Raw genomic sequence first — 55,636 nt, 5'->3', positions numbered from 1 at the left:
CATGGAGCACCAGACCATCAACGCCTATGGCAACGGCTACAAGATCGACGGCCGGGGCTACGACTGGCTGTTGCAGCACGAGTTCGCCCACGAATGGTTCGGCAACCAGCTGACCAACCAGAACGCCGACGACATGTGGCTTCACGAAGGCCTGGGCAGCTACATGCAGCCGCTCTATGCGCGCTGGCTGCTGGGCGACCGCTACATGCAGCGCGAACTGGCCAATCAGCGCGAAGGGCTGATCAACAAATTTCCCGTCGTCTCGGGCGCGCCCAAGACCGAGGACGAGGTCTACAAGGGCGACGTCGGACCGGGCGCCGACATCTATTCCAAGGGCTCGCTGATCAGCCATTCCCTGCGCATGCTGATCGGGGACGCGGCGTTCCACGAGGCGCTGACGCGGCTGGTCTATGGGCGGCCCGATCCGAGGCCCGGCGCCTTCGCCCCGCTGTATCGTTCGACCGGCGACTTTCTGGAGATCGTCAACACCGTCACGGGCCAGGATTACGGCTGGTTCTTCCGCGGCTATCTCTACAACGCGGCCCTGCCGGTGCTGAACCAGACGGTGGAGGATGGGGTGCTGCGGCTGGACTGGACGACCGGCGACGGGGCGGCCTTCCCCATGCCGGTGGAGGTCGAGATCGACGGCCGCGTCCAAACGGTGGCCATGACGGGCGGCCGGGGGTCGATCCCGGTTCCGGCCGGCGCCCATGTCCTGATCGACCCGCAGAACAAGGTGCTGCGCCAGATGGACGTGATCGACGCCCTCCAAGCCTACAAGGCGGCCCGCGCAAAGGCTGGGTAGCCGCTCATCCCGGGAAAGCGGGGCCTCGCGTTCTGGCGTTCAAACGCAGACAGAAGGTCCGCGCCTCGCCTCGCACAGGAACTGGACCTCGCCTTCGCGAGGATGGCCGGAAGGTCGAGACCTAACCCTTTGACCTGCCCTTGAAGCCGTCCTTCTTGAAGCCGGGCTTGGCCTTGAACGGCTTCTTGGCGAAGGGTTTGTCGCCCGCCGGCTTGCCGCCGTCGGCTTTCGGCGCCCAGGGCTTCTTCTTGAACGGCGGGCGGGCGTCGCCCTCGGCGTTGTCGGCGCGCTTGTAGGGGGTCTTCTTGAACGGGCGGTCGCCGTCCTCGCGCGGCTTGCCGGCGAAGCGGCTGGCTTTCATCGAACCGGGCGTCGGAGCTTCCGACGGCGTGATCTTCACCTCGTCCCTGGAGGCGGCGACGGCTTCGCGGAAGGCCTTCTCGTGGGTCTTGGCGACCTCGAACCGCGTCTCTTCGGGGAAGGTGCGGATGGCGCCGATCTGGGGCTTGGAGATGCCGCCGATGCGGCAGATCAGCGGGATCAGCCATTTGGGGTCGGCGTTCTTGTTGCGGCCCACGTCCAGACGGAACCAGACCACGTCGTCGGCGCCCAGGCGCTCGCCCGGCCAGGGCTGGGCGGCCGTACCGTCGTCGTTGCGCACCATGCGATCGCGCTTGCCAGGGCCGCGATCGGCGCCCGGATCGGACAGTTCTTCCGGCGCCGGCTGCTCCTTGCGCAGCAGGCGCACCAGGGCGGCGGCGATCTCGTCGGGCGTGCGCTCGGCGATCATCCGCCTGGCCACGACCATGTCCTCGTCGGACACCTCGGCCTCGAAGTGCGAGGGCGACAGCAGCCGATCCTCGTCGGCCTTTCGGATCTCGTCGAAGGTCGGGGCGCCGGACCAGACGGCCTCGATCCCGGCCTCGTCCATCAGGCGCTCGGCCTTGCGGCGGCGCGAATGCGGGACCAGCATGACCGAGACGCCCTTCTTGCCCGCCCGCCCGGTGCGGCCCGAACGGTGCAGCAGGCCGGCGCGGTTCATCGGCAGTTCGGCGTGGATGACCAGACCGAGGTCCGGCAGGTCCAGGCCGCGCGCGGCGACGTCGGTGGCCACGCAGACGCGGGCGCGGCCGTCGCGCAGCGATTGCAGGGCGTCGGTGCGCTCGCGCTGGCCCATCTCGCCCGACAGGCTGACGGTCGAGAAGCCGCGCTCCAGCAGCGAGGACTGCAGGTGACGCACGCTGTCGCGCGTCGAGCAGAAGACCATGGCCCGCGGCGCCTCGAACCAGCGCAGGGTGTTGACCACCGCATGTTCGATCTCGTTCGGGGCGATGCGATAGGCGCGATATTCGATGTCGGCGTGCTGGCGCGACTTGTCGGTCGCGTCGATCCGCACCGCGTCCTTCTGGTAGCGTTTGGCCAGGGTGGCGATGTCGCGCGCGATGGTGGCCGAGAACAGCAGGGTGCGGCGGCTCTCCGGCGCCTGGTCCAGGATGTGTTCCAGGTCTTCGCGGAAGCCCATGTCCAGCATCTCGTCGGCCTCGTCGAGAACGGCGACCTTCAGTTCGGACAGATCCAGGTTGCCCCGGTCGATGTGGTCCTTCAGGCGGCCGGGCGTGCCGACGACGATATGGACGCCGAAGCTCAAGGCGCGGGCTTCGCGACGCGCATCCATGCCGCCGACGCAGGTGGCGATCTTGGCGCCCGAGTCGGCGTACAGCCATTGCAGCTCGGCCGCGACCTGCATGGCCAGTTCGCGCGTTGGGGCGATCGCCAGGCAAAGCGGCGCGCCGCCGGGCCCGAAGATCGGCTTGTCGCCCAACAGGGTCGGCGCCGCCGCCAGACCGAAGGCCACCGTCTTGCCCGATCCGGTCTGGGCCGAGACCAGCAGGTCGCGCTCGGCGTGTTCGCCCTCCAGCACGGCGGCCTGGACCGGGGTCGGCTCGGCATAGCCCTTGTTGATCAGGGCGCGGTCGAGCGCGGGGTGGACGGCGGGAAAGGGCATGGGAAACCTGGGCAAACGGACAAGGGCGGTCGCCGAAACGACCGCGCCCGGCCGAGGTCAGACCTCAGGCCGGGCGAATGGCGACGCTCTATACACGGATAAAGGCTGAAGCGGGGCGGAAAACGCCGTTCACCCTGTTCCTTCAGGCGATGTTGACCCGAAAGCCGCAGTTTCGACGACGGAACATCCCGGTTTCCGCCCCGCCCGGAGCCCGACCATGCAAGTCCTGTCCATCGCCGCCGCCGGAATGATGAACGCCCAGGCCCGTTTCGAAGACAGCGCGCGCCGAACGGCCCAGTGGCCGCTCGACGCCCTGGCCGAGGAAACCGTCGAGCGGATCGAAGCCAAGACCGCCTTCACCGCCAACGCCGCCGTCGCCCGAACCGCCGACGACATGACCGGAACCCTGCTGGACATCCTGGCCTGATCCGCGCCCCTCACCCCGCCTTCTCCGGCAGGATGAAGAAGCCCACGAAACGGTCGAACACGGCCCGATCGCCGGTCAGGGTCATCGCCCCCTCGGCCTCGAAGGCGGCGGGGGGGACCTTGCCGTACACACAGGCGGCGGCCAGCGGCGGCTGGGTCGTCAGAATCACATCGGCGGCGTCAGCCGCATCGCGCCGGGTCGTGATCGTTCCATTCTCGATACGCACGACAAACGCTTCCTCGCCGAAGACGAAACCCAGGCTCATCGTCGCATCCCCGGCCAGGACCGGATCGAACATCGTCTCGAACGACATCATCAGGGAGACCGCGCTGATCGGCAGGGTCGGGTCGTGCAGGGGCGAGCGCGCCGCCCAGCGCCCCAGCACCATGAACACCGGCTTGATCTCATAGCCCCAGTCGGTCAGCTCATAGACCTGGACCGAGGCGGGCGGGGCCAGCCTGCGTCGCCGCAGCACGCCCGAGGCCTCCAGACCCTCCAGCCTCTGGGTCAGCACATTGGCCGAAACGCCGTGCAGGTCCTTCTTCAGGTCCCCGAACCGGCGCGGCCCCATCATCAGTTCGCGCACCACCAGCAGCGCCCAGCGTTCTCCGATCAAATCCAGCCCGTGGGCCGCCCCGCAGGCGTCGTGATAGCGTCGGCCCGCCTTCACGGTTATTTTTTCTAACTTCATGGTTGACTATAATAATGTCGGGGAGCAGGCTGCGCAAATAACAAGAAGAGGAAACGCCGTGCCCCAGCTGATCTTCATCAACCTGCCGGTCGCCGACCTGGCCCGGTCCATCGCCTTCTACGAAGCGGTCGGCGCGACCCGGAACCCCGTCTTCAGCGACGAGACCGCCGCCTGCATGGTGATCTCCGACGTGATCCACGTCATGCTGCTGACCCACGACAAATGGCGCACCTTCACCGACCGCCAGATCCCGGACGCCCAAGCCTCGGCCCAGGTCCTGCTGTGCCTGTCGCAAGACAGCCGACCGGCGGTGGATGCTGTGGTCGGCCGGGCCGAACGGGCCGGCGGCGGGCCCGACCCCACCCCGACCCAGGACCACGGCTTCATGTACGGCCGCAGCTACGCCGACCCGGACGGCCATATCTGGGAAGTCATGTGGATGGACCCCGCCGCCGTCGGCGGCGAACCGAAATGACCGACAAGATCGTCCCCTGCCTGTGGTTCGACGGCGACGCCGAGGCGGCCGTCGGCTTCTATGTCTCGCTTCTGCCCGACAGCCGGATCACGGCCGTCAACCGCTCGCCCGTCGACACGCCTTCGGGCCCGGCGGGATCGGTCTTGACCGTCCAGTTCGTGCTGGCGGGACGGGACTATCTGGCGCTGAACGGCGGCCCGGCCTTCAGCTTCGACGAGGCCGTCTCCTTCATGGTCATGACCGAGGACCAGGCCGAGACGGACCGGCTGTGGAACGCCCTGACCGCCGACGGCGGCCGCGAAAGCGACTGCGGCTGGCTGAAGGACCGCTGGGGCCTGTCGTGGCAGATCACGCCGCGACGCCTGATGAACCTGATCACCGATCCCGATCCCGCGCGCGCCGGGGCCGCCATGACGGCCATGATGACCATGGGCAGGATCGACATCGCCGCGCTGGACCGCGCGGTCGCGGACCTTTGAAACCCCAAGACGGAGACGACCGATGACCTATGTGACCGGCTTCCTGACCCCGGTGAAGACGGCGGACAAGGACCGCTATATCCGTTCCGCCGAAAAGGCCTGGCCCCTGTTCCAGAAATACGGCGCCCTGTCGCATGTGGAGACCTGGGGCGTGGATGTGCCCGACGGCAAGCTGACCAGCTTTCCCCTGGCGGTGAAGCTGGAACCGGGCGAGGTCGTGGTCTTCTCCTGGCTGACCTGGCCCGACCGCGCCACCGCCGACGCCTGCTGGTCGAAGATGGAGAACGACCCCGGCTTCGCCGACATGGACATGCCGTTCGACGGCAAGCGGATGATGTGGGGCGGCTTCGAAACCGTCTTTTCGGCGTAGGACGCCATCGGCGCGCCTCAGCGCCGCGCCGCCTTCAAGGCCGAGAGCAGGGTCTTGCGGCGTTCCGCATGGGCCCGTTCCAGCGCGGCCTGCTCGTCCTGCAGGGCCTTCAGCCGGTCGGCGAGGGCCGCCTCCGCCTCGCCATGCTCGGCGTCCAGGGTCTCCAGTTCGGCCTCCAGCCGCGCGATCTTTTCACGCCGCGCCTTGGACGGACCGGCGGCCTTCTTCGGCGCGGCCGCCTTGCCGATCTCGCCGACATCGATGATCAGGCCGCGCTCGATCACCTCGCCCGGCGCCGCCAGGGCCGCTTCATAGTCGGGACCGCCGTCAAGTTCGCTGGCCAGGCCGGTGGCGAACAGATCCTGGCGGGAGCCCCAGGCTTGGAGCGCCTTCGGTCGGGAGCTGGCGGCCACCGTGAAGGCGTGGAACCCGTCCGACCAGGTGAAGACCTTCAACCGTTTCGCCACGCGCCGCTCCTTCCAGCGACCGACTCTGGCCGCGCCTCAGCGGCAGAAACGCGTGTCGGTGGCTTCCAGATGCAGGTGGTCGTGGTGGACGGCGTTGTAATCGGGGCTCAGCGTCGTGCCGAAGATGCGGCAGGCGTCGTCGCGGATGCGCCTCAGGAACCGCGCCTCGGGCGTGTCGCCCGACCAGTCGCGCGTCACCGTGATGCGCCGCCCGTCGCGCAGCCGCACGCCGGCGAAGTCCAGGGCCGCCGCCTGGGAATGGGCGCTGATGCGGTTCGATCCGACGCCGTTGTTCACATTGCGGCAGGCGTAGGCCCCCATGTGGTCGATCTGCACCACGTCGGAGCCCAGGATCTCGCGCGCCGCCGGCTCCAGCGACTGGCGCCGCCAGATGCTCAGCGCCAGGGCCGTCTGGCAGGTCATCTCCACGTCGCCCGGCGCCATGCGCGCCACCGTTCCCAGGTCCGCGCCCAGCACGCCGCCCTGGCTCAGGCCGCAGGTCGCGGTGTTCCGGCGATCCGGCACGGGGCTGAACCGCACCCGCGCGGCGTTCAGTTCGGCCAGGCAGCGGCCCAGGTCGCGCGCCTCGCGCACCACCAGCGCCTGGGTGCCGCCGTCGATGGGGCGATCCACCAGCCCGCCCGTCAGCGGCGCCTCGGGGCGCGACGGATAGGGCGAAGGCCGCAGGGGCTCGGGCGGTCGCCGCACGCAGCCGCTCAGGATCAGGACGGCGACCAGGGCGACCGAGGCGACCGCACGGCCGAATCGAGGCGGAGACAGGGGCGATGACATTTCGCCATCCTAGAGCCTGATCCGTGAGATGGAATCGCTACGCGATTTCATCGATGCGGTGAATCACGCTCGAGGTTTAATCGACATTCAGCCCATGAACGTCATTCCGGGGCGTCCGAAGGACGAACCCGGAACCCAGGAGGCGGGCGTCAGGCCTTGGAGGCGTTAGACAGCGCGACTGCAGCCCTCGGTTCCGGGTTCTTCGCTCTGCTCAGCCCCGGAATGACGCGCCGAGACGCCTGTCTTTACGAATGTCGATTGAACCTAGTCGATTCCGGGGCCATCCGAAGGCGGCCGATCGTCGATCGGCCCCGCATAGTCCAGATCCATCGTCAGGGGGTGACGCCAGCCGGGGATGGCGTCGAACTTCGGCGCGCGCCTCAGATGCTGGGCCACCATCATCCCCAGCGGCGTGATCGGCTCGGGCAACGGCCTCAACCGGCCCTCCGCGTCGAAATAGTTGGGCGCCCAGCCCCCGTCGACCGCATGGGCGAAGTCGGCCGCCGTCGCCTCCGGCCCCAGATGACGCGCCCGCCAGTGATAGAGAAAGGCGCCGTATCGCGCGGATTCGCCCATCGGCTGGTCCATCAGCATCGCATGCGCCAGTCTGGTCGCCTCCCCGATGATGTCGGCGTCGCGCTGGGCGATCAGTTGGGCCAGATCGTCCTCGGAGAGCGCCTCGTCGTCGCCCTGGGCGGCCTTGGCGGGTTCGGCGCGATCCGCCAGTCGCGCCAACGCCTCGGCCGATCGCACCAGAACCTGGGCCTCCTCGCCGCGCCCCTGGACCAGCAGTCCGCCGGCGCGCTGCATCGCCTCCTCCACCGCCTTGCGGGGATCGACCGGCGGCGCCGGGGCGATGTCGGCCGGCTTCGGGGCCGGCGTCGGGCCCAGCGTCGGGCCCGTCCGCGCCGGCTCCAGTTCGCGATCCAGGCGCGAGGCGACGTCCTTTCGGCTCCATCCCTCGCGTTGCGACTTCTTCCTCAGATTGGCCAGGCCCACGTCGAACCGACGCGCCACGGACGCGCCGCTTTCTCCGGCCTCATAGGCCGCGCGCACCCGTTTCCAGACCTCGGGGCCGCGATATTTTCTCAGACGATAATGTTCCATGGCGACATCCTGGTCTCCCGAGTCGCCAAAATCGGTCGCAGGCCGTCGTCGCAGTCGCCGGAATCCCACAAAATCCGTCGTCCAATTCTCTCCTGAGTCTCACGCCCTTCGGCCCTCGCTGGGCGCCCTGGTCGATCCGGCCCGCCGAACGAAAAAGGGGCGGCCCTTTCGGCGCCGCCCCTGATCGTCTTCAGCTGTCCAGGAAGGAGCGCAGCTTGCGCGACCGGCTGGGGTGTTTCAGCTTGCGCAGGGCCTTGGCCTCGATCTGGCGGATCCGTTCGCGGGTCACGCTGAACTGCTGGCCGACCTCTTCCAGCGTGTGGTCGGTGTTCATGCCGATGCCGAAGCGCATCCGCAGCACCCGCTCCTCGCGCGGGGTCAGGGACGCCAGCACGCGGGTCGTGGTCTCGCGCAGATTCGACTGGATGGCGGCGTCGATGGGCAGAACGGCGTTCTTGTCCTCGATGAAATCGCCCAGGTGACTGTCTTCCTCGTCCCCGATCGGGGTTTCCAGGCTGATCGGCTCCTTGGCGATCTTCAGGACCTTGCGGACCTTCTCCAGCGGCATGGCCAGCTTTTCGGCCAGCTCTTCCGGGGTCGGCTCGCGGCCGATCTCGTGCAGCATCTGGCGGCTGGTGCGGACGATCTTGTTGATCGTCTCGATCATGTGCACCGGGATGCGGATGGTGCGCGCCTGGTCGGCGATGGAGCGGGTGATCGCCTGGCGTATCCACCAGGTGGCGTAGGTCGAGAACTTGTAGCCGCGGCGATACTCGAACTTGTCGACCGCCTTCATCAGGCCGATGTTGCCCTCCTGGATCAGGTCCAGGAACTGCAGGCCGCGGTTGGTGTATTTCTTGGCGATGGAGATCACCAGGCGCAGGTTGGCCTCGACCATCTCCTTCTTGGCCTGGCGGGCCTCGCGCTCGCCCTTCTGCACGGTCTGGACGATGCGGCGATAGTCGTCGATGGGCAGGCCGGCTTCCAGGGCCACGGCGGCGACATCCGAGCGGATGGTCGCGATCTGGCTGGCCTCGTTGTCGCTGAACTTGGTCCAGCGCACGCCCTGCTCCTTGATCCGCTCGGTCCAGGCGGGGTCCAGTTCGGAGCCGAAATAGGCCTTCAGGAACTCGGGCCGCGAGATGCCGTAGCTGTCGGCCAGGCGCAGCAGCCGGCCTTCCAGGCCGATCAGCCGCTTGTTGATGGCGTAAAGCTGCTCGACCAGCGCCTCGATGCGGTTGTTGTTCAGCTTCATCGTCTTCAGACGATCCGAGATGGACGTCGTCAGCGCCTGATAGGCCTTTTCGTCCTTGGCGCTCAGCGCCTCGCCCTTCAGACGCGCCTGGACCAGCTTGTCCTGAAGCTGGCGGAAGGCGCCGAAATCGGCTGCGATCAGGTTCAGAACCTCCATCACCCCGTCGCGCAGCTCCGCTTCCAGCGCCGAGATCGACATGCCGCCGCCATCGTCGAAATCATCCTCATCATCGTCATCGGACTCGGGCTTGTCCTCAGAGACTTGTTTTTCCTCGGCTTCTTCTCCCTCTTCGCTCTCCGGCTGGGCGGCGCCCGGCAGGGACGACGGGTTCAGCACGCCGTAGGTGGCGTCCAGGTCGATGACCTCGCGCAGCAGGATGCGGTTGTTCTCGAGTTCGTCGCGCCAGACCATGATGGCCTCGAACGTCAGGGCGCTTTCGCACAGACCCGAAATCATGGCGTCGCGCCCGGCCTCGATCCGCTTGGCGATGGCGATCTCGCCCTCGCGGCTCAGCAGTTCGACCGAACCCATTTCGCGCAGATACATGCGCACCGGGTCGTCGGTGCGGTCGTAGGCGGCCTTGGCCGGGGTTTCGGCAACGGCGGTGCCGGCGGCGGCGGCCACGTCGGTGGACTGCTGCTCCTGCGCGTCCTCCTCGGCCTCGACGACGTTGACGCCCATTTCCGACAGCATGGCCAGGGTGTCTTCGATGGCGTCGGGCGTGACCTCTTCGGACGGCAGGACCTTGTTCAGCTCCTCCATCGTCACATAGCCGCGCGCCTTGGCCTGTTTGATGAACTTCTTGACGCCGGCGTCGGTCAGATCGAGCAGGGGCCCGTCGGTCGAAACCTCGGCGTCCTGCGTCTCGGTCTGTGCGTTCATAGTCGGTCTGTCTCCAGCCGGAGGGGGTGATCAATCCGCCCCGGCGAAAAATACAATGCCCGGCGGGGCGTAAGGTTACGCGCCCGCGCTGTCTTCCCAAATCGTCCCGGCTTTGATCGCACGGCGAAGCGCATCCCGCTCGGCCTTAAGCCTGCGGAACGCCTCATCCTGCCCAGGCACGCCACGCGCCTGGGACAAGGCGTCCTCCAACGCGGCGACCCGCGTCGAAGCGTCGAACGCCTGCGACCATCGGACCCTTGCCTCGGCGAGGGGCGCATTTGCGGCCAGGAATGGCGCGCCGGACTTCGCCGCCGCCTTCTCGACCTCGCGCACTAAGGCATCATGACCCGATTGCGCCAGATGGCGTCGCAGGGCGGCGGAGTCAAGGCTCTGCCCAGACAGACGCAAACGAACCAGTTCCTGCGCCAGTCCATCCAACCCCTTGTCGCCGAATCCGTGGGCCGAAATCTCTTCCAGATGGTCGTCCATCCGCTCGGGATCGTCGATGGCGCCGTGGGCCAGGGCGGCGGGCACCGGCTCGATGGCGCGAAACAGCGATTGCATGGCCTGGGCCCCCTCGACGGTCTGGCCAAGTTTGGGCGGGGGGCCGAACCGGCCGCGCCCGCCCTGCCCCGGCGTCCAAAGCGCGCGCTGGGGCGTGCGCGGAAACAGGGCGTCGAAGCGTTCGAACAGGTCGCGGCGATACTGTTCGGCTAGGTCCCTGTCCTGGATGGCGGAGGCGGCGCTGCGCAAACGCGCCTTGAAGCCGGCCTTGCGCTCGGGCGTGTCCAGCGGTTCGATGTCCTGTTCGCGCCGGAACAGCACCTCGGCGAAGCCGTGGGTTTCGGACAGGGCCTGGCGCAGGGCGGGCGCCCCCTTGTCGCGCAGGATGTCGTCGGGATCCTGTCCTCCGCTCAGCAGACAGAACCGGAAGGATCGCCCGGCCCTCAGCAGCGGCAGCGCGCGTTCGATGGCGCGATAGGCGGCGCGCAGGCCCGCCGCGTCGCCGTCGAAACACAGCACCGGTTCGGACGAGATGCGCCACAGCCGCTCCATCTGCTCCTCGGTCAGGGCCGTGCCCATCGGCGCCACGGCCGGCAGGCCCGCGCGCTGGCAGGCGATGACGTCCATATAGCCTTCGACCACGATGACGGCCTGGTCGTTCTTGCTTTCGGCTCCCAGGATCCGACGTGCTTCGGGCAGGCCGTACAGGGTCGCGCCCTTGTGGAAGAGCGGGCTTTCCGGGCCGTTCAGATATTTGGCCCGGTCGTCGGGGTTCATGGCCCGGCCGCCGAAGCTGACGATCCGCCCGCGCGCGTCCAGGATCGGGAACATCAGCCGATCGCGGAATCGGTCATAGGGCTGGCCGCCGCTTTCGGGCGCGATCAGCAGGCCCGCCTCGACCAGGTCGGCGGGCCGGGCGCCGCGCTGGACCAGCGCCTGTTTCAGCCCCTCGCGGTCGTTGGGCGCATAGCCCAGGCCGAACCGCTCCCACTGGTCCTCGGGCAGGCCGCGTTTTTCGAGGTATTCGCGCGCCGCCTTGCCGGGCGTGCGGCGCAGATTGGCGGCGAACCATTTCTGGGCCAGGTCCATCCAGTCCGACAGGCCCGCCCGCTTCTGCTCGCGTTTGGCCTCCTTGGGGTCTTCGGCGGGAAGCTGCATCCCCGCCTCGCCCGCCAGACGCTGCACCGCCTCGACGAAGCTGAGCCGCTCCGTCTCCTGCAGGAAGGAGATGATGTCGCCGTGTTTGCCCGACGAGAAGTCGTGGAAGAAGCCCTTGTCGTCGTTGACGAAGAAGGACGGCGACTTTTCCTTCGAGAAGGGCGACAGGCCGACGTATTCCCGCCCCTGACGCTTCAGCTTCACCGTCCGCCCGATCACGTCGGACGGCCGAAGGCGGGCCTTCAGTTCATCGATGAATCTTTCGTCGAAACGCACCCGGCGATCCTTAGGCCCAGTCGGTCTCCAGGTCGATATCGGGACGATCAGGCGGCTCGTCCGGGCATCCCCCGAAGTCCGAACGAACCGCCGCATCGCAGAAGGCGTAGCCGCCGCGTCCCCCAACGCCTTGGCTAACGAAGTCCTAACGCCTCGCGGACCTGCATCTGACGCAAGGATCGGCGATCTGTCGAGAGGCCGGCGGGGGCATCGATGCGGATCAAGGCGAGACTGTGTCCTTTTCGCCGCGCACGCTTCGTCTCACCGGCGACCGAACGGCACGACCTTGTTGGCGCCGTCATGCCCGATATCGGCGGTTCCGAGGTAAGGAATGCCCGACCTCAGGCACCAGTATCGAACGATCTCCTCCGGAGTCTGTCCGAAATCGGGATCGTTTGGCGTGATATCGGAAACACGCCCCAGGCGAATTCCGGCCACACGCCGGATCGACGCCTGCCCCGTCAAATGAAACATCATCCGGTCGATCCGATAGGCGGCCTCGGCCACCTCCTCCAGCATCAGCACATGGCCGGTCAGGTCGGGCTCCAGCGCCGTGCCGGTCAACTGGTCGATGATGGTCAGGTTGAAGGCGACGGCGGGCCGTGGATCGGCGGCCAGCGACGGCTCGATCCAGTCGGTGCGGCCGGTCGTCAGCCAGGCGAGGGCGCCCCTCGCCGTCTCGTCGCGCCGCACCGAATCCGAGGCCATCGGTCCGTGGGCCAGGTGTTCGAAGCCCGCCTTGTACAAGCCCGCCAGCAGGCTGCCCGCATCGGAATAGCCCATGTAGCGCTTCTTGCGGGCGACGGCGTTCAGGCGCGGGATCGCCGCCTCGGCGATGCGGCAGGCGCCGTAACCGCCGCGCGCGAACCAGATGGCGTCGAGCCGCGGGTCGTTGGCGAATTCGACGAAGGCCTCGGCGCGCGCCCGATCGTCGCCCGCGAAATGGCCGTGCTTAAGAAAGCAGGCAGGGTGGAAGACCACCGATACGTCGCGGTCGGGATGGTGTTCGGCCATCCAGGCGTCGATCCGGTCCGCCCGTTCTTTCGAGAACCGCGAACTGGCGCAGACCACGCCGATCTTGAAGGTGTTAGCGTTCACGCCCGTCTTCTTCGTCGATTTTGCGATCCCCACTGGCGGACCGGCCCGATCCCCTGTTCTAAGGAGGCATGAACGAAGACGCCTCCTATTTCTTCTGCGGCATCGGCGGATCGGGGATGCTGCCCCTGGCCCTGATCGTCCAGGCGCGCGGCGCCGCCATCGAAGGCTCCGACCGCGCCTTGGACCAGGGCCGCACGCCCGAGAAGTTCGACTGGCTGCGGGCCCACGGCGTCGTCCTGCATCCCCAGGACGGGTCGGGCGTCACCTGCGCGGACCAGATCGTGGTGGCCACCGGCGCGGTCGAGGACACGGTGCCCGACATCGGCGCAGCCCGGCGCGTGGGGGCGACGATCAAGACCCGGCCCCGACTGCTCAGCGAACTGTTCAACGCCGCCCCGACCTCCGTCGGCGTGGCGGGCACCAGCGGCAAGTCGACCATCACCGGCATGGTCGCCTGGATCCTGCACCAGACCGGGCGCAACCCCACCGTCGTGAACGGGGCGGTGATGAAGAACTTCGCCGACGCCGACCATCCGTTCGCCAGCGCCCTGATCGGCGGGCCGGACCTGTTCGTGGCGGAGGTGGACGAAAGCGACGGCTCCATCGCCCGCTACGACCCGACGGTGGCGGTGGTGTCCAACATCTCGCTGGACCACAAGTCGATGGAGGAGCTGCGCGACCTGTTCGGCGGCTTCACCCGGCGGGCCGCGACGGCGGTGCTGAACCTGGACAATCCCGAGACGGCCGCCCTGGCCCAGATGCTGCCTGCGGGCAAGACGATCACCTTCGCCCTCGGCGAGGAGAAGGCCGACCTGTCCGCACACGACCTGCAACCCCTGCCGACGGGGATGCGGTTCCGCCTGATCGAGGGCTGGAGCGAGCATGACGTCGTGCTGAACGTGCCCGGCGCCCACAATGTCGCCAACGCCCTGGCGGCGCTGGGCGCGGTCCGGGCGCTGGGCGTGCCGACGGCCGAGGCGGTCAGGGCGCTGGAGACCTTCGCCGGCATCCGTCGCCGCATGGAGGTGGTCGGGACCGTCAACGACATCACCGTCATCGACGACTTCGCCCATAACCCCGACAAGATCGCCGCCACCCTGAAGACCCTGCACGCCTTCGACGGACGCCTGCTGATCCTGTTCCAGCCCCACGGCTTCGGGCCGCTGAAGCTGATGAAGGCCGAATTCATCGAAGGGCTCGCCGGGCTGATGCGCGAGGACGATGTGCTGCTAATGCCCCAGCCGGTCTATTACGGCGGCGCCGCCGACCGCAGCGTGGGGTCGGAGGACATCGCCGCCGGCGTCCGCGCCGCCGGCCGTCATGCCGAGGCCCTGGCCACGCGAGGGGATTGCGGCGACCGGATCGTCGAGACCGCTCGTCCCGGCGACCGGATCATCGTGATGGGCGCCCGCGACGACACCCTGTCGACGTTCGCGGCGGACTTGCTGGAACGACTGCGCTGAGCTTCAATAATCGTCATCCTCGCCCCTGTGGCGAGGATCCATACTCCCGGTAGCGCCGGCGACTCGATGTCTTCGACGGAGCGTATGGATCCTAGGCGCAAGGCCGAGGATGACGCTGATGAGACTTCAGTAGACGTCGCGGCGATAGCGGCCGTCTTCGAGCATCTCCAGCAGGACGTCCGCGCCCAACGCCTCTTCCAGCGCGGCATGGACGCCCGACGCCATGCCTTCCAGGCTGCCGCACACATAGATGACGGCCCCGCGCGCCACCCAGTCGCGCAGATCATTGGCGGCCTGCGCGGTCAGGTCCTGCACATACCGCCCGTCGCCCGGATCGCGTGAGAAGGCGCGATCCAGCCGGCTCAGCACCCCCGACGCCAGCCAGGCCTGAAGTTCGGCGTCGAAGAAGGCGTCGTGCGCCTGCGTCCGCTCTCCGAACAACAGCCAGGCCCCGCCGCCCGCCACCGTGCGCGCCTTCAGGTGCGCCCTCAGGCCCGCGATCCCCGTGCCGTTGCCGATCAGGATCATCGGCGTCGCATCGGCCGGGCCGTGGAAACTGCGGTTGGCGCGCAGCCGCATCCCGATCTCGTCGCCGATCGCCAGATCCTGCGTCAGCCAGCCCGAGGCCAGGCCGGGCGAGCCGTCGGGGCGGCGCATCAGGCGGACCAGGAACTCGGCCCGCCCGTCGGACGGCAGGGAGGCGATGGAATATTCGCGCGCGCCCGGAACCACGCCGTCGCGTTCGGGCAGGCCGATCTCGGCGATGTCCCCGGCCGCCCAGTCGGGCGTCGCCCCGACCGCCTCGAACGCCAAATGCCAGGCCTCGCCGCCGGGACCGCCCGGATTGGCCAAGGTCCGCTCCACCAACCGCCACGGGTGGTAGGCGGGGGGCGTCCAGTCGGGCGCGGCGGTGCGGCCGGTGATCTGGTTTAGCTGGTGCTGCCAGTGGCGGATGGCGCCGGTGTCGCCGTCGTCGACCTCGACCGTGTCGAACAGGGCCTGGGCGCCCGCGCGCCGCAACCAGCCGTCCACCGCATGGCCGAAGCCGCAGAACTGGTCGTAGGTGCGGTCGCCCAAGGCCAGTAGGCCGAAGCGCAGACCGCCCAGATCGGGGTTCCGGCTCATGATCTTTCCGACGAAACGGGCGGCGTTGTCGGGTGGATCGCCCTCCCCTGTCGTCGAGGCGATCAGCAGCACCCGCTCGGCGGACTTCAGCGCATCCAGGTCCAGGTCGGCGAAGGACAGCACCCGCGCGCCCACCCCGGCGTCGCCCAATCCGCGCGCCGTCATCCAGGCCAGTTCCTCGGCCAGCCCGGTCTGGCTGGCGAAGGCGACCAGGACGGGCCGCCCCTCGCCCGTTCCCGCCAGGGCATCGGAACGCGCGCGCGTCCGGGCGGCGGCGCGGCGTTTGCGCCAGACGGTGAAGGCGATCAGGGCCAGCCAGAGGCCGAACGCCCCCGCCGCCCACAGCCAGCGCTGCGGGTCGGCTGTCACCCCGGCCGGTCCTGTTCGGGATCGTCCATCAGGGCGGCGAAGGCGGGCGACATCCGCTCGACCGGGCCGCGTTCGGTGCGCTCGACGAAATGCGCGGCCAGGCCCAGGGCCTCGGCGTAGTCCGGCCCCTCGAACGGCCCCATGACGGTCAGGGCCGTGGCGTAGGCGTCCGCCATCATGGCCGAGGCGTGCAGCACCGTGACCGAGGCCAGGTTGTTGGCCGCCGGTCGGCCGGTCGCACCGTCCAGCGTGTGCGGATAGAGGCGTCCGTCATGGACGAAGGCGCGCCGATAGTCGCCGCTTGTGGCCACGGCCAGGTCGAACAGGGCCGCCACGGTGCGGGGGGCCGGGTCGCCCTCTACCCGCTCGATCTCGACCCACCAGGGCTGGGCGTCGGGCTTGACGCCGCGGCCCTTCAGTTCGCCGCCGATCTCGATCAGGTGAGAGGTCGCGCCCATGGCCATCAGGCGGTCGGACACCCGGTCCGCCGCATGGCCCTTGGCGATGCCGGAAAAGTCCAGCTTCATCCCGCCCATCTGCATCACGCCGCGCGCGTCGCGATTGAGCCGCAGCTTCCGCCAGCCGCTGACCGCCATCGCGGCGGCGATCTCGTCTTCGGACGGTAGGGGCAGCAGGGCCGGGCGCGGTCCCGGCGGACCGAATCCCCACAGATCGACCAGGGCGCCCAGGGTCGGATCGACCGCGCCATTGGTCTCGTCGCCCAGGGTCATGGCCGCGTCCAGCAGGTCCCAGAAGGGCTGGGACACCGCCCAGAAGCCGGCCGGGGCCGCGTTGAACCGGCTGATCTCGCTGGACGGCTCCCACGGACTGAACAGCGAAACGACGGCCGCCAGTTCTTCCTCGATGGCGACGCGGACGGCGGCCTCGCCGACCCCGGGCGGGGCGATGACGCGCGCGCTCCAGGTCGTGCCCATGGTCTGGCCGCCCAGCGAAAGGATCACGTCGCTGGGCGGACGAGGCGGCGCGCCCTCGATGCGGGGCACGAGGACGCGGTTGTCGGCCCGATCCGCCAGCGGACCGGAATCGCCGAGACTGACGGCGGGCGGCGCGGCGCGGGAGCCGCGCGGCGAGAAAGGCGTGTCGGACATCCCGCTCGCTTAGGGCAGGACTTCCACGACCGCCACATAGCTGGTGTTCGATCCCAGCGCAGCGCCCTGCCCCTCGGTTCGGACCGAGGCGTTCAGCCAGTACATGCCGGCTTCCGGCCAGGTGACGGTGAAGGCCCCGTCGGCGCCGGTGGTCACGGTCGATTCCTCGGGATTGTCGCGATAGCGGATGCCGCCGCGGGCCACGGTGACGTCCAGGCCCGAGGCGGGCTGGCCGTTGTTCAGCAGTTTGAAGGTCGCCGCCTCGCCCGCCACCAGGTCGTTGGGGTGGGTGACGGGAACCAGCTCCAGCCCCTCGCCGGTCGTCTTGAACACGGTGTCGGTGGGGTTGTTCAGGGTGACGAAGGTCTCGATCCGGCTGGCGGTGCGGGTGGCCTGGATGTCGGTCGCGCCTTGCGGCAAGGCGGCGGGGTATTCGGCCACCGTCCCGCGCCAACGCTTCTGCTCGCCGTTCAGCTTGTAGCCGGCCACGACGCCGCCCATGACGTTGGCGATCTTGTAGGTGCCGTTCTGCGTCAGATGAACGTCGAAGGTGGAACGGTACTGACCCTGCATGGCGTGTTCGGGCTGGACCGCCGAGCCGTCCGGCGCGGTGATGGTCAGGCCGTTCAGGCGCATGGCGGCGTGGTCGGGATTGAACACCTGGTTCGACATGCCGGCGTCGAAACCGACCCAAGCGTCCGCGCCCGACAGGGTGGTGGCCGTCGGCGCCAGCCAGGCGCGGTGCGCCTGGGCGGCCATCGGCGCCGCCAGGGCGGCGGCCAGGGTGAGGAGAGCGATCGTTTTCTTCATCGTCTGTATCCTTAGCGAGAGACGGCGACGCGCACGGCGCCCAGTTCGGTGGAGCCGGTTCCGGCCCCGGCGTTGGCCGCGCCCCAGCGGAAGGGCACGCGCACGACCTCGCGGCCGCCCAGTTCGCGGGCCGCCTCGACGACGATGTTGTATTGGCCGGGTTGCAGGTTGCGCAGGCGCGCGCCCGGCACGGCGATCGTCTGACGGCCCGGCGCGCGGGTGGCGCCCGAGACGCCGTCGGCCGGCAGGGCCATGGCTCGGCCGCCCTTGCGCCACCAGGTGCGCAGGTCCTTGAGCCAGTCCTTGCCGTCGCCCTCGTTGTTGCGGGTCTGCTGATACCAGACGGCCAGGGTGCGCTCGGCGGTCTGGTCCGGCTTTTCGATCCACACCGCCACATAGGGCCGGTGGTAGGAGGCGGTGTTCAGGCGGGGAATCTCGACCGAGACCGTCAGGTCGGCGGCCATGGCGGGGGCGGCCGCCGCAGCGAGACCGACCGTGGTGATGACGACGGGGAGAAGACGCATCGGAATACTCGTCAGTGAATGAAGATCAGGGCGATGACGACGGGAACGAGCAGGCCAAGGGCCGCCAGCGGCCAGGTCGAGGGCCGCCCCTTGGCGTGCAGGAACATCAAGCCCAGGCCCGTGACGGCGAAGACGACGCAGGCGACGGCGAAGACGTCGATGAACCAGAACCAGACGGTCCCGGCGTTGCGGCCCTTGTGCAGGTCGTTGAGGTAGGCGATCCAGCCACGGGTGGTCTTCTCGTGCAGCGTCTCGCCCGTTGAACGGTCGATCGTCACCCATCCGTCGCCGCCGGGCGTGGCCAGGGCGACATAGACTTCTTCGGGCGTGGTTTCGGTGGGCTTGCCGGCGATCTCGACCTTCAGCGCCTCGGCGGCCCAGCGGGCCACGGCGTCGGGCACGGGCTGGGTCGTCTCTTCGGGAAAGGTCGCCAGGCGTTGCAACAGCGGGGCCGGCAGGGCGGCCGTCTGTTCGACCGTCACCGGATCGCCGGGGATGGAGGCGGCGTGGTTCAGGGTGATCCCGGTGACGGAGAACAGGATCATGCCCGTCAGGCTGACCGCCGCCGAAATCCAGTGCCAGCTGTGCAGTTGCTTCAGCCAGAACGACCGCGCGCCGTTCAGCGCGGCCTTGGGCCTGGCCCCCTTGGCTTCCGGTTCTGACTGACGCTGTGCGGCGAGTTCGGTCACGCGGTCGCTGTGCCACTGTTGCGAACGGGTTGCAATAGCGTTCGCATGACCTGCGACACGGGCGTCAGACCTCGGCCCAGCGGCGCAGCAGGTTGTGATAGACGCCCGTCAGTTCGATCACCGCCTGATCCGTGGGGCCTTTCTCCAGGCCGACACGCTGGGTGGCGACGTCCAGCCGGAACAGCATTTCGCGGTCGCCGTCGTCGCGGATCAGGCTCTGCATCCACATGAAGGACGAGACCCGCGCGCCGCGCGTGACCGGCAGAACCCGATGCAGGCTCTTGGAGGGATAGAGGACCAGGTCGCCGGCCGGCAACTTGACCGACTGGGCGCCGTACATCTCCTCGATGATCAGTTCGCCGCCGTCGTAATCCTCGGGCTCGGACAGGAACAGGGTGGCCGACAGGTCGCTGCGGATGCGCATCGTCCCGCCGCCCCGCGCCTGACGGATGGCGTTGTCGACATGCAGGCCGAACTCGCCGCCCCCCTCGTAGCGATTGAACAGGGGGGGAAAGATCGTGTGCGGCAGGGCGGCGGCGACGAACATCGGATTGGCGTTCAGCGCCTGGACGATCAGGGCCGAAACCTCCTTGGCCACATCGGAATCCTCGGGCAGTTGCCGGTTGCGCTTGGCCGTCGCGGACTGGTGGCCCGAGGTCATGTTGCCGTCCGCCCAGGGGCCGGCGTCCAGCCGTTCGCGCAGGGCCTTCACTTCGGCCTTGGAGAAGACTTCGGGAATCTGGAGCAGCACGGGCGGTCTCGCTCTCGAAAGGAAGACGGCCCCGCCGGAAGGACGGGGCCGCCAGGATAGACCGGGGGAGGCGGTCTTTAGAAGCGCAGGTTCAGAAACGCAGGTTCAGGGCAAGGGTGGCCGAACGACCCGGCGCCGGATCGGCGTGGTGAACGCCGTTGGTGCGGATGATGTATTCCTCGTCCGCCGCGTTCTGCACGTTCAACTGCAGTGTGGCGCGATCTGTCAGGTCATAAGAGGCGAAGACGTCAAGCCGCGTATAGGCCGGTGCGTAGATGCCGTTAGAACCGCCGCCGGCGCCGCCCTGGTTCCCCCCGTTGGAGCGAGAAACATAATAGACGCCACCTCCGGCCGTCAGACGCGAAGTGACCTTGTAGGTCGAGAACAGACTGACATTATGCTTGGGCGTATTGGCCAGTTCGAGGCCTACATAAGGATTCGGAACGACGACACGCGGAGGGCCAGCCTGGACCGTCACGGCGCCGCGTACCAATTCGGAATCCTGGAAGGTATAGCCGCCGAATACCTGCCAGCGAGGCGTGATATTGCCCGAGACGCCAAGTTCGAGCCCCTTTACTTCGACCTCGCCCGCTTGGGCGTAAACGCCGTCTTCGACCAGAATCTGGGCGTTCTCACGCTTCAGGGTGAAAGCTGCGGCGCTCAGCTGCAGTTGATCACGGAACAGGCTGGCCTTGGCGCCGATCTCGTAGCTGGTGGTCTCTTCGGGATCCAGCAGTTCGGTGGCGAGGTTGCCCGTCCCCTGCCCTCCGCTATTGTTCTGGTCGCCGCCGCTGATGGTGGGCGGAGTCGAAGACGTGGACCAGGAGGCATAGACGCTGGTGTTCGGGGTGGGCTTATACACCAGGCCCGCCTGATAGTTAGCGAAGTCCCAAGACGTCTCGGGAACTGAGGTGCCCGTGGCGCTGACGCCGTTCACAGCATACTCGTCCCAGCGAACCCCCAAATTCAGCAACCATTTGTCGGTCAACTCGATGGAGTCGAAAGCGAAGGCCGCCTTGGTCTTGGTGGAGTTTTTGGTCACGGCGCCCAGTGTTTTCGTCCCGATCCAGGGATCGCCAGGATTGGGTGAATAAAGCAGCGTGCAGTCATAGGGCGTGCCCGTGCGCAACGGCGCAGGGCAGGCCGACCCGGACAGGGTGGTCACTGTCCAAGAGGCGTTCCGGTTGATCTCGTGAGTGAATTCGGCGCCGAGATCGAAGCTATGTTTGATGCCGCCCGTATTGAACGTACCGAACAGCTCGGTGACGTTGGCGGTGGTGTCGACAGGGTTCCAGCGCGACTTCAGGCCGCGTTTCATCCACCATGCGCCGTCGACCAGCACGGCATTGCCACCGTCGCCGGGGTTGGTCACGACATAGTCGTTCAAGGTTTCAGCATAGCGTGTCACGTTGCGGATCGTCAGGTTTGGGGAGAACCGATGCTCCAGCCTTAAGGTGGCGCTCTTGACCGTATTGTTCAGATAATCCCGCGACGTCAGCCCGTAGAAGGTGTCGTAGGGCACATTAAGAATGCCTTCGGCGTTCTCGCGCGGCGCCGTTGCGCCGCCCCGCTTCGTATAGAGCGGAATGCCGTAGTCGGGCATCTGGTCGCTATCGAGGTAGTTGAAGCTTAGGATCGCGGTATTGTCGGTGTCGATGCCGACGCCGAACGAAGCGGCGACGCCAAGCTTGTCGTAATCGACGGCGTTGCGACGGGCGACGTCACCCGAGGCGGACAGGACGTTGATGCGGAAGGCCGCATTGTCGCTGATGCGCCAGTTCTGGTCGATTGTGCCGCGCCAGTAGCTATCCGTACCCCCGCCCAGAGAGAGATTGGTGAAATCGACCAGCTTGGGCGTCTTGGACGATAGGTTGATCGAACCGCCGCCTGAGCCACGGCCGGAATAGGCAGAGTCAGGCCCCTTCACGACTTCGACCTGCTCCAGGTTGAAGACTTCCCGCTGCTGGCCGCCCGTGTCGCGCACGCCGTCCACGAAGATATTGTTGCCGGAGGACTGACCGCGGATGAAGGGACGGTCGGCCAGCGGCTGGCCACCTTCACCGGCCCCGAAGGTGATGCCAGGCGACGTACGCAACAAATCCTGAAGCGACGTCGCGCCGATCTGTTCGATCACCTGTTGAGGAATGACGGTGACGTTACGCGGCGTATCGAGCAGCGGGGCGACGTATTTGGACGATTCCGGTTCGCGTTTGCGAATATGGCCATTGACGTCGATGGTGCCCAGGTTGGCGGGCTGCTGCTGATCGGCGGCGGCGATCACGCCGTCCTCGGCCACATCTGCTGCAAAGGCGGGGACGGCGACCAGCATGCCGGCGGCGCTGGAGGCGAACAGAAGCGCACGAAGAGAAGCGGCGCGAGAGTCGGACATGATTTTGCGACCTTTTGGTCTGATTTTGCGATGCGGTCGCAATAACCAGCTTCAATATGTCGCACAAGCGAAATTGCGAATAAATCGCAGCTCGTCAGCCCACCGCCGTCATCGTCCTCGGCGCCTCGTCCAGATCCAGCCAGGTCGGGTCGGGCATGGCGCGGTGCGCGGCGGCCAGGGCCTCGGACCAGCGACGGCCCAGGTCCCGGAAATAGGGATCGTCGGCGTCGATGCGCCGCTCCATGCCGGTCAGACGGTCGCGCGGCATGACGATCAGGTCCAGCGGCGGCCCCACGGCGATGTTGGACCGGATGGTGGAATCGAACGAGATCAGCCCCAGCTTCACCGCCTCGGACAGGGGCGTCGAACTGTGCAGGGCCCGGTCCAGGATCGGCTTGCCGTATTTCAGCTCGCCGATCTGCAGATAGGGGGTGTCGGACCCGCATTCGATGAAGTTGCCCTGGCCGTAGATCAGGTAGAGGCCCATCTTGCCGCCCGCGATCTGGCCGCCCAGCAGCATGGAGGCGTTGACGTTCAGCGCGTCGGCGGTCGGCGAGGCCGGGGTGTTTATGGTGGCGCGCACCATGGCCATGGCGTGGCCCAGGATCTGGGCGGCGCGGAACAGGGTCGGCGCGCTCTCCAGCGTCTCGGGCGTTTCGGAATCCGGCAGGCGGACCCCGGCCGCCACCGTCGCCAGCGCCGTCTGCGTGACCGACAGATTGCCCGCCGTCGCCACCGCCAGCACCCGCTCGCCGGTCCGTTTGACGATATGCAGCTTGCGATAGGACGAGATGTTGTCCACGCCCGCATTGGTGCGCGTGTCGGCGATCATCGCCAACCCCTCGTCCACCAGCATGCCCACGCAATAGGTCACGTCGCTCTATCCGCTCCCCGCGTTGCGAACCGCACGACGCTAACAGATTCGCGCGTCATGCCTATCGGGGCCATCCGCCCGACTGCAGTTGTTGCTGGTTCTGTTGCACAGGCCGCACATGGAGGGCGACCGTCAGCCGTTCCTGGCCGCCGCCATAACTGGTTCCCCGAATGGGCGTGGCCCCCAGCGCATCCAGGCCCACGGCGACGCGGACATAGTGTTCGGTCGGGCAGACGCCGTTGGCGGGATCGAAGCCGACCCATCCCAGATCCTGGACCCAGGCCTCGGCCCAGGCGTGGGCGGCGTCCTGGTCGTGCTGCCCGTCCTGGCGGCTGAGGTGGCCCGAGACGTAGCGCGCCGGAACGCCCAGCACCCGGGCGGCGGCGATGAAGATCTGGGCGTGGTCCTGGCAGACGCCGCGTTTCTGGCCGAAGGCCTCGGCCGCCGTGTGGGTCGCGGAGGTCGCCCCGACCTCGAAGGCCACGTCCTGATGAAGGGCGCCCATCAGGGCGTGCAGGCGCGCCAGCGTCGCCCCGTCGGGCACGGTCCTGGCGAAATCGACGATGGCGGCGTCCGCCCGCGTCAGGGGCGTCTCGCGCAGAAAGACCAGGGGCGACAGCCGCTCGGACAGGCCGCGCACCACGCCGCCGGTGTCGATGGTGGAGACCTCCCCGGTGACGCGGATGGTCAGGGCGTCGGTCGGCCGTTCGGTATAGAGGCTATGGACGATATTGCCGAAGGCGTCGTCGCTGCGCCGCAGCCGCGCGTCCACATCCGTCTCGATGCGCCAGTCGCGCACCTGCTGCCCCTCGCACGAGCGCGGCGTCAGGCGCAGGGTCTGGACGATGAACCGGGCCGCGCGGGCGTAGGTGTAGCGGGTGGAGTGGTCGATCCTGATCCGCATGGTCAGACCAGATACTGTTCGTGGATGGCGCCGGCCAGGGCGTTGTTCTCGGTCAGGAAGCCCTGGATGTATTCGTGCAGGCCGGACTGGAAGATATCCTCGATCTTGGCCTCGTTGAACTGGGTCAGGCGGTTGGACGCCAGCCGCTGGGCCGGACCGCGCCGGCCATAGTCGGCCGCCAGCTTCTCCAGATAGGAGACGATCATGCCCTGGCACGAGGCCAGGGAGCGCGGCATCTGGCGGTTCAGCACCAAGAGGTCCGCCACCAGCCAGGGCCGCACGCTCTCGCGATAGACCCAGCGATAGGCGGTCAGGGCCGAGACCTCGCGCAGCAGCGTCGTCCACTGGAAATAGTCCAGTTGCCCGCCCACCCGTTCGCCAGGCGGCAGCAGCAGGTGGTATTTGACGTCCAGCAGGCGGGCGGTGTTGTCGGCCCGCTCGATCGCCATCCCCAACCGCAGGAACCAGTAGGCGTCGTTACGCAACATGGTCCGCGACGAGGCGCCCTCGACCGCCAGGGAGGTCGATTTCACGAAGTCGAGGAAGTTGGTGAAGTCATCCCGCCTGGATGGTTCGCCCAGTTCGTTCAGCCCGTTCCAGGCGCCGTTGATCGCCTCCCACAGTTCGATGGTCAGGGCGGTGCGGACCGAACGGGCGTTGGTCCGCGCCTTGGTGATGCAGGCCTTGATCGAGGTGGAGTTGTCGTTGCCGAAAGCCAGATATTCGCGCACCGATTTTTCCGACGGGGTGCGGCCCGAGGCGTCGAAGGCGCCCTTGACCCCCGAAGAGGCGATGGCCCCGGCCCAGGCGGTCACGGCCGCCTGATCCTTGGCCGGCAGGGCGGCCAGGCGAATGGCCGCCTCCAGAATCCGCGCGAGAAAGTCGGCCCGCTCCATGTAGCGGCCGGTCCAGTAAAGGCTGTCTGCGGTCCGGGAGAGCATCAGTTGTCCAGCACCCAGGTGTCCTTGGTTCCGCCGCCCTGGCTGGAGTTGACCACCAGCGAGCCCTCCTTCAACGCCACCCGCGTCAGCCCGCCCGGCGCGACCCGCACGCCCGCGGGGCTGGACAGGACAAAGGGCCGAAGGTCCACGTGGCGCGGCGACAGGCCCGGACCGTTCAGCGTCGGCGCCGTCGACAGGCTCAGCGTCGGCTGGGCGATGAAGTCGTCCGGGGCGGCGATCAGCTTGGCGCGGAAGGCCTCGATCTCGGCCCGGGTCGACGTCGGCCCGACCAGCATCCCGTATCCGCCCGATCCCCCGACCTCCTTGACCACCAGCTCCGGCAGCCGGTCCAGCACCGCCTTGAGCGCCTCCGGCTCGCGACAGCGCCAGGTCGGGACGTTCTTCAGAATGGCGTCCTCGCCGGTGAAGAATCGGATGATCTCGGGCATGTAGGTATAGACGGCCTTGTCGTCGGCCACGCCCGTCCCGACCGCGTTGGCCAGGGTGACGCGGCCGGCGAAATAGGCCGACATCAGCCCCGGCACCCCCACCGCCGAGTCCGGCATGAAGGTCAGGGGGTCGATGAAGTCGTCGTCGATGCGGCGATAGATGACATCCACGCGCTTGGGCCCCTCGGTCGTGCGCATGAAGACCGTGTCGTCGTTGACGAACAGATCGCCGCCCTCGACCAGCTCCACCCCCAGCTTGTCGGCCAGGAAGCTGTGTTCGTAATAGGCCGAGTTGAACGGCCCCGGCGTCAGCACGACGATGGTCGGATCGGCCCCCGCGCCCGCCGGCGCCGAGGCCTGGAGCGAACGCAGCAGCATGTCGGTGTAGATTTCGACCGGCCGCACCGCATGTTCCGCGAACAGGTCGGGGAACAGCCGCATCATCATCTCGCGGTTCTCCAGCATGTAGGAGACGCCGGATGGGGTGCGGACGTTGTCTTCCAGCACATAGAAGCCGTCCTCGCCCGTGCGGACCAGATCGACGCCCGAGATGTGGCACCAGACGTCGCCCGGCGGACGGCGGCCCTGCATTTCCGGCCGATAGTGCGGATTGGTCAGGACCAGATCTGCGGGCACGATGCCGGCGCGGATGCATTCCTGCGGACCGTAGATGTCCTTCAAGAAGGCGTTGATGGCGGTGACGCGCTGCTTCAGCCCGCGCTCCAGCCCGCTCCATTCATCGGCCCCGATGATGCGCGGCACGACGTCAAAGGGGATCAGCCGCTCGTTGGATTCCTCGTCGCCATAGACGGCGAAGGTGACGCCCATCCGGCGGAAGAACAGTTCCGCCTGTCGCGAACGCGCCTGCAGCAGGTCGGCCGGCGCGTTCTCCAGCCAGGCCGCCAAGGTCTTGTAGCTGTCGCGGATCGCACCCGAACCGCCACCGCTCATTTCGTCGAAAGCTCTCGTCATCCGCCCCCGCCGCGTTGAGATCGCAGCTTGATCCCGGCGAAAGCGACTGTGCAACAGATTTGTTGCGTCGCAGCGTGGCTTTTCTACGCGGGGGCGTTTTTCAAGCCGCGACCGCCTTCATCGAAATCGCCGGATCGCCCAGTTTTTCGACGTTCACCGGCGTCGCCTTGGCGATCAGCTGCTTGCCGGCCATGAACTCGGGCGGAGCGTTGACGGCCTCGACGCAGACCACGCGGTCGCCGGCCAGATGGAACACCGCAAAGCCGCCCGCGCCCGGATCGCCGCGCACCACCTGACGGTCGGCGTCGAACGGCAGGCCGGCGATCTGGAGCTTGTATTCGTATTGGTCGGACCAGAACCACGGAACCTCGGCCGCAGGTCCCGGCCGGCCGACGATGGCCGCCGCCGCCTGTTTGGCCTGTTCCAGGGCGTTGGGCACGCTCTCCAGTCTGTGACGCCGGCCGCCGTGGACCGGAATCGGGCGCCGCGTCATGTCGCCGACGGCGAAGACGGCCGGATCGCTGGTGCGCGCCTGGTCGTCCACCACCACCCCGTCGTCGCACAGTAGACCCGCCGAACGGGCCAGGCCGTCGCAGGCCAGGGCCCCGACCCCGACCAGGATCGCGTCCGCCCGCACCACCGATCCGTCCGCCAGGGTCACGCCGTCCCGCGCCACCGCCGTCACTTCGGCCCCGGTCAGGATTTCGACCCCGCGCGCCCGATGTTGTTGCGTGAAGAAGGCGGACAGCGTCTCCGACGCCACCCGCGCCAGCACGCGCGGCGCCCGTTCGATCACCACCGCCTCGGCGCCCAGCGCCCGGGCCGAGGCCGCGGCCTCCAGCCCGACATAGCCGCCGCCGACCACCGCCAACCGTTTGCCCGGCCCCAGCACGGCCTTCAGCCGCTCGGCGTCCCTCAGCGTGCGCAGTTCCAGCAGATCGGGATGATCTCCGCCCGGAACCGGCAGCTTCCGCGCCGTCGATCCGGTCGCCAGGACCAGCAGATCATAGGTCTCGGACGAGCCGTCGTGGAAGGCGACCGTCTTGGCCTCCGGGTCCACGGACACGGCGACCGTCGAGGGCCGGAAGTCGATGTTCTGCTCGGCGTAGAAGCTGAGCGGCCGCAGCAGCAGGGCCTCCAGATCGGCCTCGCCCTTCAGCCAGGCCTTGGACAGGGGCGGGCGCTGATAAGGGGGCGCATCCTCCTGGCCCGCCAGCACTATGGGGCCGTCGTGCCCGTACTGACGCAGAAACGCCGCGACGGAGCCGCCGGCGTGCCCGGCGCCGATGATGAGAACCTTGGTCATGGGGGTGATGTAGAGCGGCGAGCAGCGAGTGAAAAGTGAGCGTAGAAGTGAGCCGAAGGGTGAGCCAGACAGGATCAAGCTCACCCCTTGCTCACTAGCACTTGTCACCACGCCCTACCCCTTGACCGTTCCACCGTTACAGCATAATGGAACGTGCATGACGACCCCGCCCGCCCTCGACGCCCTCTATGACGCCCTGCTCTCTTTGCGGACGCGCGAGGAGATCGACGCCTTCCTGGCCGACCTCTGCACCCCGGCGGAACTGCGCGCCTTCGCCGAGCGGTGGCAGGTGGCGCGGCTGCTGGACGCCGGCGGCAAGTCCTATCGCGAGATCGCGGCCGAGGCCCACGCCAGCCCCACCACCGTCGTCCGCGTCGCCCGTTATCTGAAAGACATGCCGCACCAGGGATACCGCATCGCCCTGGACCGGCTGAACGCCTGAGAGTTCCCCCATGAGCACCGTCCAGGGCCGGCTTCGCATCGCCGTCCAGAAATCCGGCCGTCTGGCCGACCGCAGCCTCGACCTGATCCGCGACGCGGGCCTGAAATGGGTCAAGGGCCACAACGATCTGCTGTATCGGGTCGAGAACTATCCGATCGACCTGCTGCGCGTCCGCGACGACGACATCCCGACCTTCGTGGCGGACGGCGTCTGCGACCTGGGGATCGTCGGCGAGAACGTGCTGGAGGAAGGCCGCAACGGCGGGCCCAACGCCGCCATCGTCATGCCGCTGGGCTTCGGCCGCTGCACCCTGAAGATCGCCACGCCCCCGACCCTGGCCTATGACGGCCCGGCCTCGCTGGAGGGCCTGCGCATCGCCACCTCCTATCCGAAGATCCTGCGCCGCTTCCTGGACGAGCGCGGGGTCAGGGCCGAGATCGTCGTCATGCGCGGCGCCGTCGAGGTCGCGCCCCGGCTGAAACTGGCCGCCGCCATCTGCGACCTGGTCTCGACCGGCGCGACGCTGGAGGCCAACGGCCTGGGCGCAAAGGAGACGGTGCTGGAAAGCCAGGCTGTCCTGATCCAGTCGCCGGTCGCGCCGGAGCCCGGCCTGCAACATCTGCTGGACAGCGTCATCGAACGGATGGCCGGGGTGGTGTCCTCGCAGGGCGCAAAATATGTGATGCTGAACGCCCCGCGCGCGGCTCTGGACCAGATCACCGCCATCCTGCCCGGCGCCGGCTCGCCCACCGTCATGCCCCTGTCGGGCCGCGACGACGCGGTCGCCGTCCACGCGGTGTGCCAAGAGGCCGTCTTCTGGGAGACGCTGGAGAAGCTGAAGGCCGCCGGCGCCTCGGCCATCCTGGTCCTGCCCATCGAGAAGATGATGTGATGACCGCCGCCTTCAAACGCATCGACTGGTCGTCCCTCGACGCCGCCGGGAAAAAGGCCGCACTGGCCCGCCCGGCCCAACGCACCGCCGGGGACGTGACCGAGGTGGTCCGCGCCATCCTGGACGACGTGCGCCAGCGCGGCGGCGCGGCGGTCACGGAGTGGTGCCTGAAGCTGGACAAGGCGCCCCCCCGCCGCATCGCCATCACCGAACAGGCGGCGGCCCAGGCCCGCAACGCCCTGCCCCCCGGCGACGTCCGCGCGCTGCGGATGGCCGCTGACAACATCCGCGTCTTCCACCAGGCGACCCGGCCCGAGGACACGCCCTTTATCGAGACCACTCTCGGCGTGCGCTCGAAACTGGCCTGGCGTCCCATCGCCTCGGCCGGCCTCTACATCCCCGGCGGCACCGCGCCGCTGTTTTCCTCCCTGCTGATGCTGGCCATTCCGGCCGGGGTCGCGGGCGTGGGCCGGCGCGTCGCCGTCACCCCGCCGGACAAGCAGGGAGGCGTCCACCCCGCCATGATCCTGGCCGCCGCCGAGGCGGGCCTGGATGATATCTGGCTGATGGGCGGCGCCCAGGCCATCGCCGCCCTGACCTTCGGCGTCGAGCTTGAGGACGGGATCATCCCCGCCTGCGACAAGCTGTTCGGTCCCGGCAACGCCTATGTGGCCGAGGCCAAGAAGCAGGCGTCCGCTCTTCCCGGCGGCCCCGCCGTCGACATGCCCGCCGGCCCGTCCGAACTGATGGTCGTGGTCGACCGCGACGCCGCCCCCGAGATCGCCGCCGCCGACCTGCTCAGCCAGGCCGAGCACGATGCGGACGCCCAAGTCATCCTGGTCTCCACCAGCCGCGCCACCATCGACTACATCCTGACCGAGGTTGAGGTTCAGGTCGCGACCCTGCCGCGCCAGGCCATCGCCCGCGCCTCGCTGAACGAAGCCCGCGCCATCCTGGTGCGCGACCTGGACGCCGCCTGCGAGGCGATCAACCTGTACGGCCCCGAACACCTGGCGCTTCAGGTGGACGATCCCGAGGCCCTGATCCCCTCCATCAAGGCCGCCGGCGCCGTCTTCGTCGGCCGGTTCGCCGCCGAGACCCTGGGCGACTACGCCGCCGGCCCCAGCCACGTCCTACCCACCGATGGCGGCGCCCGGACGCTGGGCGGCGTCGCCACCGCCAGCTTCATGACCTCGATGTCCGTCCAGCTGGTCGATGCAGCCGGCGCCCGCGCCCTGGCCCCCATCGCCGCCCGCCTGGCCCGGATGGAGGGCCTGGAGGCCCACGCCCGCGCCGCCGATCTGAGGGCCGAATGACGGTCGGCGGCACGGATTCAGTGAAGAGTGCTGGTGAGCAAAGAGGTGAGCGGAATCGCGCGCCCTTCGCCGTTCTGAAGCTCACCTCTTGCTCGCTAGCACTCTTCACCCAGACAAACCTCGCCCCGGCCCTCCCATACGAAGCCGTCCGATGACCCTGCCCGCCCCCTATCCCCCGCTGGTCTCCGGCGGCGAAGGCCTGGACCGCTATCCGTCCGATCCGAAGGCGCTGGCCGCCCGCATGGCCGCGATCTACGGCGCGCCCGCCGACCAGGTGCTGCCGGTGCGCGGCCTGACCCATGGGCTGGAGCTGGCCTGGCGCCTGGCCGCCCGGGACGGCGGCTCGGTCGAGGCGCCGAAGGCCGAGCCCTATGACAGTCTCGCCGCCATCTATTCGGCCAAGGGCGAACCCGCCGCCGTCGTCGTCCGCGCCCTCGGCTCGCCCGAGGCCGTCGCCGAAATGGCCGCCCGCGTCGCCCCCGCCCTGCTGGTGGTGGACGAGGGGCTGATCGAATTCTCCGACAGCATCTCGGCCGTTACGGTCGTCCCCGACCAGCCGAACCTGGTCGTGCTGCGCAGCCTGTCGCTGGCCTATGGTCTGGCCGGCGCACGGGTCGGGGCGGCCATCGCGCAACCCCAGACCCTGGCCCGGCTGGCTTCAGTCGTGGAGCCCTATGCTCTGCCCGAGCCCCTGGTGCGGCTGGCGCAGCAGGCGCTGGACCCGTCGCGGATGATCGAGACCGCCGAACGGATCGCCTCGGTTCGGCGCGAGCGCGAGCGGATCGTTCGGGAACTGGTCCGCCAGATGCCGGTCGAGCCGGGCGTCGGCCCCATCGTCATGACGCGGCCGGAAGACCCCGCCGCCGCCCTCGCCGCGCTGACGGCCTATGGCGTCGAGGCCGACCTGTCGGGCGACCGCCTGCGCCTGCCCGTCTCGATCAAGCCCGAGGTCAACGACAGGCTGTTGGCCGCCTTCGGCCTGACGCCGGCCAAGCGCCGTCCGCCCCGCATTGGCCAGGCCGTGCGCGACACCAAAGAGACCCGCATCGTCTGCGCCGTCGACCTGGACGCCCCCGGCCCCGTGAAGATCGAAACCGGCGTCGGCTTCTTCGACCATATGCTGGAGCAGATCGCGGCCCACGGCGGCTTTTCCCTGCGGCTGCAATGCGAGGGCGACCTGCACACCGATCCGCACCACACCATCGAGGACAGCGCCATCGCGCTCGGCCAGGCGCTGAAACAGGCGCTGGGCGAAAGGAAGGGCATCGCCCGCTACGGCTTCGTCCTGCCGATGGACGAGGCCAGGGCTGCGGTCTCCATCGATCTGTCCGGCCGGCCCTATCCGGTGTTCGAGGGCACGTTCGAGACCCCCTTCATCGGCGACTACCGCACCGACCTGACCGCCCATGTCTTCCGTTCGCTCGCCGAGGCCATGGGCGCGGCCGTCCACATCACGGTCACGGGCCAGGACGACCACCACAAGACCGAAGCCGTCTACAAGGCCTTCGGCCGCGCCCTGCGCCAGGCGATCCGCGTCGAGGGCGACGCGGTGCCCAGCACCAAGGGGGTGCTGTGATGAGGGCGGTTTTCGACGTCGCGGGTGATTCCGTGAAGAATGCTAGTGAGCAAGAGGTGAGCGCAAAAGAGTCAACGCCTGCACGACCTCGCTCACCCCTTGGCTCACTCGCACTCTTCACCCAGGCCCGCGCCGAATGACCGAGGTCGCCGTCATCGCCTATGGCGCGGGCAACGTCGCCTCGGTCCAGTTCGCGCTGGAGCGGCTGGGCGCGACCGTGCGCCTGACCGACGATCCCGTCGTGATCGCCGAGGCCGAACGGGTCATCCTGCCCGGCGTCGGGGCGGCCGGCTACGCCATGCGTCGCCTGTCCGACCTGGGATTGGTCGAGCCGATCCGCGCCTTCCCCCGCCCCCTGCTGGGCGTCTGCCTGGGCCAGCAGCTGTTGTTCGGAACCAGCGACGAGGGCGAGGGCGTCGATCTGCTGGACCTCATTCCCGGGGCCGTGACCCGCCTCGAACCGGCGGGCGGTCTGCCTGTGCCGCACATGGGCTGGAGCCGTCTGACCGCCGACCGCGACGACCCGCTGCTGGAGGGAATCGCCGACGGCGCCTACGCCTATTTCGTCCACGGTTTCGTCTGCCCCGACGGACCCGCCACCCTGGCGCGCGCCGACTATGGCGGCGTCGTCCCGGCCGTGGTGCGATCCGCCAACCGCTGGGGCTGCCAGTTCCACCCCGAACGCTCGGCCGAGGCCGGGGCGACCATTCTCGAGAATTTCCTGGGCCTGTCATGCTGATCTATCCCGCCATCGACCTGAAGGACGGCGTCTGCGTGCGGCTGATGCACGGCGATTTCGACCAGGTGACGCGCTATGACGAGGATCCGGCCGCGCGCCTGACCGCCTTCGCCGCCGAGGGGGCCGCGTGGATCCACATCGTCGATCTGGACGGGGCCGAGGCGGGCGAGGCGGCGCAGCACGTCCTGATCGGCGAACTGATCCAGGCCATCGACGTCAAGGTCCAGTCGGGCGGCGGGGTGCGCGGCGCCAACGACGTGGCCAAGCTGTTGGACTCCGGCGTCTCGCGCGTCGTGGTCGGCTCCCTGGCCGTGACCCAGCCCAACGACGTCGCCGCCTGGCTGAAGGGGTTCGGGATCGAACGCATCACCCTGGCCCTGGACGTCAAGATCGAGGACGGCGTTCCCGTGCCCGCGCTGAAGGGCTGGACCCAGTCGTCCGGCGTCACCCTGTGGCAGGCGCTGGACCGCTATCCCAAGGGAACGGCCAAACATCTGCTGGTCACGGACGTCGGCCGCGACGGGGCCCTGACCGGGCCGAACCTGGACCTGCTGGCCGAGATTCGTCAGCGCCGCCCCGACCTGGTGCTTCAGGCCTCGGGCGGGGTCTCGTCCCTGGACGACATCGCCGCAATCAAGGCTCTGGGCTGTAACGGCGCCATCGTCGGCCGCGCCCTCTATGAAAACCGCTTCACCCTGCCCGAAGCCATAGCCACGGCCAGACGGTCGTGACCGTGCAGTCTTCAGACAAAAGGGCGGTCAAGTGACCGCGCGCCGTATCGTCCCCTGCCTGGACGTCAAGGACGGCCGGGTGGTCAAGGGCGTGAAGTTCGTCGGCCATGCGGACATGGGCGACGCCGCCGAACTGGCCGCCCGCTATCGCGATGCGGGCGCCGACGAACTGGTCTTCTACGACATCACGGCCAGCCCGGAGGGGCGGACGCTGGATTATGGATGGATCAGGGACATCGCCCGTCTGCTGGACATCCCCTTCTGCGTCGCGGGCGGCATCCGCAGCGTGGATCAGGCCGCCCGCTGCCTGGACCACGGCGCGGACAAGGTGTCGATCAACTCTCCCGCCCTGGAGCGGCCCGAACTGATCGCGGAAATGGCCGAACGTCTGGGCGGCCAGTGCGTGGTCGTCGGCGTCGACAGCCGGTTCGAGGACGGCGATTGGGTGGTTCACAAATACACCGGCGATCCCGACGCGCGCCGCCGCGCCGGCAAGCGCACCCTGGACTGGCTGGATGAGGCGCAAGGCTTGGGCGCCGGCGAGATCGTGCTGAACTGCATCGATCAGGACGGCGTTCGGCGCGGCTATGACATCGAACAACTGTCCGCCGCCCGCGCGCGCCTGACCATCCCGCTGATCGCCTCGGGCGGCGCCGGCGCGCCCGAGCATTTCAGGGACGTGTTCGAACAGGCCGACGTGTCCGGCGCCCTGGCCGCCAGCGTCTTCCACACCGGCGCAATCGCCATTCCCGACCTCAAGACCTATTTGGCGGATCAGGGGTTGGAGATGAGGATATGATGTCAAATCTCCGCTCATCCCCGCGAAAGCGGGGACCCAGCGCTTTGGGCGATCATCGTCGCCGACCTTTCGCAGCCTTTTATCCAACGTCAGACAAAAGGACTGGGTCCCCGCTTTCGCGGGGATGAGCGGTGAATAGAATGATCGACCCCGACACCATCGACTTCGCAAAAGGCGACGGCCTGGTTCCCGTGGTGGTGCAGGACGCCGCCACGCTTCAGGTCCTGACCCTGGCCTATATGGACCGGGCGGCGCTGGACGAGACCATCCAGTCCGGCGAGGCGACCTTCTTCTCGCGGTCGCGCGGCGGGCGCTGGAGGAAGGGCGAGACCTCGGGCGACCGTTTGCACGTCGTCTCCATCACGCCCGACTGCGACAGCGACGCCCTGGTGCTGGGCGTGCGTCCGGTCGGAAACGCCTGCCACCTTGACCGGACCAGTTGCTTCGGCGACGCCGACGCGCCGGGCCTGGGCCGCATCGCCCGGCTGGAACAGACCATCGCCGAGCGCGCCGCCGCCGATCCGTCCGAAAGCTGGACCGCCAAGCTGATCGCCCAAGGCCCCAAACGCATCGCCCAGAAGGTCGGCGAAGAGGGGGTCGAGACCGCCCTGGCCGGCGTCGCGGGGCCCGATGAGGAACTCGCCAGCGAGGCTGCGGATTTGCTCTATCACCTGCTCGTGCTTCTCCATGCCCGTAACATGGTGTTTCAGGACGTGTTGGATGTGTTGGCCTCGCGTGCGGAAGCGGGCAAAGCCAGCAGCTAGGCCGTAAAGGCGTGCGTCCCGAAAAATGGGACAGTCGAGGGAATTTCGATGGCGGCTCTCATTCTGTTCGGCGGCGGCGGCGATCTGGCGATGCGGATGCTGCTGCCGTCGTTGTATTTTCTCGAACGCGACGGCCTGCTGCCCGAGGGACTGAAGATCATCGGCGTCGCCCGTTCCGAGGAAACCGCCGAAGAATATGTCGCCAAGGTCCACGAGGCGGTGAAGCCGCGCGCCGAGGCCGACCAGGCATGGGACGAGGACAGCTGGTCCCGGATGAAGGCGCGGCTGGACTATCTGGCGGTCGACGCGACCTCGGCCGACAGCCTGAAACCGCTGAAGGCCAAGGTCGGAGACGGCGAGGTCACATCCTTCCTGGCCGTGTCGCCGTCGCTCTACGCCCGCATCGTCACGGCGATGGAGGCGGCCGGCCTGGCCGACAGGAACTGCCGCATCGTCCTGGAAAAGCCGGTCGGGCGCGACCTGGCGTCCTTCCTGGAAATCGACGACGCCGTCGGCCACGCCTTCGACGAGAACCAGGTGTTCCGCATCGACCACTACCTAGGCAAGGAGACGGTGCAGAACCTGATCGCCCTGCGCTTCGGCAACACCATTTTCGAGCCGCTGTGGAACAACTTGTCCATCGACCACGTCCAGATCACCATCGGGGAGACCGTGGGGGTCGGCGACCGCTGGCCCTATTACGACGAATACGGCGCCCTTCGCGACATGGTGCAGAACCATATGCTGCAGCTGTTGTGCCTGGTGGCGATGGAGCCGCCCAGCGACCTGGACCCGGATTCGGTGCGCAACGAAAAGGTCAAGGTGCTGCGCTCCTTGCGCCCCATCACCTCCGACGAGGCCGAGCGCGTCACCGTGCGCGGCCAGTATGTGGCCGGCGTCAGCGAGGGCGAGCCGGCCAAAGGGTATGACGAGGAACGCGGGGCCGATTCCGACACCGAGACCTTCGTCGCCATTCGCGCCGACATCGACAACTGGCGCTGGGCCGGCGTGCCCTTCTTCATGCGGACCGGCAAGCGTCTGCCGGAGAAGCGCACCGAGATCGTCATCCAGTTCAAGCCGGTGCCCCACTCCATCTTCGGCCAAGACGATCGGGGCGAGGTCCAAGCCAACCGGATGGTCATCGAACTGCAGCCCGAGGAAGACATCTCCCTGACCGTGATGAACAAGCGGCCGGGTCTCGATCAACGCATGCAGCTGCAGCCGATCAAGATGAGCCTGTCGTGGGGGGTGCCCAATTCGGGGGACGGCGAGGGCGAGGCCCCGCCGCGCCGCCGCATCGCCTACGAGCGCCTGCTGCTGGACGCGATGGCGGGCGATTCGACCCTGTTCGTCCGCCGCGACGAGGCGGAACAGGCCTGGAAATGGGTCGACGAGGTGTCCGACGCCTGGGCCGAATCCGGCCTGAAGCCCGCTCCATATGTCGCCGGAACCTGGGGTCCCGACAGCGCCGACACGCTGATGATGCGGACGGGCCGCGACTGGAACACGACCGATGTCTGAGTTCGGCCCCATCGAAGCCTTTCCCTCCGTCGACGCCTGGGCCGAGGCCATCGCGGGGCGTCTGGCCCAGACCCTGGGCGCCGCCGTCCGCGACAGGGGCGCCGCCCTGTTCGCCGGGCCGGGCGGGTCGACCCCGGCCCCGGTCTATCGCCGTCTGGCCGCGACCGATCTGGACTGGTCGAAGGTCGCCGTGACCCTGGTGGACGAACGCTACGTCCCCGAGACCTCGCCCGAATCCAACGCCCGGCTGATCCGCGACGTGCTGTTGCAGGACAGGGCGGCGGTCGCCCGCTTCATCCCCCTCTATTCGCCCGAGGTGACGGTGGACCGGGCCGCCATCGTTGCGGCCCACGCCCTGGCCGATGCGGGCGGACGGTTCGATGCGGTCCTTCTCGGCATGGGAGAGGATGGCCATATCTGCTCCATGTTCCCGGAAAGCCCGACGCTGAAGACGCTTCTGACGCCCACGCTGAAACCGACCGTCCTGGGCGTGCCCCGCGGCCGCGACGGCATGGCGCCCAGCCTGGAGCGGCTGTCGATCAACCTGCCCTATCTGATGTCGGCGGGGCGCGTGATCCTGGGCCTGAAGGGCCAGACCAAGCGCCGGGTGTTCGAGGAACAGGCCGCCGGCGACCCGAAGATCCAGCCCATCGCCGCCCTGGTCGCGGCCGATGTCCCCCTTGAAGTTCTGTGGACGGAGGAAGGCTGATGGCCCCCCGAAGCGAAGTGCATCCCACGGTCGCCGCCGTCACCGCCCGCATCGTCGAGAAAAGCCGCGAAACGCGCGCCGACTACATCCGCCGCATGGACGCCGCGCGCGACAGCGGCGCCGGGCGCGCCAAACTGTCCTGCGCCAACTGGGCCCACGCCTTCGCCGGCCAGACCATCGCCGACAAGCTGACGGCCATGGACGGGTCCAGGCCCAATCTGGGCATTGTCACCGCCTATAACGACATGCTGTCGGCCCATCAGCCGTTCGAGCGTTTCCCCGATGTCGTGCGCGCCGCCGTGCGCGAGGTCGGCGCCACGGCCCAGGTCGCCGGCGGAACCCCGGCCATGTGCGATGGCGTGACGCAAGGCCGTCCGGGCATGGAACTGTCGCTGTTCAGCCGCGACGTCATCGCCATGTCGACCGGCGTGGCCCTGACCCACGACGCCTTCGACGCCGGACTGATGCTGGGCGTCTGCGACAAGATCGTGCCGGGCCTGTTCATGGGCGCCCTGGCCTTCGGCCACCTGCCGGTCGTCTTCGCACCCGCAGGCCCTATGCCGTCGGGCATTCCGAACGCGGAAAAAGCCCGCGTCCGCGCCGAATACGCCCAGAACAAGGTGGATCGCCAGACCCTGCTGGAAAGCGAGATCGGCAGCTATCACTCGCCCGGCACCTGCACCTTCTACGGCACCGCCAACTCCAACCAGATGATGATGGAGCTGGGCGGCCTGCACATGCCCTCGACCGCCTTCGTCCACCCCGACACCGGCCTGCGCGACGCCCTGACGGCGGCGGCGGCGAAACGGGCGGTCGAACTGGCCCGCAGCGGCGAATGCCGCATGGCCGACGTCATCAGCGAAAAGTCCATCGTCAACATGATCGTGGCCCTTCTGGCCACGGGCGGATCGACCAACCACGCCATCCACCTGGTCGCCATGGCCCGGGCGGCGGGGGTGCTGATCGACTGGACCGACATGGACGAACTGTCGTCGGTCACGCCGCTTTTGGCGCGGGTCTATCCGAACGGGTCGGCCGACGTGAACGCCTTCCAGGCCGCCGGCGGCGTCGCCTTCGTCGCCCGCGAACTGGCCCAGGCGGGCAACATCCACACCGACGTGACCACCATCATGGGCAAGGGAATCGAAGCCTATTTCCAGGAGCCGTCGATGGTGGACGGCGAACTGGTCTGGCGCGACGGCGTGACCGAAAGCCTGGACCGCGACATCCTGCGCCCCGCCTCCGACCCGTTCGACCGCGAGGGCGGCTTGCGTCTGGTCAAGGGCGATCTGGGCCGGGCGGTCATCAAGATTTCGGCCGTCAAGCCCGAGAACCGCATCGTCGAGGCCCCCGCCGCCGTGTTCGAGACGCAGGAAGACGCCCTCCAGGCCTTCAAGGACGGCAAGCTCTTCCGCGACGTGGTGGTCGTGTTGCGCTTCCAGGGCCCCAAGGCCAACGGCATGCCGGAACTACACAGCCTGTCGCCGGCCCTGTCGGTGATCCAGGACAAGGGGTTCAAGGTCGCCTTCGTCACCGACGGCCGCATGTCGGGCGCCAGCGGCAAGACCCCCGCCGCCATCCACGTCTCGCCCGAGGCCCTGGCCGGCGGCCCCCTGGCCCATGTCCAGGACGGCGACATCATCCGCCTGGACGCCGAGGCCGGGGTCCTGACCACGGTCGGGATCGCCGATCTGACCGCCCGCCCCCTGGCCGCCCGGTCCCAGGTCAACGCCGAAGGCTCGTCCTGGGGCTATGGCCGCGAACTGTTCGGCGCCTTCCGCCACGTGGTCACGACGGCCGAACAGGGGGCGACCGTCTGTTTCGCCGTCCCGCCCGGCTCTCGCGGCCATGACGACACCCCGCCCAACCCCAACTTCGTCGACCGGACCGTGGACGCCTGATCCACCGAACCGAGCGCAGGAAACGCTTCATGAACGACAAGACCCTTCTCGTCGGCCCCCAGCTTGTCGGGGACGTCGGCGGCACCAACGCCCGTTTCGCCGTGGCCCGGATGGTGGACGGCAGGCCCGTGCTGGACCACCACGAAAGCTTCCCGGCCGAGACCTATCCCACCTTCCTGGAAGGGGTCGCCGCCTTCATCGACGGCTGCGAGGTCAAGCCGACCGGCGGCGTGATCGCCGTGGCCGGCCCCGTCACCGACGGCGCCATCGACCTGACCAACTCGCCCTGGCAGGTGTCGGAGAGCGAGCTTCAGACCCTGGGCCTCAAGCCGGTCAAGCTGATCAACGATTTCGAGGCCCTGGCCTGGGGCGCGCCCATCGTGCCGGAAGACCAGTTGGAAAGCCTGGGCGGTCCGATCGACGGCGATCCGCATTCGACGGTCGCGGTGCTGGGCCCCGGCACCGGCTTCGGGGTCTCGGCCCTGGTCCGCGACGCCCATGGCCGGGAGATGGCCATGCCGTCCGAGGGCGGGCACGCCTGTTTTCCGCCTGGCGATCCGGTCGAGGACGAGATCCTGCGCATCCTGCGCCGCCGCTACGACCGCGTTTCCATCGAACGGCTGATCTGCGGTCCCGGCCTGCTGAACATGCACCGCGCCCTGGCCGAGATCGACGGGCGCGAGACCCACATCGACGATCCGGCCCAGATCACCCAGACGGCGATGGCCGATCCGAACAGTCCGTGCGGTGCGACCCTGGCCCGGTTCTGCGCCATACTGGGCGCCGTGGCCGGCGACATCGCCCTGACCACCGGCGCGCGCGGGGGCGTCTATATCGCCGGCGGCATCGTTCCGCGCATCCTGCCCTTCATCAAGGCCAGCCCCTTCCGCCAGCGGTTCGAGCGCAAGGGCCGCTTCAAGGCCTATATGTCCGAGATTCCGACCAAGGTGATCATGCACAAACACGCCGCCCTGCTGGGCGCAGCGCGGGTCGCCTTCGCCGAGGCGGAGGGCTGAAGTCCGCCCCGGCGATCACGTAATCTCACGGCGGCGTGAACCGAACCGTCGCCGTGACGTTTTCTCGTCTCCACCATAGAGAGGAAACCCAGATGAAAAAGTTCGCCATCGCCGCCGCGTCGCTGTTCGTGCTGTCGGGCGTCGCCGCCTGCGGCGAAAGCGCCGCCGACAAGGCCGCCGAGAAGCGCGCCGACGCCATCGAGGCCACGGGCGAAGCCCACGCCGACCAGCTGGAGGCCCAGGCCGCGACCGCCCCGACCCAGGCTCAGACTGATGCGCTGAACGCCCAGGCCGACCAAGTCGAGAAGAACGCCGACCGCAAGGCCGACCAGGTCGAGCAGCAGGGCGGCAACGCCGACGGCGGCATGACCACGTCGAACACGCCGTCGACCCACTAATCCGTCCACGGATGATCCGGCCCCTGTCGTTCGCGACGGGGGCTTTTTCGCATCCGGCCGTCAGTCGATGCAGAGGGTCGGGCCGACCTTGCCGTCCGTGACCGTGGCGTGACAGCCGAAGCGGTCGCTGGTCGCCTGGCACACGCCGGCGGACGCCGTTCCCGCAGCGATCCCCGCATTGCCCTCGACGCGGCAATCGCCCTGGCACTGATCGCCGTCGGTGCAACGGTTGCCGGCGTCGGCGTAGCGGGTCACGCACCGCCAGACCTGCATCCGCCCGACCTGTTTCATGACGCCCCCGCGCGTCGCGCAGGCCGCGGCCTCGGCGCTCTGCAGAGGGGCGTCCGATCCGGCCCCCGTCGTGGTCTGCGGCGTGCAGGCGGCCGCCAGGATGGCGACGGCGGCGATGAGGAAAATGCGGATCATGAAACCTGCCCTTTGGCGAAGCCCGACCAGACGTCGTCGTAGTCCAGCTGCATCTGCGATGAGTCCGACGCCCATTTCGTGATGCGGATCGGCGCGCGCGTCTCGAACATGAAGGCCAGGGTGTCTTCGATCTTGTGCGGCTTCAACTCGGCCTTGATCGCGGCCTCGTAGCTGGCCTGGTCGGGACCATGGCCGCTCATGCGATTGTGCAGCGACGCCCCGCCCGGCGCGAAACCGCCCGCCTTGGCGTCATAGGCGCCCGTGACCAGCCCCATGAACTCGCTCATGACGTTCCGATGGAACCAGGGCGGCCGGAAGGTGTGTTCGGCCACCATCCACCGCGGCGGGAAGATGACGAAGTCGATATTGGCCGTGCCCGGCGTTTCGGACGGGCTGGTCAGGACGGTGAAGATCGACGGATCGGGATGGTCGTAGCTGACCGTGTTGATCGTATTGAACCGCGCCGTGTCGTAGCGGCAGGGCGCCAGATTGCCGTGCCAGGCGACGACGTCCAGCGGGCTGTGGTCGAAGGTCGTGACCCACAGACGGCCGCCGTATTTCTGAATGCACTGGGTCGGGCGGTCCAGGTCCTCATAGGCCGCGACCGGGGTCTCGAAATCGCGCGGATTGGCCAGGCCGTTCGACCCGATAGGCCCCAGGTCGGGCAGGCGGAACGGCCCGCCGTAATTCTCGCAGACATAGCCCCGCACAGGTCCTTCCACCTCGACGCGGAAGCGGACGCCGCGCGGGATCAGGACGATGTGACCCGGTTCGGCCTCGACGACGCCCATCTCGGTCACGAAACGATGCGCCCCCTGCTGCGGCACGATCAGCAGTTCGCCGTCGGCGTCGTAGAAGACCCGGTCGGTCATCGAACGATTGGCGACATAAAGGTGTATGCCCGCCCCGGCCCCGGCGTCGGGATCGCCGTTTCCGCCATAGGTAATCAGTCCCTCGATCCAGTCGGTCGGGGTTTCGGGGATCGGCAGCGGGTCCCAGCGCATCCGGTTGGGGTTGGGCGGCGTCTCGTCGAACGGGCCGGACCGCACGCGCGCCTGGTCGAAGGCGACATAGGGGCCGTGCTGGGCCGAGGGGCGAAGACGATAAAGCCAGCTTCTGCGGTTCTCGGCCCGCGGGGCGGTGAAAGCCGTGCCCGACAGCTGTTCGGCATAGAGGCCCATCGGCGTCTTCTGCGGCGAGTTCTGACCCGCCGGCAGGGCGCCGGGCGCGGCCTCGGTCGCGAAATGATTGCCGAAGCCGGTCATATAGGCGGGCGCGTTGGATCGCGTCATGTCGTGTCTCCCTATGACGCCCGGTTTAGCCGCCGCACGCGCCAGCGTCACCTGCCGCAAGGGGCGCGGTCAGCCCTTGGACGGCAGAAAGGGGGAGAAGGTGATCACGGTGAAGGTGTCGCGCACATGCGGGCGCGTCTGGACCTGTTTGGTCACGAAGGTCCCGATGTCGGCCTCGCGCGGCAGGTTGAACTTGGCGAGCAGATCGTGTTGGCCCGAGGTCGAATAGACCTCCGACACATTCTCCACATTGTCCACGATGTCGGCCGCCACATCGTTGGCGTAGCCCAGCTCGCATTTGATGAAGACGAAGATGGCGGTCATCATGGCCGTGGCCTTCCTGAAGTTCGGACGCCTTCTAGCCGATGGCGACCACCTCCGAAACGCCTGACGACGGGATCAGTGCAGCCGCTTGCTGACCCAGACCAGGGTCGGTTCGTCCTCGACCGGCGCGACCTGGAAGCCCATGTCGTTCTCGACCTGCAGGGCGGCGTGGTTGGCGCGGTCCTCCAGCGACTCGATCACAGAATAGCCGCGCGACCGGGCTTCGGCGACCAGCCGCTCCAGCAGGGTCCACCCGATTCCCTGCCCTTTCAGGTCGCCGCGCAGCAGGATGGCCGCCTCGGCCCTTTCGCCCGCCGCGTCGCCGGCCAGGACGGCGGTCGCCGCCACGGCCCCGTCCTCGCCCCAGGCGATCAGGCTTTCGCCATCTGCGGACGGCTTCTCGATGAGGGCCACGAGTTGGTCGTGGCCCGGCGCTCTCAGGGTGGACAGGAAGCGGAACCGCATGTCCTCCGGCGTCACCTTGGCGAAGAAGGCGGCCAGGGCGCGCTCGTCCTCGCTGCGCGCCGGGCGGACGTCCAGACGCAGGCCGGTGCGGGTGACGAGCTGTTCGCGATCAAGCAGGGTCATGGGGTTCTCCTTCATGCCGCTCCATCGCCTGTCCACAGCCCTCGCGCCTTGACTTCGATCAAGATCGGGCGGCGTCCGCGCCGGTGAAACAATATGTTCCATCCCAGGCCGGCGAAGCGGGGGCCGCGCGCTTTGGCATCGCCGACGGCCTGGGATAAGCAGGAACCGACGGGCCGCTCGACGGCCTCATACGCTCCCGCCGCATCGGGACCACAGGAGACAGACATGGCCCATGATCGCGTCAGCGTGCTTCAGGCGCTCCAGACCCAGGGCGTGTGCCCCGTCTTCTATCACCCGGACCCCGAGGTCAGCCTGAACGTCATCCGCGCCTGCGCGCGCGGCGGGGCCCCGGTGGTCGAGTTCACCAATCGCGGCGACTTCGCCTGCGACCTGTTCGGCGAGATCAATCGCGAACTGATCAGGACCGATCCCGAGGTGGTGCTGGGCATCGGCTCGGTGGTCGATAGCGGCACGGCGGCGCTTTATCTGAACCGGGGCGCGCGCTTCGTCGTCAGCCCCTGCCTGGTCCCGGACGTGGCCAGGGTCTGCAACCGGCGTATGGTCGCCTATTTCCCCGGCTGCGGCTCCGTGACCGACATCGGCGAGGCGCACGAACTGGGCTGCGACATCGTCAAACTGTTTCCCGGTTCGTCGGTCGGCGGGCCGGACTTCGTCAAGGCGGTCAAGGGCCCCATGCCCTGGGTCAAGATCATGCCGACGGGCGGCGTCGACCCCGACGAAGCCTCCATCGCCAAATGGTTCGGCGCCGGGATCGTGGCGGCGGGCATGGGATCGAAACTGGTGACGGACGCGGCCGTCAAGGCCGGCGACTGGGCCGCCATCGAGATCTCGGTGCGCGCGGCCGTTGACGCGGTGGCCGCCTTCCGCGCCGCGACAGCCGCCTGAGCCTCAGCCAGCGGGACGGTCGTCCGGGGCGGCCGTCTGCGGTCGATGCGCCCCAGAGCCATCGTGGCGCGCGGCGTCGCGGCGGGCGCTCCCCTTGCGTTGCAGCAGGGGCGTCAGGGCCTTGCGCTCTTCGGGGGTCAGGGTGGCCAGCAGGGCGACCGCCCCGGTTTCCAGCCGCTGGCGGCCGCGCATCTCGGCGGCGCGCGACTGCTCCAGCAGGGTCTGGACGCGCTGCGCGTCCAGGGTCGGCTGGCCGGCCACGGCGACGGCTTCGCGCCGCGCCGCCCGCGCCGCCTCGAAGTCGGGACGGGCCGACAGGGCGGTTTCACGCAGGGACGCGCGCACGCGCTGGCGCACCGCAGGGTCCAGCCCCGCCAGCACCTCGGCCAGCGGCCCTTCGCGGCCGCCCCGGCGTTGCTCCTCGATCCGCCGTTCGATCTTGTCGCGGCTGACGGCGTAGGTCACGCCTCCGGCCAGGGCGAACAGGTTCAGCGCGACCGACACGGCCAGGGCGATCTTCAAGGCCCGTCCGCTCATCCCACAACCTCGGTGTCGTCCACCCCGGTCAGGGAGGACTGATAAAGCACCGCATCCGCCCGCGCGTCCGCCGTCAGGTGGCTGGTCAGGCCGACGCCGGCCACCACCCCCGCACAGGCCGCAGCCGCCCAGCCCGCGCCCAGATACCAGACCGCCTGACGCCAGCGTCCGCGCATCCGGGGTTTCGGCGCCGCCGCAAGAACCCGCTCAATCAGCGCCGCAGAGGGCGCCGTCGTCGGCGCCGCGTCCAGCAGGGCGTCCAGCGTCGCGGCCTCGTCCAGCACGGCCCGCAGAGACGGATCGGCGGCTAAAAGACTTTCGGCGAAGGCGCGCTGGTCCGCCGGCCAGCGACGCAGGTCCGCCCCATAGACGTCCGCCAGAGCCTGCAACCGTTCCGCCTTCATCCTCTATCTCCCTTGCGCGCGCCCGGCGCCATGTCCGACAGCGTCTGACGCAATGCGCGGCGACCGCGCGACAACAAACTCTCCAGGGCCTCGACGCTGATCTCCATCAGCGCGGCCGCCTCGATATTGGACAGCTCCTGATAGTGGCACAGCACGATGGCCTCGCGCTGGCGATCCGGCAGCTGTCTCAGCGCCTGCGCCACCCGCGCCCCGGTCTCGGCGGCCAAAAGCCCCCGATCCGGCCCCGGCCCGTCGTCCGGTCGATCCGGCGGGGCCTCGGTCGGGATTTCGCGCCGCCGTCTCAGCCGGTCGTAGCAGAGGTTCAAGGCCACCCGGTGCAGCCAAGTGTCGAACCGCGCCCGGCCCGGCGCCCATTTCGGCGCCTGCCTCCAGGCGCGCAACAGGGTTTCCTGCGCCACGTCCTCGGCCTCTGTCGCGTCGCCCAGCATCCGTTGCGCCAGGGCGTGAATGCGCGGCAGCTTCAGCGCGACCAACGCCTGCGACGCCGCCGGGTCCCCCTGACCCACGCGGCGCACCAGATCCTCGTCGGGGTCGACGATCGCGACCAAGCCCGCCTCTTCCGCTGCTGACGAAAGGGACCGATTCGTCCACGACGGCCGACCCCGACACCGTTCTTACTCCGAAGCCGGAGCCGGGGAAGCGACTTGCGGCGCCGGACGCGCGGCCTGCCGTTCCGCACGACGGGCGGTCATGGCGGCCCGGCGTTCATCGGCGGTGATCACGCCGTCCCGGTCGGCGTCCAGCCTGTCGAACCGCTCGCCCAGCCTGGCCGCGACCTCGGAGATCGTCACGGGACCCCGCTCGCGTCCCTTGCGGCCGGAGCCGCCCTGATCGGGCATGGCGTGACGCAGGCCTGCCCGGTGGCCCGCGCGTTCGCCGCGCGGCCCGCGCTCCGGGCGAACGGCGTGGCCGGCGTCGAACTCGGCGCGGCTGATGGAGCCGTCGCCGTCGGCGTCCAGCTTGGCGAAGCGGTCGTTGGCGTGTTCGGCGCGCTTGGCCTGGATCGCCGCCCGGCGTTCCTCGACGCTGACCGCGCCGTCGCGATCGGCGTCCAGGGCGGTCAGCCGGGCCACGCGCGCATCGACGAACTGGGCGCGGGTGATCGGCCGATCCGCGGCATGCCGCGCCGGGCTCGGCGCGGCGCCGATCGTCGGAGCCTGTGCGGCTGGAACCTGGGCCGTGGCGGCGCCGGCGAGGGCGGCCAAGGCGATGGCGCCCAGGCCGGTCAGAAAGCTCTTTCTCATCTCGATAATCTCCTTGGGTCGCTTGCGCGCCCTGTGCATCGCCCGTGCATCGCCCTGTCAGGAGATTGAACGCGGGTCGGAGGATTCTCCGTCGCGGCCCGATGGAACCGCCCGTTCGAAGGCCCGACGCGCCCGCGCCCGCAGGTCGGTCAGCTCCGTCTTCAGCGTCTCGAAATCAGGCGCGCCCGCCGCCTCGGCCAGACGCAGCTGGAACACCGACGGCTCCGTCTCGGGATCGACCCGGTCCTCGAAGGCGGCGGCCAGCAGATGGGCCAGCCGCTGCTGCACCCGCCACGCCTCGGCCAGAACCGGATCGTCGTGCAGCGCCTCTAGGGTCGAAAGGGTCAGGGGCTGACCGGCGACGGCGGCCTGAAGCTGGCGATACTGGGCGGCGAACTCGGCGTCCACCTGGCCGCCCGGCGACAGCTTCAGATCCCAGAATCCGTGCGGCCGCCGCTCGCGATCCATCAGGGCGCGCATCTTGCGGACGTCGGCGGCGATGTCGACACCCGGTCGCGGCCTGCGCAGGGCCGCCTCGATGGCCGCCGAGACGCGGTCGCCGAACGCAGGGTCGCTGGCCCAGACGACGCGGGCGCGGGTCAGGACCATGAACTCCCACGTCTCCGCCTCCCTGGCGTAATAGGCTTCGAAGCCCGACAGCCGCACCGACACCGGCCCCTTCGAACCCGTGGGACGCAGCCGCATATCGACCTCGTACAGCCCGCCTTCGGCCGTGTGGGCCGACAGGGCCGCGATCAGTCGCTGGGTGAAGCGGGCGTAGAAGACGTCGGCCGTCCAGTCCTTAAGGCTCGAGGTCGCCTCGGCCGGCGCCTCGTAGAGGGTCATCAGGTCCAGGTCGGACCCGGCGGTCATTTCGCGCGATCCGGCCTTGCCCAGGGCCACGACCGCGACCGCGCCGGGAAAGTCGCCGCCCACCCGCGCCGTCTCCTCCAGGGCCGCCGGAGACAGGGTCCGCATGGCGGCGTCGGCCAGGGCGGCGTAGGCCCGACCGGCCGCCTCCGGCCCTGCACGGCCGGTCAGGGCGTGGATGCCGATGCGGAACATCTGTTCGCGGTGCAGGCGGCGCACGGCGTTCATGGCCCCCTCGAAATCCTCGGTCTCGCCGGCCTCGCGCAGCATCTGTTCGGTCAGGCTGGTCTCTTCCGAAAGGTCGACCAGGAAACGGGCGTCCAGCACCCCGTCCAGCGCCGCCGGCTGACGCCCCAGGGTGCGGGCCAGGCGCGGGGCGAAGGCCATGACGCCCACGACCATCTCGAACAGTTTGGGCTGGTTCAGGAACAGGGCCTGGACCTGCACCCCCGCCGCCAGGCCCGAGAAGAAGACGGCGAACCGGCGAAAGGCCGCGTCGGGCGCGCCGGATCGCGCCACCGCCTCCAGCAGGCGCGGCGCCAGGCGGGTGAAAAGTTCGCGGCCCCGTTCGGTGCGGGTCGCGGGGATGCGGCCGTGATGCCAGGAGCGAATCGCATCGGCGACCGACGCCGGCTCCGAAAAGCCCATTCGCCGCAGGGTCTCCAGCGTCTCGGGATCGTTCTCGACGCCGGTGAAGACCAGGCTGCCGTAGCGGGAATCCAGGTCTTCGCCGCCCTCGAACAATTCGCCGTAACGGGCGTTGACGCGCACCAGCAGGGCCTCGACCCGGGCGTCGAATGCGGCCAGATCGGACTGGCCCGCCAGGGCGGCGACGGCGGCGCGGCGCCCGGCGTCCTCGGGCAGGCGGTGGGTCTGTTCGTCGTCCAGCATCTGCACCCGGTGCTCCAGCCCGCGCAGTTCGACATAGGCGGCCGACAGTTCCTCGGCCACGGCCTGCGGGATGTGGCCGGCGGCGGCCAGGGCGTGCAGCGCCTGGATCGTGCGGGGCGTTCTCAGCGCCGGATCGCGGCCGGCCAGGATCAGCTGCTGGGTCTGGGCGTAGAATTCGATCTCGCGGATGCCGCCCCGACCCAGTTTCAGATTGGCGCCGGCCGCCTGCAGCCCTTCGCCCGTCTTGTGGACGTGGATCTGTTTCTTGATCGACTGGATGTCCAGCACGGCGGCGTAGTCCAGGCTGCGCCGCCAGACGAAAGGGACCAAGGCCTTCAGGAATCGCCCCGCCGCGCGCAGGTCGCCCAGCACCGGCCGCGCCTTGATGAAGGCCGCCCGCTCCCAGTTCTGGCCCACGCTCTCGTAATAGGCCAGCGCCATCGGCGCGGCGACCACGGGCGGGGTGGAGGACGGGTCGGGCCGCAGCCTCAGATCGACGCGAAAGACATAGCCGTCGGCTGTCCGTTCGCTCAGCAGGGTGGCGATCCCCTTGCCGACCCGGTTGGCGAAGTCCTGCGTCTCGACCCCTTCGGCCAGGGCCAGGGTCGTCAGGCGCGGCTCGAAGAACAGGGAGATGTCGATGTCGGAGGAATAGTTCAGCTCGTTGGCGCCGTGCTTGCCCATGGCGATGCCGAACAGGCCGGGGACGGGTCCGCGCGAATCGTCGGGCGGCGAGACTAGCCGGCCGCGTCGCCTCTGTTCGGCGGCGACGGCGCGCAGCGCCGCGCGGCAGGCGACGTCGGCGAAGGCCGACAACGCCGCCGTGACCTGATCCAGATCCCATACGCCCCCCAGGTCGGACAGAGCCGTCAGCAGATGCAGATCGGCCTTCAGCACCCGCAAGGGGGCCCGCACCGCCTCGGGATCGCCGTCCAGCGCATCGGTCTCACGCACGATCCGGGACAGGCTCTCGCCCGGATCGGCCTCCAGCAGGCGGCGCAGATGGACAGGGCGGCGGCGCATCAGCCCAGCCAGATAGGGCGAAGCGCCCGCGACCGGGGCCAGGGCGGGCCAGGACGCGTTCAGGACATCGGCCCAACCGTCGGCGTCGGCGGCCTCGATCAGGGTTTCGCGCAGACGGTCGGCGGCGGCGGGGTTCGCGACCGGGCCTGGGGGCGCCAGGGTTTCGAAGAGGGGCTGAATGGGCATTCAATTATCCGCTCATCCCGGCGAAAGCCGGGACCCAGTGCTTTCACCCGGCAATGCGTTGGACCACGACCGCGCTCGACACAAGCCCGCCCCCGAAGAACGGGGTCCCGCCTTTCGCCGGGATGAGCGGAACCGTCAGTTCTGCACGGCCGGCGGCAGCACCAGGGCCACCCGCAGCCCCGGCCCGAAATCGCCATAGGCGCCCGGCCCCTCGTCGAGAACGACGCGGCCGCCATGCGCCTCGGCCACCGCCGTCACCAGCGACAGGCCCAGGCCCGATCCCGGCTCGGTGCGGCTGTTGTCCAGGCGCACGAACCGCTGGACCACCCGTTCGCGGTCTTCCTCCGGCACGCCCGGCCCGGTGTCGGTGACGGAATATTCGATCTCGCCCGAGGCGCGCCTGCGCGCGCGCAACTTCACCGCACCGCCGGCGGGGGTGTATTTGATGGCGTTGTCGATCAGATTGGCCAGGGCCTGGGCCAGGAAGGGCTGATTGCCCTCGATCATCAGCCCCTTTTCGATCTCGGCCGAGAAGTCGATGGCCTTGTCCTCGGCGGCGGGTTCGTAAAGCTCGGCCATATCGGCGGCCAGATCGGCGGCGTCGATCGTTTTCGGATCGGGGGCGCCGCCCGCCTGCAGCCGGGCGATGGCCAGGACGGTGTTGAAGGTCTTCAACAGGTGATCCGCCTCGTCCAGGGCGACGCCCAGGGCGTCGACCCCGTCGATCTTGCCCGCCTCGGCGTCGATCAGGGCCACCTCCAGCTTGGCCCGCATCCGCGTCAGGGGCGAGCGCAGGTCGTGGGCGATGGCGTCGCCGGCGTGACGGATCGAAGCCATCGACGCCTCCAGCCGGTCCAGCATGGTGTTCAGCCCCTGGCCCAGTTCGTCCAGTTCGTCGCCGGTGTTGCGCACGGGCGCGCGCACCTTCAGATCGCCTTCCTGCACGGCCGAGACGACCCGGTTCAGCCCGGCCATCGACTGCTCCACCCGCCGGCTGATGTAGAGCCCGCCCGCCAGGCCCAGCAGGATGACCAGGGCCATCGCGCCCCACAGCGCCTGGGTCAGGCGCGCCAGATAGGCCTCGATCCCGCCGATGTCCTCGCCCACGAACAGGGTGTCGCCCCCCGCGAGCGGCAGGATCACGCCGATGGAGCGGCGGTTCTGCACCCGCCCCTCGGCGTCGGTGCTGGTCAGGCGAAAGGTGCTCCACTCCCCCCGCCCCGCCTGGGGCGGCGCCTCCAGGTCGAAGGGCATGACCGACAGATTGCCGGTGACGATCTTCCCGTCCGGCCCGGTCAGCAGATACAGATAAGGCCCGCCGCGAACCGTGCGCTCGACCAGGGCCTGGTTCAGGGCGTCTATGCCACGCGTGCGGTGGATGGCGGTCAGGGCGCCCAGTTCGCCCTCCACATCCGCCCTGGCCCGCCCCTGCGCTTCGGACGCCGAGGCGAAATAGACATAGGCCAGGATCGCCCCCGCCGCCGCCACGAACAGCGCCAGGAACAGCAGCGTCAACCGAAACGGCGTGCGGCGAAGGACGGAGGGAAGGCGCATGAGGTTTTAGCAGCGAGTGGCGAGCGGCGAGTGGCGAGCAAGCGCAAGGACAGGCAGAGGCGTCACCGGCGGCTGGCCGTGAATCGCCGCTCGCTCGTCACCCTCTGTCATCCTCGCCGCTCGCCACTAACCACTCGCCACTCCGAAACCTACGCCTCCAGCCGATACCCCGCGCCGCGCACGGTTTGCAGCATGGCCTTGTCGAAGCCCTTGTCGATCTTGGAGCGCAGGCGGCTGATGTGGACGTCGATGACGTTGGTCTGGGGGTCGAAATGGTATTCCCACACCTTCTCAAGCAACATGGTGCGCGTCACCGACTGGCCGGCGTGGCGCATCAGGAACTCCAGCAATTGGAACTCGCGCGGCTGTAGGTCGATCTCGGTCGTTCCGCGATGCACGGTGCGGGCGATCAGATTCATCTCCAGGTCGCCGACCTTCAGCACGGTCTGAACCCCGCCCGTCTCGCGGCGGCGCGCCAGGGCCTCGACCCGCGCGATCAGTTCGGCGAAGGCGTAGGGCTTCACCAGATAGTCGTCGGCCCCGGCCTTCAGGCCCGTCACCCGATCCTCGACCTCGCCCAGGGCCGACAGGAACAGGACCGGCGTCTGATCGCCGCCCTTGCGCACCGTCTCGACCATGCCGACGCCGTCCAGGCGCGGCATCATCCGATCGACCACATAGACGTCGTAGCCGCCCTTCTGCGATTCCAGCAGGCCGAAGGCGCCGTCGACCGCATGGGTCACTTCGTGTCCCGCCTCGGACAGGCCCCGCACCATGGCGGTCGCCGCCTCGGCGTCGTCCTCGACCACCAGAATCCGCATGAACCCCTCCCGGAATCAAAATCGCCGCCGATGTTAGCGCATCGGCGGCGATTGACGAGTTAAGGCTTGGTCAGAATGCCGATCAGTTCTTCGGCAGTTCAAGAACGACCGAACGATTGCCCTGCGGCGTCCGAACCAGAAGCAGAACGCCCGGACGTCCCGCCGAGCGGGCCGCAGCTATGGCCCGCTCCAGATCGGCCGGCCCGGACAGTATTTGGTTGTTGGCTCTCAGGATCACCACGCCGGCCGGAATACCCAGTTGCGCGGCCTTGGACCCCGGAACCGTCTCCGTCACCACGACGCCCTGAATATCGGCAGGCAGATTATATTGACGCCGCGTCGCCGCATTGACCGGCGCAACCTTCATACCTTCGACCGTGGTATTGGCGACTGGTCCCTGAGGCGTTTTTTGAGGGTCGTCTCCACCCGTTGCGGCGTTCAATTCCTCGTCCGATGGACGCTTGGCCGCGCGGATGTTGATCTCCTGACGACGGCCATCGCGGATCACGGTGAAGCGCACAGTCTGTCCGGCTTCGGTCGCGGCGACCATTCGGCGCAGTTCGGTCGAACCGTCGATATTGCGGCCGTTGACCTGTACGACGATGTCGCCGACCTGCACGCCGGCCCTCTGCGCCGGTCCGTCGGGCGTCACCTCTCCGACATAGGCGCCCTTGGTGTCGGCAGGAAGCGCCAACGCCCCCACCGTGCCTGGTGGAATGTCCTGGATGCCGACGCCGACATAGCCGCGCTCGATCGTCTGCCCCTGCATCAGGCGCGTCGTAACGTTTTTGGCCGTCTCCGCCGGGATGGCGAAGCCGATGCCGACCGACCCTCCGGTGGGGGAATAGATGGCCGAGTTCACGCCGATGACGCGGCCGTAGATGTCGAAGGTCGGGCCGCCCGAGTTGCCCCGGTTGATGGCCGCGTCGATCTGGATGTAGTCGTTGTACCCCGACGGATCGATGTCGCGGGCCTTGGCCGAGACGATGCCCGCCGTGGCGGTGCCGCCCAGGCCGAAGGGGTTGCCGATGGCGATGACCCAGTCGCCGACGCGCGGCTGGGCCGTCTCTTCGAAGCTGACGTATTTGAAGTCGTTGCCCTCGACTTTGATCACGGCCAGGTCGGTGCCCGGATCGCGGCCGATCAGGCGGGCCGGCAGTTCGCGGCCGTCCGACATCTTCACCTTGATCTCGGTCGCGTCGGCGACGACGTGGTTGTTGGTGACGATGAAGCCGTCCTGCGAGATGAAGAAGCCCGAGCCGGCCCCTTGCGTCGTCTGCGGTTCGTCGCCCTGGCCGCCGCGGCCTTGCGGGGGCACGAACTGGAACGGCAGGCCGGGAATGGTGAAGGCGCCGCCCTGGGGCTGGTCGACCTTGACCGTCACGTCGATCTGGACGACGGCGGGCGCCACCTGTTCGAAGATAGTGGCGAAGCTGTTGGGCGCGCCGGGCGGCGGGGTGAAGCTGTCGCCATTGGCCGGGACGGGGGTGATGCGGTTGACCGCCTGGGGTTCGGCGTGCGCGCCGGGCCAGTTGATCACGCCGCCGGCGGTCGCCGCCGCCGCCAGGGTCAGGCCGGCCGCGGCCCCGAGAATGAACTCCTTGCGCTTCAGCATCGTGGTCCTTGCGATCCTCTTGTCCGACGCCAGGCGGGCGCCGGTTTCGCGATTGATATAGGCTGGAGGGCGTTTGCGCCAATGCCGACGTTCGATGGTTGGTCCCGACTAAAGCCCGTCGTGAGGCGAGGTTGCGTCAGGATCGCGGCGACGCTTCTCATTTCGCAGGACTTCGTCCAGCCGCCGCGCCTCGTCGGGCGTCAGGCCGGGCGTTTCGGCCGGCTTGCGTCGCGCGCGCAGCAGCAAGGCGCCCCCGGCCAGCAGCACCAGGGCGAACGGCCCGAACCACAACAGCCAGGTTCCCGCCCGCACCGGCGGGGTGAACAGCACATAGTCGCCGAACCGGCGCACCAGATCGTCGCGCACCGCCTGATCGGTGGCGCCGGCGGCGATCTCCTCGCGGATCAGGCGGCGCATGTCCCCGGCGACGCCGGCGGGGCTGTCGGCGATGGCCTCGTGCTGGCAGACCACGCAGCGCACGTCCTTGAACAGGGCCTGGGCGCGGGCCTCCTGGACTGCGTCAGGCAGGGGGCGGTCGGGCGCGGCGGGCGGTTCGGCGGCCGTCAGCATCAGCGCCAGGACCGGCGCGGCCAAGAGGACGGCCAGACGCCTCATGCCGCCTCGCGCCGTCTTTGGCCCACGCCCAGGCGCAGGCGTCGGTCCATCAGCGACAGCACGCCGCCCAGGGCCATGATCGCCGGCCCCAGGAAGATCAGCCGCGCCCAGGGATTCCAGTACAGGCGAACGACCCAGGCGGGCCGATCGGGACCGCCCGCCCGCTCGCCGATCACCACATAGACGTCGTCCAGGCCCCGGAAATCCAGCCCGACCTCGGTGGTGGTCTGGCCGCCGGCCGGAAAGAAGCGACGCTCGGCCGTGACCGTGGTCGCCCGCCCCCGGTCATCGCTCGGCCGCACCGTCAACCGCCCCTGTTCGGCCAGATAGTTCGGCCCCTCGACCACTCGCACGTCGTCCAGCGTCACGGTCCATGGCCCGGCCGACAGGCTCTGCCCCAGCATCAGCGACCGCGCCGCCTCGGCCTTGAAGCCGGTCTCGACCACCGCGCCCAGGATGAAGATCCCCAGTCCCAGATGCGCCAGGGTCATGCCCCAGGCGCCCAGCGGCAGCCCCCTGGCCCGCCGCCAGGTCTCGGCGACGGCGGCGCGGAACAGGCGGATGCGCTCCGCGACCTCGGCCAGCGACCCTGCGATCAGCCAGACCCCGACGCCGATCCCCAGCGCGGCCAGCGCCTTTCTCGGCTCCCACAGGGCGTAGGCGGCCAGCGCCGACAGGATGGCGACCCCGCCCGCTGCGGCCAGCCGCTGCATCGCGCCCGCCAGATCGCCGCGCTTCCACGCCAGCAGCGGTCCGGCCGGCAGAATCAGGAAGGCGACCATCATCAAGGGCGTGAAGGTGGCGGCGAAATAGGGCGGGCCGACCGAGATGGTCGCGCCGGACGCCGCCTCCAGGATCAGCGGATAAAGGGTGCCCAGCAGGACCGTCGCCGCCGCCGCCGTCAGGAACAGATTGTTCAGCACCAGGGCGCCTTCCCGGCTTACGGGCGCGAACACCCCGCCGCCCTTCAGCTGGGGCGCGCGCCAGGCGAACAGGGCGAAGGCGGCCCCGGCCGCGACGCCCAGGATCGCCAGCAGCATCATCCCCCGCTGAGGATCGACGGCGAAGGCGTGGACGGAGGTCAACACGCCCGAACGCACCAGAAACGCCCCCAGCATGGAGAAGGTGAAGGCCAAGAGCGCGAGGAACACCGTCCATCCCGCCAACGCCCCGCGCCGCTCGGTGACGACCGCGCTGTGCAGCAGGGCGGCCCCCGCCAGCCAGGGCATGAAGCTGGCGTTCTCGACCGGGTCCCAGAACCACCAGCCGCCCCAGCCCAGCTCGTAATAGGCCCAGAACGACCCCAGGGCGATGCCGACGGTCAGAAAGGCCCAGCTGGCCAGGGCCCAGGGCCGGACCCAGCGCCCCCACGCGGGCCAGAAGGCCGTCTGCGCCCGCCCCTCGATCAGGGCCGCGACCGCCAGGGAGAAACAGACCGAGAAACCGACATAACCCGCATAGAGCAGCGGCGGATGCACGGCCAGGGCCGGGTCTTGCAGCAGCGGGTTCAGCGACGCGCCCTGGAAAGGCGCGGGATCCAGGCGGACGAAGGGGCTGGAGGTGAAGACGGCGAAGGCCAGGAACAGCGATCCCAGCGCCCCCTGCGCCGCCACGGCCGAGGCCTTCAGCCCGAACGGCAGGCCCCGCGCCCGCGCCAGCGCGCCGCCGAACGCCGTCAGCACCAGGCACCACAGCAGAAGCGAGCCTTCGTGGCTGCCCCAGGCGCCGGCGACCTTGTACAGCATCGGCTTGTCGGTGTGGCTGTTGGCCGCCACGTTCGAGACCGAGAAGTCGGACACGACGAAGGCGTGGACCAGGGCCGCGAACGACAGGGCGACCGCCGCCGCCGCCGCCAGGGCCGCCCCTTGCGCCGCCCCGGCCAGAACCGGGCTGCGCCGCATCCGCCCCGCCGCCGACAGACCCGTCTGCAGAAGGGACAGCGCCAGCGCCAGGGCCAGGGCGAAGGCCCCGAACTCGGCGATCATAGGGGAAGGGTCTTGGCCGAAGCCGGCGCATCGGCCGACGCCGCATCCGGCCGCCACTCGCCCT

The 55,636-nt window shown here is 68.8% G+C and carries 55 protein-coding genes (2 of these 55 only partly in view); 20 read left to right on the top strand and 35 right to left on the bottom strand.

All coding sequences use genetic code 11. From position 1 onward, the window contains the following. Nucleotides 1-805, top strand: the 3' portion of a protein-coding gene (locus AC0L6G_RS15115; protein WP_293825282.1) for a M1 family metallopeptidase. Its footprint begins 932 nt before the window's first position; only the last 805 of its 1,737 coding nucleotides appear in the window; its start codon lies off the left edge, out of view; it ends in the stop codon at nt 803-805. 121 nt (nt 806-926) lie between these two features. Here the strand turns inward: AC0L6G_RS15115 and AC0L6G_RS15110 are convergent, their stop codons facing one another. Further along, a complete protein-coding gene (locus AC0L6G_RS15110) occupies nt 927-2,810 on the bottom strand; it encodes a DEAD/DEAH box helicase (RefSeq protein WP_473252557.1) in 1,884 nt (627 codons plus the stop codon). A 217-nt stretch (nt 2,811-3,027) separates the two neighbouring features. On the opposite strand from AC0L6G_RS15110, the gene AC0L6G_RS15105 reads away from it, so the two are divergent. Then, nucleotides 3,028-3,237, top strand: coding sequence for a flagellar basal body rod C-terminal domain-containing protein (locus tag AC0L6G_RS15105; RefSeq protein WP_473252556.1), 210 nt, complete (start codon nt 3,028-3,030; stop codon nt 3,235-3,237). A gap of 10 nt (nt 3,238-3,247) precedes the next feature. Here AC0L6G_RS15105 and AC0L6G_RS15100 read toward each other — a convergent pair whose 3' ends face one another. Beyond that, on the bottom strand, nt 3,248-3,907 hold the full coding sequence (locus AC0L6G_RS15100; protein WP_473252555.1) for a winged helix-turn-helix transcriptional regulator: 660 nt from the start codon (nt 3,905-3,907) through the stop codon (nt 3,248-3,250). A 79-nt stretch (nt 3,908-3,986) separates the two neighbouring features. On the opposite strand from AC0L6G_RS15100, the gene AC0L6G_RS15095 reads away from it, so the two are divergent. Genes AC0L6G_RS15095 through AC0L6G_RS15085 form a run of 3 tightly spaced genes read left to right on the top strand, consistent with a single transcriptional unit; the run spans nt 3,987 to nt 5,252 of the window. Continuing rightward, entirely contained in the window at nt 3,987-4,403 is a 417-nt protein-coding gene (locus AC0L6G_RS15095) for a VOC family protein (protein ID WP_473252554.1), read from the top strand. Then, nucleotides 4,400-4,882 carry a VOC family protein gene (locus tag AC0L6G_RS15090; protein ID WP_473252553.1) on the top strand — a complete coding sequence of 161 codons (483 nt, stop codon included), beginning with the start codon at nt 4,400-4,402 and terminating at the stop codon, nt 4,880-4,882. The genes AC0L6G_RS15095 and AC0L6G_RS15090 overlap by 4 nt, the downstream gene beginning before the upstream one ends. A 22-nt stretch (nt 4,883-4,904) precedes the next feature. Continuing rightward, on the top strand, nt 4,905-5,252 hold the full coding sequence (locus tag AC0L6G_RS15085; protein WP_293825270.1) for a DUF1428 domain-containing protein: 348 nt from the start codon (nt 4,905-4,907) through the stop codon (nt 5,250-5,252). Between the two features lie 17 nt (nt 5,253-5,269). Here AC0L6G_RS15085 and AC0L6G_RS15080 read toward each other — a convergent pair whose 3' ends face one another. The 6 genes from AC0L6G_RS15080 to AC0L6G_RS15055 all read right to left on the bottom strand — a co-directional run bounded on the left by AC0L6G_RS15080 (nt 5,270) and on the right by AC0L6G_RS15055 (nt 12,791). Then, entirely contained in the window at nt 5,270-5,719 is a 450-nt protein-coding gene (locus tag AC0L6G_RS15080) for a hypothetical protein (protein ID WP_473252552.1), read from the bottom strand. A 36-nt stretch (nt 5,720-5,755) separates the two neighbouring features. Then, complete coding sequence (locus AC0L6G_RS15075) at nt 5,756-6,511, bottom strand: extensin-like domain-containing protein (RefSeq protein ID WP_473252551.1); 756 nt, start codon at nt 6,509-6,511, stop codon at nt 5,756-5,758. A gap of 264 nt (nt 6,512-6,775) precedes the next feature. Next, a complete protein-coding gene (locus AC0L6G_RS15070; RefSeq protein WP_473252550.1) occupies nt 6,776-7,618 on the bottom strand; it encodes a hypothetical protein in 843 nt (280 codons plus the stop codon). A 190-nt stretch (nt 7,619-7,808) separates the two neighbouring features. Continuing rightward, the gene (rpoD, locus tag AC0L6G_RS15065; RefSeq protein ID WP_293825263.1) at nt 7,809-9,755 is read right to left on the bottom strand and encodes an RNA polymerase sigma factor RpoD; all 1,947 of its coding nucleotides are present in this window, start codon (nt 9,753-9,755) and stop codon (nt 7,809-7,811) included. Nucleotides 9,756-9,830: 75 nt separating this feature from the next. Continuing rightward, nucleotides 9,831-11,693: a DNA primase gene (gene dnaG / locus AC0L6G_RS15060; RefSeq protein ID WP_293825261.1), complete on the bottom strand. Its 1,863-nt coding sequence runs from the start codon at nt 11,691-11,693 to the stop codon at nt 9,831-9,833. Nucleotides 11,694-11,954: 261 nt separating this feature from the next. Then, a complete protein-coding gene (locus tag AC0L6G_RS15055; protein ID WP_293825259.1) occupies nt 11,955-12,791 on the bottom strand; it encodes an LD-carboxypeptidase in 837 nt (278 codons plus the stop codon). A gap of 68 nt (nt 12,792-12,859) precedes the next feature. Here AC0L6G_RS15055 and AC0L6G_RS15050 point away from each other — a divergent pair, with 68 nt between their 5' ends. Next, nucleotides 12,860-14,254 carry a UDP-N-acetylmuramate--L-alanine ligase gene (locus AC0L6G_RS15050; RefSeq protein WP_293825257.1) on the top strand — a complete coding sequence of 465 codons (1,395 nt, stop codon included), beginning with the start codon at nt 12,860-12,862 and terminating at the stop codon, nt 14,252-14,254. Nucleotides 14,255-14,380: 126 nt separating this feature from the next. Here AC0L6G_RS15050 and AC0L6G_RS15045 read toward each other — a convergent pair whose 3' ends face one another. The 12 genes from AC0L6G_RS15045 to AC0L6G_RS14990 all read right to left on the bottom strand — a co-directional run bounded on the left by AC0L6G_RS15045 (nt 14,381) and on the right by AC0L6G_RS14990 (nt 27,466). After that, a complete protein-coding gene (locus tag AC0L6G_RS15045; RefSeq protein WP_293825256.1) occupies nt 14,381-15,748 on the bottom strand; it encodes a sulfite reductase subunit alpha in 1,368 nt (455 codons plus the stop codon). Then, nucleotides 15,745-16,857, bottom strand: a complete 1,113-nt coding sequence (locus AC0L6G_RS15040) for an FAD:protein FMN transferase (protein WP_473252549.1) — start codon at nt 16,855-16,857, stop codon at nt 15,745-15,747. Before AC0L6G_RS15040 ends, AC0L6G_RS15045 begins: the two co-directional genes overlap by 4 nt. 9 nt (nt 16,858-16,866) lie before the next feature. Then, the gene (locus tag AC0L6G_RS15035) at nt 16,867-17,667 is read right to left on the bottom strand and encodes a DUF4198 domain-containing protein (RefSeq protein ID WP_293825252.1); all 801 of its coding nucleotides are present in this window, start codon (nt 17,665-17,667) and stop codon (nt 16,867-16,869) included. Nucleotides 17,668-17,678: 11 nt separating this feature from the next. After that, nucleotides 17,679-18,191 carry a DUF2271 domain-containing protein gene (locus AC0L6G_RS15030; RefSeq protein WP_291540076.1) on the bottom strand — a complete coding sequence of 171 codons (513 nt, stop codon included), beginning with the start codon at nt 18,189-18,191 and terminating at the stop codon, nt 17,679-17,681. An 11-nt stretch (nt 18,192-18,202) separates the two neighbouring features. After that, on the bottom strand, nt 18,203-18,880 hold the full coding sequence (locus tag AC0L6G_RS15025; RefSeq protein WP_293825250.1) for a PepSY-associated TM helix domain-containing protein: 678 nt from the start codon (nt 18,878-18,880) through the stop codon (nt 18,203-18,205). A gap of 64 nt (nt 18,881-18,944) precedes the next feature. Beyond that, nucleotides 18,945-19,631, bottom strand: a complete 687-nt coding sequence (locus AC0L6G_RS15020) for a Fe2+-dependent dioxygenase (protein WP_293825248.1) — start codon at nt 19,629-19,631, stop codon at nt 18,945-18,947. Between the two features lie 91 nt (nt 19,632-19,722). Then, on the bottom strand, nt 19,723-22,020 hold the full coding sequence (locus AC0L6G_RS15015; RefSeq protein ID WP_473252548.1) for a TonB-dependent receptor: 2,298 nt from the start codon (nt 22,018-22,020) through the stop codon (nt 19,723-19,725). A gap of 94 nt (nt 22,021-22,114) precedes the next feature. Continuing rightward, nucleotides 22,115-22,894 carry a proteasome-type protease gene (locus AC0L6G_RS15010; protein WP_291538009.1) on the bottom strand — a complete coding sequence of 260 codons (780 nt, stop codon included), beginning with the start codon at nt 22,892-22,894 and terminating at the stop codon, nt 22,115-22,117. Nucleotides 22,895-22,955: 61 nt separating this feature from the next. Further along, entirely contained in the window at nt 22,956-23,798 is an 843-nt protein-coding gene (locus tag AC0L6G_RS15005; RefSeq protein WP_293825245.1) for a transglutaminase family protein, read from the bottom strand. 2 nt (nt 23,799-23,800) lie between these two features. Further along, nucleotides 23,801-24,739: an alpha-E domain-containing protein gene (locus tag AC0L6G_RS15000; protein WP_293825243.1), complete on the bottom strand. Its 939-nt coding sequence runs from the start codon at nt 24,737-24,739 to the stop codon at nt 23,801-23,803. Further along, a complete protein-coding gene (locus tag AC0L6G_RS14995; RefSeq protein ID WP_293825241.1) occupies nt 24,739-26,160 on the bottom strand; it encodes a circularly permuted type 2 ATP-grasp protein in 1,422 nt (473 codons plus the stop codon). Before AC0L6G_RS14995 ends, AC0L6G_RS15000 begins: the two co-directional genes overlap by 1 nt. Nucleotides 26,161-26,260: 100 nt before the next feature. After that, complete coding sequence (locus AC0L6G_RS14990) at nt 26,261-27,466, bottom strand: NAD(P)/FAD-dependent oxidoreductase (RefSeq protein ID WP_293825239.1); 1,206 nt, start codon at nt 27,464-27,466, stop codon at nt 26,261-26,263. 157 nt (nt 27,467-27,623) lie between these two features. Between AC0L6G_RS14990 and AC0L6G_RS14985 the strand changes: the two genes are divergently transcribed. The 13 genes from AC0L6G_RS14985 (at nt 27,624) to AC0L6G_RS14925 (ending at nt 40,270) form a co-directional block, all read left to right on the top strand. Further along, a complete protein-coding gene (locus AC0L6G_RS14985; RefSeq protein ID WP_291538017.1) occupies nt 27,624-27,908 on the top strand; it encodes a YerC/YecD family TrpR-related protein in 285 nt (94 codons plus the stop codon). Between the two features lie 10 nt (nt 27,909-27,918). Next, on the top strand, nt 27,919-28,800 hold the full coding sequence (hisG, locus tag AC0L6G_RS14980; RefSeq protein WP_293825237.1) for an ATP phosphoribosyltransferase: 882 nt from the start codon (nt 27,919-27,921) through the stop codon (nt 28,798-28,800). Then, a complete protein-coding gene (hisD, locus tag AC0L6G_RS14975) occupies nt 28,800-30,116 on the top strand; it encodes a histidinol dehydrogenase (protein ID WP_293825235.1) in 1,317 nt (438 codons plus the stop codon). Before hisG ends, hisD begins: the two co-directional genes overlap by 1 nt. 151 nt (nt 30,117-30,267) lie before the next feature. Then, nucleotides 30,268-31,692 (top strand): imidazoleglycerol-phosphate dehydratase HisB, encoded by a 1,425-nt coding sequence (gene hisB, locus AC0L6G_RS14970; RefSeq protein WP_293825234.1) that lies wholly within the window; start codon nt 30,268-30,270, stop codon nt 31,690-31,692. Between the two features lie 136 nt (nt 31,693-31,828). Continuing rightward, the gene (gene hisH, locus AC0L6G_RS14965) at nt 31,829-32,431 is read left to right on the top strand and encodes an imidazole glycerol phosphate synthase subunit HisH (protein WP_293825232.1); all 603 of its coding nucleotides are present in this window, start codon (nt 31,829-31,831) and stop codon (nt 32,429-32,431) included. Next, nucleotides 32,425-33,162 (top strand): 1-(5-phosphoribosyl)-5-[(5-phosphoribosylamino)methylideneamino]imidazole-4-carboxamide isomerase, encoded by a 738-nt coding sequence (gene hisA / locus AC0L6G_RS14960; protein ID WP_293825230.1) that lies wholly within the window; start codon nt 32,425-32,427, stop codon nt 33,160-33,162. Before hisH ends, hisA begins: the two co-directional genes overlap by 7 nt. A gap of 31 nt (nt 33,163-33,193) precedes the next feature. Further along, on the top strand, nt 33,194-33,961 hold the full coding sequence (gene hisF / locus AC0L6G_RS14955; RefSeq protein ID WP_293825228.1) for an imidazole glycerol phosphate synthase subunit HisF: 768 nt from the start codon (nt 33,194-33,196) through the stop codon (nt 33,959-33,961). Between the two features lie 140 nt (nt 33,962-34,101). Then, nucleotides 34,102-34,725: a bifunctional phosphoribosyl-AMP cyclohydrolase/phosphoribosyl-ATP diphosphatase HisIE gene (gene hisIE, locus AC0L6G_RS14950; protein ID WP_293825226.1), complete on the top strand. Its 624-nt coding sequence runs from the start codon at nt 34,102-34,104 to the stop codon at nt 34,723-34,725. 48 nt (nt 34,726-34,773) lie between these two features. Continuing rightward, nucleotides 34,774-36,246: a glucose-6-phosphate dehydrogenase gene (gene zwf / locus AC0L6G_RS14945; protein WP_293825224.1), complete on the top strand. Its 1,473-nt coding sequence runs from the start codon at nt 34,774-34,776 to the stop codon at nt 36,244-36,246. Further along, the gene (gene pgl, locus AC0L6G_RS14940; protein WP_293825223.1) at nt 36,239-36,955 is read left to right on the top strand and encodes a 6-phosphogluconolactonase; all 717 of its coding nucleotides are present in this window, start codon (nt 36,239-36,241) and stop codon (nt 36,953-36,955) included. Before zwf ends, pgl begins: the two co-directional genes overlap by 8 nt. Next, nucleotides 36,955-38,856 (top strand): phosphogluconate dehydratase, encoded by a 1,902-nt coding sequence (gene edd / locus AC0L6G_RS14935; protein WP_293825222.1) that lies wholly within the window; start codon nt 36,955-36,957, stop codon nt 38,854-38,856. Before pgl ends, edd begins: the two co-directional genes overlap by 1 nt. Nucleotides 38,857-38,885: 29 nt before the next feature. Then, entirely contained in the window at nt 38,886-39,872 is a 987-nt protein-coding gene (gene glk / locus AC0L6G_RS14930; protein WP_293825220.1) for a glucokinase, read from the top strand. A 92-nt stretch (nt 39,873-39,964) separates the two neighbouring features. Next, nucleotides 39,965-40,270: a hypothetical protein gene (locus tag AC0L6G_RS14925; RefSeq protein WP_293825218.1), complete on the top strand. Its 306-nt coding sequence runs from the start codon at nt 39,965-39,967 to the stop codon at nt 40,268-40,270. Nucleotides 40,271-40,330: 60 nt separating this feature from the next. On the opposite strand, the gene AC0L6G_RS14920 is transcribed toward AC0L6G_RS14925, so the two are convergent. The 4 genes from AC0L6G_RS14920 to AC0L6G_RS14905 all read right to left on the bottom strand — a co-directional run bounded on the left by AC0L6G_RS14920 (nt 40,331) and on the right by AC0L6G_RS14905 (nt 42,900). After that, nucleotides 40,331-40,696, bottom strand: a complete 366-nt coding sequence (locus AC0L6G_RS14920) for a hypothetical protein (RefSeq protein ID WP_293825217.1) — start codon at nt 40,694-40,696, stop codon at nt 40,331-40,333. Continuing rightward, a complete protein-coding gene (hmgA, locus tag AC0L6G_RS14915; RefSeq protein WP_293825215.1) occupies nt 40,693-41,988 on the bottom strand; it encodes a homogentisate 1,2-dioxygenase in 1,296 nt (431 codons plus the stop codon). The genes AC0L6G_RS14920 and hmgA overlap by 4 nt, the downstream gene beginning before the upstream one ends. Nucleotides 41,989-42,057: 69 nt before the next feature. Beyond that, entirely contained in the window at nt 42,058-42,315 is a 258-nt protein-coding gene (locus AC0L6G_RS14910) for an Lrp/AsnC ligand binding domain-containing protein (RefSeq protein ID WP_269220611.1), read from the bottom strand. 72 nt (nt 42,316-42,387) lie between these two features. After that, nucleotides 42,388-42,900 carry a GNAT family N-acetyltransferase gene (locus AC0L6G_RS14905; protein WP_293825213.1) on the bottom strand — a complete coding sequence of 171 codons (513 nt, stop codon included), beginning with the start codon at nt 42,898-42,900 and terminating at the stop codon, nt 42,388-42,390. Nucleotides 42,901-43,125: 225 nt separating this feature from the next. On the opposite strand from AC0L6G_RS14905, the gene AC0L6G_RS14900 reads away from it, so the two are divergent. Further along, complete coding sequence (locus AC0L6G_RS14900; protein ID WP_293825211.1) at nt 43,126-43,806, top strand: bifunctional 4-hydroxy-2-oxoglutarate aldolase/2-dehydro-3-deoxy-phosphogluconate aldolase; 681 nt, start codon at nt 43,126-43,128, stop codon at nt 43,804-43,806. A 3-nt stretch (nt 43,807-43,809) separates the two neighbouring features. On the opposite strand, the gene AC0L6G_RS14895 is transcribed toward AC0L6G_RS14900, so the two are convergent. From AC0L6G_RS14895 to ccmE, 11 genes are all read right to left on the bottom strand, one after another. Then, on the bottom strand, nt 43,810-44,343 hold the full coding sequence (locus AC0L6G_RS14895; RefSeq protein WP_293825209.1) for a periplasmic heavy metal sensor: 534 nt from the start codon (nt 44,341-44,343) through the stop codon (nt 43,810-43,812). Beyond that, nucleotides 44,340-44,747 carry a hypothetical protein gene (locus AC0L6G_RS14890; protein WP_473252547.1) on the bottom strand — a complete coding sequence of 136 codons (408 nt, stop codon included), beginning with the start codon at nt 44,745-44,747 and terminating at the stop codon, nt 44,340-44,342. Before AC0L6G_RS14890 ends, AC0L6G_RS14895 begins: the two co-directional genes overlap by 4 nt. After that, a complete protein-coding gene (locus tag AC0L6G_RS14885) occupies nt 44,744-45,316 on the bottom strand; it encodes an RNA polymerase sigma factor (protein ID WP_293825205.1) in 573 nt (190 codons plus the stop codon). The genes AC0L6G_RS14890 and AC0L6G_RS14885 overlap by 4 nt, the downstream gene beginning before the upstream one ends. A 66-nt stretch (nt 45,317-45,382) precedes the next feature. Further along, entirely contained in the window at nt 45,383-46,012 is a 630-nt protein-coding gene (locus AC0L6G_RS14880) for an EF-hand domain-containing protein (protein ID WP_293825203.1), read from the bottom strand. Nucleotides 46,013-46,069: 57 nt separating this feature from the next. Continuing rightward, a complete protein-coding gene (locus AC0L6G_RS14875; protein ID WP_293825201.1) occupies nt 46,070-48,982 on the bottom strand; it encodes a bifunctional [glutamine synthetase] adenylyltransferase/[glutamine synthetase]-adenylyl-L-tyrosine phosphorylase in 2,913 nt (970 codons plus the stop codon). 135 nt (nt 48,983-49,117) lie between these two features. Beyond that, on the bottom strand, nt 49,118-50,536 hold the full coding sequence (locus tag AC0L6G_RS14870; RefSeq protein ID WP_293825199.1) for a sensor histidine kinase: 1,419 nt from the start codon (nt 50,534-50,536) through the stop codon (nt 49,118-49,120). A 149-nt stretch (nt 50,537-50,685) separates the two neighbouring features. After that, a complete protein-coding gene (locus tag AC0L6G_RS14865) occupies nt 50,686-51,357 on the bottom strand; it encodes a response regulator transcription factor (protein WP_291538065.1) in 672 nt (223 codons plus the stop codon). A gap of 82 nt (nt 51,358-51,439) precedes the next feature. After that, complete coding sequence (locus tag AC0L6G_RS14860) at nt 51,440-52,972, bottom strand: Do family serine endopeptidase (protein WP_473252544.1); 1,533 nt, start codon at nt 52,970-52,972, stop codon at nt 51,440-51,442. Between the two features lie 108 nt (nt 52,973-53,080). Beyond that, nucleotides 53,081-53,587 (bottom strand): cytochrome c-type biogenesis protein, encoded by a 507-nt coding sequence (locus AC0L6G_RS14855; protein WP_293825195.1) that lies wholly within the window; start codon nt 53,585-53,587, stop codon nt 53,081-53,083. Next, the gene (locus tag AC0L6G_RS14850) at nt 53,584-55,572 is read right to left on the bottom strand and encodes a heme lyase CcmF/NrfE family subunit (protein WP_293825193.1); all 1,989 of its coding nucleotides are present in this window, start codon (nt 55,570-55,572) and stop codon (nt 53,584-53,586) included. The genes AC0L6G_RS14855 and AC0L6G_RS14850 overlap by 4 nt, the downstream gene beginning before the upstream one ends. Next, on the bottom strand, nt 55,569-55,636 hold the final stretch of the coding sequence (ccmE, locus tag AC0L6G_RS14845; RefSeq protein ID WP_291538074.1) for a cytochrome c maturation protein CcmE. It continues 430 nt past the right edge of the window; only the last 68 of its 498 coding nucleotides appear in the window; its start codon lies off the right edge, out of view — the gene reads right to left on this strand; its stop codon occupies nt 55,569-55,571. Before ccmE ends, AC0L6G_RS14850 begins: the two co-directional genes overlap by 4 nt.

The sequence above is a fragment of the Brevundimonas sp. D3-1P genome, assembly GCF_055809335.1.
Note: the sequence above shows the minus strand (reverse complement) of the source record. Positions and strands in the feature narration are given on the sequence as shown.

What these genes read in the sequence shown, in the direction of transcription:
- AC0L6G_RS15110 (WP_473252557.1), bottom strand. Translation starts at nt 2,810, where the DNA reads ATGCCCTTTCCCGCCGTCCACCCCGCGCTCGACCGCGCCCTGATCAAC.
- AC0L6G_RS15105 (WP_473252556.1), top strand. Translation starts at nt 3,028, where the DNA reads ATGCAAGTCCTGTCCATCGCCGCCGCCGGAATGATGAACGCCCAGGCC.
- AC0L6G_RS15090 (WP_473252553.1), top strand. Translation starts at nt 4,400, where the DNA reads ATGACCGACAAGATCGTCCCCTGCCTGTGGTTCGACGGCGACGCCGAG.
- AC0L6G_RS15085 (WP_293825270.1), top strand. Translation starts at nt 4,905, where the DNA reads ATGACCTATGTGACCGGCTTCCTGACCCCGGTGAAGACGGCGGACAAG.
- AC0L6G_RS15075 (WP_473252551.1), bottom strand. Translation starts at nt 6,511, where the DNA reads ATGTCATCGCCCCTGTCTCCGCCTCGATTCGGCCGTGCGGTCGCCTCG.
- AC0L6G_RS15070 (WP_473252550.1), bottom strand. Translation starts at nt 7,618, where the DNA reads ATGGAACATTATCGTCTGAGAAAATATCGCGGCCCCGAGGTCTGGAAA.
- rpoD (WP_293825263.1), bottom strand. Translation starts at nt 9,755, where the DNA reads ATGAACGCACAGACCGAGACGCAGGACGCCGAGGTTTCGACCGACGGG.
- AC0L6G_RS15050 (WP_293825257.1), top strand. Translation starts at nt 12,860, where the DNA reads ATGAACGAAGACGCCTCCTATTTCTTCTGCGGCATCGGCGGATCGGGG.
- AC0L6G_RS15040 (WP_473252549.1), bottom strand. Translation starts at nt 16,857, where the DNA reads ATGTCCGACACGCCTTTCTCGCCGCGCGGCTCCCGCGCCGCGCCGCCC.
- AC0L6G_RS15035 (WP_293825252.1), bottom strand. Translation starts at nt 17,667, where the DNA reads ATGAAGAAAACGATCGCTCTCCTCACCCTGGCCGCCGCCCTGGCGGCG.
- AC0L6G_RS15030 (WP_291540076.1), bottom strand. Translation starts at nt 18,191, where the DNA reads ATGCGTCTTCTCCCCGTCGTCATCACCACGGTCGGTCTCGCTGCGGCG.
- AC0L6G_RS15015 (WP_473252548.1), bottom strand. Translation starts at nt 22,020, where the DNA reads ATGTCCGACTCTCGCGCCGCTTCTCTTCGTGCGCTTCTGTTCGCCTCC.
- AC0L6G_RS15005 (WP_293825245.1), bottom strand. Translation starts at nt 23,798, where the DNA reads ATGCGGATCAGGATCGACCACTCCACCCGCTACACCTACGCCCGCGCG.
- AC0L6G_RS15000 (WP_293825243.1), bottom strand. Translation starts at nt 24,739, where the DNA reads ATGCTCTCCCGGACCGCAGACAGCCTTTACTGGACCGGCCGCTACATG.
- AC0L6G_RS14995 (WP_293825241.1), bottom strand. Translation starts at nt 26,160, where the DNA reads ATGACGAGAGCTTTCGACGAAATGAGCGGTGGCGGTTCGGGTGCGATC.
- AC0L6G_RS14990 (WP_293825239.1), bottom strand. Translation starts at nt 27,466, where the DNA reads ATGACCAAGGTTCTCATCATCGGCGCCGGGCACGCCGGCGGCTCCGTC.
- AC0L6G_RS14985 (WP_291538017.1), top strand. Translation starts at nt 27,624, where the DNA reads ATGACGACCCCGCCCGCCCTCGACGCCCTCTATGACGCCCTGCTCTCT.
- hisG (WP_293825237.1), top strand. Translation starts at nt 27,919, where the DNA reads ATGAGCACCGTCCAGGGCCGGCTTCGCATCGCCGTCCAGAAATCCGGC.
- hisD (WP_293825235.1), top strand. Translation starts at nt 28,800, where the DNA reads ATGACCGCCGCCTTCAAACGCATCGACTGGTCGTCCCTCGACGCCGCC.
- hisB (WP_293825234.1), top strand. Translation starts at nt 30,268, where the DNA reads ATGACCCTGCCCGCCCCCTATCCCCCGCTGGTCTCCGGCGGCGAAGGC.
- hisH (WP_293825232.1), top strand. Translation starts at nt 31,829, where the DNA reads ATGACCGAGGTCGCCGTCATCGCCTATGGCGCGGGCAACGTCGCCTCG.
- hisA (WP_293825230.1), top strand. Translation starts at nt 32,425, where the DNA reads ATGCTGATCTATCCCGCCATCGACCTGAAGGACGGCGTCTGCGTGCGG.
- hisIE (WP_293825226.1), top strand. Translation starts at nt 34,102, where the DNA reads ATGATCGACCCCGACACCATCGACTTCGCAAAAGGCGACGGCCTGGTT.
- zwf (WP_293825224.1), top strand. Translation starts at nt 34,774, where the DNA reads ATGGCGGCTCTCATTCTGTTCGGCGGCGGCGGCGATCTGGCGATGCGG.
- pgl (WP_293825223.1), top strand. Translation starts at nt 36,239, where the DNA reads ATGTCTGAGTTCGGCCCCATCGAAGCCTTTCCCTCCGTCGACGCCTGG.
- edd (WP_293825222.1), top strand. Translation starts at nt 36,955, where the DNA reads ATGGCCCCCCGAAGCGAAGTGCATCCCACGGTCGCCGCCGTCACCGCC.
- glk (WP_293825220.1), top strand. Translation starts at nt 38,886, where the DNA reads ATGAACGACAAGACCCTTCTCGTCGGCCCCCAGCTTGTCGGGGACGTC.
- AC0L6G_RS14925 (WP_293825218.1), top strand. Translation starts at nt 39,965, where the DNA reads ATGAAAAAGTTCGCCATCGCCGCCGCGTCGCTGTTCGTGCTGTCGGGC.
- AC0L6G_RS14920 (WP_293825217.1), bottom strand. Translation starts at nt 40,696, where the DNA reads ATGATCCGCATTTTCCTCATCGCCGCCGTCGCCATCCTGGCGGCCGCC.
- hmgA (WP_293825215.1), bottom strand. Translation starts at nt 41,988, where the DNA reads ATGACGCGATCCAACGCGCCCGCCTATATGACCGGCTTCGGCAATCAT.
- AC0L6G_RS14910 (WP_269220611.1), bottom strand. Translation starts at nt 42,315, where the DNA reads ATGATGACCGCCATCTTCGTCTTCATCAAATGCGAGCTGGGCTACGCC.
- AC0L6G_RS14905 (WP_293825213.1), bottom strand. Translation starts at nt 42,900, where the DNA reads ATGACCCTGCTTGATCGCGAACAGCTCGTCACCCGCACCGGCCTGCGT.
- AC0L6G_RS14900 (WP_293825211.1), top strand. Translation starts at nt 43,126, where the DNA reads ATGGCCCATGATCGCGTCAGCGTGCTTCAGGCGCTCCAGACCCAGGGC.
- AC0L6G_RS14895 (WP_293825209.1), bottom strand. Translation starts at nt 44,343, where the DNA reads ATGAGCGGACGGGCCTTGAAGATCGCCCTGGCCGTGTCGGTCGCGCTG.
- AC0L6G_RS14890 (WP_473252547.1), bottom strand. Translation starts at nt 44,747, where the DNA reads ATGAAGGCGGAACGGTTGCAGGCTCTGGCGGACGTCTATGGGGCGGAC.
- AC0L6G_RS14880 (WP_293825203.1), bottom strand. Translation starts at nt 46,012, where the DNA reads ATGAGAAAGAGCTTTCTGACCGGCCTGGGCGCCATCGCCTTGGCCGCC.
- AC0L6G_RS14875 (WP_293825201.1), bottom strand. Translation starts at nt 48,982, where the DNA reads ATGCCCATTCAGCCCCTCTTCGAAACCCTGGCGCCCCCAGGCCCGGTC.
- AC0L6G_RS14870 (WP_293825199.1), bottom strand. Translation starts at nt 50,536, where the DNA reads ATGCGCCTTCCCTCCGTCCTTCGCCGCACGCCGTTTCGGTTGACGCTG.
- AC0L6G_RS14865 (WP_291538065.1), bottom strand. Translation starts at nt 51,357, where the DNA reads ATGCGGATTCTGGTGGTCGAGGACGACGCCGAGGCGGCGACCGCCATG.
- AC0L6G_RS14860 (WP_473252544.1), bottom strand. Translation starts at nt 52,972, where the DNA reads ATGCTGAAGCGCAAGGAGTTCATTCTCGGGGCCGCGGCCGGCCTGACC.
- AC0L6G_RS14855 (WP_293825195.1), bottom strand. Translation starts at nt 53,587, where the DNA reads ATGAGGCGTCTGGCCGTCCTCTTGGCCGCGCCGGTCCTGGCGCTGATG.
- AC0L6G_RS14850 (WP_293825193.1), bottom strand. Translation starts at nt 55,572, where the DNA reads ATGATCGCCGAGTTCGGGGCCTTCGCCCTGGCCCTGGCGCTGGCGCTG.